Source organism: Novosphingobium sp. SG751A, from assembly GCF_013149295.1.
In the GTDB taxonomy this organism is placed as follows: domain Bacteria; phylum Pseudomonadota; class Alphaproteobacteria; order Sphingomonadales; family Sphingomonadaceae; genus Novosphingobium.
This window is the reverse complement of record NZ_JABGCB010000018.1, coordinates 57,352-104,089: the sequence shown is the minus strand read 5'-3', so window position 1 is coordinate 104,089 and position 46,738 is coordinate 57,352. Positions and strand designations below refer to the sequence as shown.

Below are 46,738 nucleotides of genomic sequence, written 5' to 3'. Positions count from 1 at the left end.
CTTCCATCTTATCGGGGGGCAACCACCTGGCGGCAATCTCGTTCGACGAACTGGCCTGTCTCGCCAGCGCTCCCGCGATTACCCTATGTTCGTACAAGTCCCACTTCTTTCCATTTACGACGGGCCTTGGACCTCGAGCGTCAGGCGGAAAAGGCCAGTGGACATCTTCAGTCGTGACGAGCGAGCGCGATGATGGTAGAAAGCGGCTATGGCCAGCCAATTGAACCGATCAGAGCCTTGTAAAGCAGATTTGCGCCCGTTGCTGCATGCCCTTACGCGTGAGGATGATGGAGCCGCCGCGAATGCGCATCTGACTGCTGGCCGGCCGATCTATTACGGCACTGCTGGTACGCCGCCGGGCCACGCAGTGAAGGAATACCCGGATGGTCGGCGTGAGTTGGTGCGTTTCGATCATCTGGGTGAGCATCGCGTCCGCGACGCAGCGTGATTCCGCAGCTTTGGGTGTTTGCCGGGCCGAATGGCGCTGGCAAGTCGACGTTGGTGGACCGCTACATGGCGGGACGGCTTCCTGTGATCAATCCGGACAACACTGCACGAGAACTCGATCCCCGATTGGGCGAAGAACAGCGGGTTTTGCGTGTGGACCGTTTGGCCGTTGCTGAGCGTGACCGATTGCTGAGGCGGGTTCAAGCTTTGCTATCGAGACGACGCTGACCGGGAAGAGTGAAATCGATCTCATGCGAGCCGCGCTTGCTGCAGGATACAAGGTCAATCTTGTCAACATCGGCTTGGGTGACTTGGCGCTCTCAATTGGTCGCGTGATCAGTCGGGTCGCAAGTGGCGGCCACGCGGTGCCCATGCCCGATTTGGTTCGGCGGTTCGCCAGAAGCCGGGCCAATCTGCCGGTGGCGATGGCATTGGCCGAGAGGGTGTTCGTCTTCGATAACAGCGGGACACGCCGCCAACTGCTTTTCCCGCGTGAGAAAGGCAGGGTAAAATTTCGAGCCGCGTTGATGCCTGACTGGCTGGTCAAAGTCCTCTGACAGGCGGATGATTTGAGGCTCCAAAATTTTTCAATAGTGGTAATTATTTAAAAATATCTGCCTTGGTCATAGGGATTGTGTTCAGGGCGGCGTAACATCGCCACATCTCAGGCTGCCTAAACGCCTTGGCGCATGCTAACCAGAGCCAATGGACCAAACCATGTTTCCCCAATTCTCCCGACACTGGGTGCCGCTGTGTCTTGCTGCCGATGTGCGGGCGGATCGGCCTTTGGCGCTTTCGCTGGCGAATGAACGCCTTGTGCTTTTCCGCAATGGCGAAGGGCATCCTTGCGCGCTGCGCGATGTTTGCCCGCATCGCGGTGTGGCCCTGTCGCTTGGGCGCGTTGAACGTGGCCAGATCACCTGCCCTTTTCATGGATGGCGGTTTGATGGCACGGGGCAATGCCGCCATGTGCCGTGGACCCCGGATGCAAAGCTCGACACGCTTTCCGCCACTGCCCTGCCCATACGCGAAAAAGGCGGACTGATCTGGATCTTTACGGCGCGTGAAGCAGAAGGCGAGCCCAGAGTGCCGGAGATACTTCTTCAGCCCGGATTGCGCCTGACGGCCCAGAGTTTTCATTGGCGCGCGCACTGGACGCGCGTGATGGAAAACATGCTGGATACGCCGCATCTGCCTTTCGTGCACGGCGCCACCATTGGCAAAGGGCTGCGCGGGCGGACAAACGAAAAGATGGAGATGATCTGGCAGGAAACAGAATATGGCGCGCAGATTTCAGCCATCCGCGCCGGTGAGGAACCCCGCCAGAACCTGCGCTATCATTTCCCCAATATCATGGAACTGGTCATCGATCCGGGCGGGCGAACCATGCGCATGCTGGCCGTTTGCAGCCCGGCCCAGCCCGGCGAGACGCGCCTGACGATCTACACATTACGCAATTTTGCCAAATCCCGCCTGTTCGATCCGCTCTTCGCGCGCGTCAATGCGCGGATCGCAAGAGAGGATCAGGCGATCATCGAAAGTTCGTTTCCGCAGGAAGTGCCGCTGGCCAGAGACGAGCGGTCAGTGGCCAGCGACGCGCCCACTCTGGCCTTTCGCAAAATTTGGTTCAGCAGGATCAAGCCGGATCGGTCGGTTGACGATAGCGCGATTGAGGCTCGGCAAGAAAATGGCACATGACGCGGCCCAGTCTCACGGATCCGCCACCGCCGGCGCGGGGCGGGTAATGGCGGGGATCCTTTCGGCGTGCCCTTATCGTCCCTTGAAAACAGGCTTGCGCTTTTCCCGAAAGGCAGCGAGCGCCTCTTTCGTATCCTCCGTTTCCGCAAGCAGGGCGGTTTGCGTCTGTTCATAGCGGTATCCGTCTCGCAAGGACATTTCCTCTGTCAGCCCGAAGGACCGCTTGGCCGCCGTGACCGCCAGCGGCACCTTGGTTGCGATGGTGCGCGCAATCTCCATCGCCTCGTCCATCAGGCGATCCAGAGGGACGCAGGCCGAAGCGGCATTCATGCGATAGAGATCCGGGCCATAGATCCGTCTGGCCGTATAGATCATCAACCGCGCATCCGATGGGCTGAACGAGCGCAAGATGTGGCGCACGCCGCCCGCCAGCCCGAAATCCACCTCGGTCATGGCCATGAAAGCCGTCTCGGCCACAACGACGATATCGCTGACCAGTGCAAGCACACAGCCCGCGCCGATCGCCGCGCCATTGACCGCCGCGATCACAGGCTTTGGGCATTCCAGCACACAATCGAAAGCCGAACGTACCAGACGATTGTGGCGATCATAGCCGCCCGGTTCCGCCAGAATGGTGCTTCGCTCGCTCAGGTCCGCCCCGGCCGAAAAGGTCTTGCCCGCACCCGTCAGGACAATGGCGCGCACATCCGGCTCTTGGCCCAGAACGGCAAACAGCCGGATCTGCTCTTCCCGAAACCGGCGGTCCTGCGCGTTGACCGGCAAGTTGGTCATGGTGACGATGGCAACATGGCCATCGATCTCCACCTTAAAGCGCTCCAGATCCTGAAGGCCCATTATCATCGCACATCTCCATCAAAACCATAAAGACGAGCCGGATTGTCCGAAAGGATCCGCCGACAGAGCGCCGGGTCATTCACCCAGCGCATGAAAAGACTCAAAAGCATTCCCGCATCCGGCGCCTCGGGCATGGCGACATAGGGCCAATCCGATCCCCAAAGACACCAATCCGCCGCGCGCTCTATCAACGCCTGATGAAACGGGCGGACGGCGTCATAATCGCTGGCGCCCGGCCCCACGCGGCAAATCGAAAGTTTGATCCACACATCGGGATGCTCCAGACAGCGGCACAGCGCCCTGAACGCATCCGCGCCCGGTCCGGCGGAAACATCCGGCATGCCCATATGGTCAATTACCAGCGGCACATTGTACGCCAGCAATTCGGGCATTCGCGCGACCAGAATATCGAGCGGGGCCCAAAGCTGGGCATGAAGCCCCAAGGCGCGCATGACCGGCGCCAGCGTACCTATGGCGTCAAAGCCCACGCTGCCGGCAAAGCGCGGGCGGCCCGACGCATATTCGGTAAAGCGCAATCCCACGATCCCGCGCGATTGCCAATCCTCCAGCTTTGCCCGGTCCGTCTGCACGCCAGCCACCGCAATTCCGCACAGCGCGCCGCCCGCCTCTTCAATCGCGGCCAGCATCGCGCCGGGGTCCGCGCCATAGGCGGCAGGCTGGGTCAGAACGCCGCGCTCAATGCCCATTGCTTTGCGCGCGGCCGCATGGGCAAGGCTGTCAGCCGTCGGCAAGGCATAATGGGGCGGATGGTGAAGCCTGAATTGCGAAAGGGGCGCAAAGACATGGCTGTGCGTATCGCAACTGAAGGCGGGGGGCATGATGGCCGGGCGCGACACTGCGGGCGCTTTGCAGGTTTCCATCGCCCTATCGCCCCTTGTACTGCGCTTCACGCTTATCCAGAAAGGCCTCCATTCCTTCTTTCTGGTCCTCCGTCGCGAAGAGATCGACAAAGGCCTGACGCTCATACGCCAGGGAGGGGGCAAGACCTGCGTTGAGGCCATAGTCAACGCAATCGCGAATGGCCCGCAGAGACAAAGGAGGCATCGCGACGATGCGCCGCGCCAGCGCAATGGCCTGCCTCAGAGCTTCGCCCTCGCCCACTACTTCGGACACGATGCCCAATGACAGCGCCTGGGGAGCCGGGATCATGTCGCCAGTCAGCACATAGCGCAAAGTGCGGTGCTTGCCCGCCGCGCGCAACAGCATCTGGGTGCCCCCCGCCCCCGGCATGATGCCGACGCGGATTTCTGGCAGGCCGAATTTTGCACTCTCGCCCGCGATGACCAGATCGCAGGCCAGCGCCAACTCGCACCCGCCACCCAGCGCATAGCCTTCGACTGCCGCCAGCAGGACTTTGCCGCAAGAGCGCAATTGCTCGAAAATGGCCCCGGTCTGGAGCTGTGCATGGCTGGCAGGTTGCATATCCTTCATCTCGGCAATGTCTGTGCCGGCCACAAACACGCCATTGGCCCCGGTCAGGATGATGGCCCGCACGTCCTGATCCGCCACAAGCCCCGCCATCGCCTCGGCCAACTGACGCTTGACCGCGATGCTCAGCGCGTTGCGCCGCGCCGGGCGGTCGATGGTCACTATGCCAATGCCGCCATCAAGAATTTCGGTACGAACAAAAAGCTGATTCACGGCCTATTCTCCTGCGCGCAAGGCGCCCTGTTCTATTTTGGCTGTGCCCCACAGCATGATCGTCGGGCCCAGCGCCATGAGCGCCGCGTAATAGAGGAAGCCGAATTTCAGCGAGCCAAGCATGGTGGTAAGCCATCCGACGATCGTGGGGCTGATAAACGAGCCCAGGCCGCCCGACATGGCGATGAGCGCCAGTCCGCCCGCCGCCGCAGAGCCCGTGAGATAGCGTGAGGGCATGGCCCAGAACGGCCCCGTCCCGCCCATGATGCCCGCCACCACTATGGTCAGCGCAACCACCGAAAGCACCCAGTTATGATCCACCAAAATCAGCGCCAGCCAGCCCAGCGTGGAGATCAGGCAAGGCAAGGCGGCATGCCAGCGCCGCTCGCCAAAGCGGTCGGAGCGCCGGGCAACCCATTGCTGAACCACCACCGCCAGCGCGAATGGCCCGGCCGAAATCAGCCCGATCATGCCAATGCTGGAAATGCCCGCGCCCCGCAGAATGGTGGGCAGCCAGAGTTGAACGCCTGCCGCCCCGGCAAACAGGCTGATCGCCATCGCGGCCATCGACCAGAAGCGCAGATCTTTGAGCGCCGCGCCAAAACTGGCGTGCTGCATGGCCGAACTGCGGGCATCCTTGCGCGCAAACTCGGCCTGCCAAACCGCCTTTTCATGCGCGCTGAGCCATTTGGCATCGGCGGGGCGGTCCGCCAGCATGAAATAGGTGACCACACCCATCAGGGCGGACGGCAACCCTTCGATGATGAACATCCATTGCCAGCCCTTGAGCCCGCCGATGCCATCCATATGGGTCAGGATCAAACCCGATATCGGCCCGCCTATCACACCGGACAGAGCCATGGCTGACATGAACATCGCGGTGAAACGCGCGCGTCGCGGGCCCGGAATCCAATAGGAGATGAACAACAGCACCCCCGGAAAGAAACCCGCCTCGGCAATGCCGAGCAAAATCCGCAAGATGTAGTAATGCGCAGCCGTCTGCATAAAGGCAAACAAGGTGGCGCAAAGCCCCCAGCCGATCATGATCCGCAGCAGCGTCAGCCGCGCGCCGATCCGCCGGAGCAGCATGTTGCTGGGGATCTCGCAAAGGCTGTAGCCGATGTAGAAAAGCCCCGCGCCAAGCCCGTAGGCCGCCTCGCTCATGCCCAAATCGCGGGTGAAGGCCAGCTTGGCAAAGCCGATGTTGGAACGGTCGATATAGTTCAACAGGTAACAGACCATCAGCAGCGGCGCGAGCCGCAAAGAGACCTTGCGAAAGATGCGATCTCCTTCGCCTGGATCGGCTGTCATGGTGAATTGGGCGGACATCGGTTGATCCTTGGACGGAGCAGGGTTTGGCGTGGCCACGAAAGTCATGCGCCCGCGAGACGACCGGCGGGCAGATGCGCCAGCGCATCGCCATCAGGCAGCGGCATATGGGCATCGGGCACCGGGATTTCGTGGGCATTTAAGGTCTGGGCGACCATCGTGTAATAGCCGATCACCGCCGTCAGCTCGACCACGCCGCGCGTGCCAAACCGACGCTCGATTTGGCGATAGACAACCTCGGAAGGCTTGCCATCCTGCTGTAATTGCCGGGTAAACTCATAGACTTCCAGCTCGGCGGCATCCTCGAACACCGGAGGTCTGAGATCGCGGATCGCCTCTATGGCCGACGGGCTCAGGCCAGCCTCAACCCCGACCCGCGCATGAACCCACCATTCCACAGCAGCCCGCCATCGCCGCCCCGTCACGATAATGGCCAGTTCGTTGAGCCGATGCGGCAGACAGGTGCGATAACGTAAAAAAGCGCCAAATTCGGACCATAGGGCCGCCATTTCCGGGCTGTGGATGGCCGCGCGCAAGGGGCCGATCATCCGCCCGCGCGGGCCTGCGACCACATCGTCATAAATCGAACGCTGATCGTCATTCATATCCTCGACGGACAGCAAGGGGATGCGGGCGGTATCGCTGCCGGGCGCCATTTTGGTCATATGATCCCCTTTTCGGCCAATTCGTGCCGGCTCTTCTCGCTGATGCCGAAGGACGAGAGTATTTCGGCAGTATCCGCGCCCAGCAAAGGCGGCGCCTTGTCAAAATCCAAGGGTGCCTCGGCAAAATTCATCGGGCTTACCACCTGCGGCACGGTGCCCGACAGGGGGTGGGGCACCTCTCGCAACATGGCGCGATGGACAAGCTGGGGATCGGCAAAGACCTGATCGATGGTGTTGATCGGTGCGGCAGGCACGCCGGCCTGCTCCAGCCGGGCAAGAAGATCGGCGCGCGACCAGGGGGCGAAAGCCTGGGACAACAACGCGGTCAGTTCGCTGTTGGCCTTGACCCGGCCCGCGTTGGTGGAAAATTCGGGGCGCTGCGACCATTCGGGCTGGCCCAAAACCGCGCATAATTTGGCAAACTGGCCATCATTGCCAACCGCCAGCACAAACCGTCCATCGGCCGCGCCAAAAACATCCTGCGGCTGAATATTGGGATGGCGGTTGCCGCCTCGCTGGGGAATCCGGCCCGACACCAGATAATTCATCGCCTGATTGGCCAGAAAGGCCGAGGCCACATCCAGCATCGCAAGATCGATCGTATCCCCGCGCCCGGTTTCATGCCGCCGGTTCAACGCCGCCAGAATGGCCACCCCGGCATACATGCCCGTCATCAGATCGATGATGGGAACGCCGACCTTTTGCGGCCCGCCGCCCGGCAGATCGTCGCGCTCGCCCGTTACGCTCATCAGGCCGCCCATCGCCTGAATGGCAAAGTCATAGGCGGCCTGATCGGCGCGGGGGCCGTCCTGGCCAAAACCGGTGACCGAACAATAGATCAGCCGGGGGTTGATCGCGCGCAGCGAGGCCGCGTCCAGCCCATATTTTGCCAGACCGCCCGCCTTGAAATTTTCGATCACGACATCGACCGTTCCGGCCATTTCGCGCAGGATCGCCTGACCTTCGGGCTTGGTTATGTCGAGCGTGACCGACCGCTTGCCCCGGTTGACCGAGAGAAAATAGCCGGACTCTTTCGTCGGATGGCCGTCGCTGTCGCGCAGAAAGGGCGGCCCCCATGCCCGTGTGTCATCGCCTGCGCCCGGCCGCTCAATCTTGATGACCTCTGCGCCAAGATCCGCCAGCATTTGCGTGGCCCAAGGCGCCGCCATGATCCGGCCCAGATCAAGCACCCTGATGTTTGCAAGCGGCCCGTGCCGTTCAGCCATCGATAACCTCCGTTGCCCTGGCCGAGGGCCGTTTTGAAAATTCATGAAACCAGCCCGTCAGCCCGGCGCGCCCATGCCGCCAGCCCAGATCCTCGAAACGAAAATCCAGATAGCCAAGGGCACAGCCCAAACCGATATGGCCAATGCCAAAGGGCGCCTGCTGCAAGGTGCTCACCTGCGCTTCAAGCCGATCAAGGGCGGCGGCAATCTTGCAGGAAAACGCATCGAGCCATGCGGCGGTGCGCTTGCCCTCAGGCTTCTCGCGCTCATTGCGCAGCAAGATGGCCAGATCGAGCAAGCCGTTGGCCAAAGCATGCAATGTCAAAGCCTCAATGCGTGCCTTGGCATCCTGCGGAAACAAACGGCCCTTGCCAAAGGTGAGGTCGAAATATTCGCATATTACGCCGGAATCGAAAATCGCCGTGCCGTCATCCAGAACCAGCGTCGGGATTTTGTTGAGGGGATTATCGGCCATAATCGCCGGATTAGCCCGATGCATCGCGGCCACCGAGCGCACAAGCTCAATATGCCCCTCGATGCCCAGTTCATGCGCCGCGATCATCACTTTGCGGACATAAGGAGATTTGGGAGACCAATGGAGTTTCATCCGAAGCTTCCTGATTTGGTGACGGCGCGCATCAATGCGCATATTCACAGGCAAAGCCCGCCTTGGTGGAATAGAGCGCAAGCTTGGGAAACGGACATAGGGGACGCGACGCGACGGGCTGACCATCGCTGTCAAAGCTTTGCAAAGTCTCGTTGCCTGGGGCGCGGCCCCGTTCGGTCCAATCCGCGATGAGCGACATGATATCGACACGGTTGGGCAACGGGCGCCCCTGAGTGTCTTTGCCCCGCCCCGAATGGCCCAATCCGGGAATGATATAATAGCGCAAAAAGCGGTCTGTGCCGGCCCGCCCCATGCGGCGCTTGACCGAGGCAACATAGGCGCGCGAAGCATAGGGCGATTTCAGATAGTCAGCGCCATAATCGATAATGATGAGCTTGCCTTTGCGCGCATAGGTCCGCAGATCCGGGTCAGTCGGATCAAACACGCGCGATAGTTCCAGCGTCCTTGCGGCATAACGCCGCATGTCAAAGACGCCGGTGAAATTGGGATCCTGTGTGAAGAAATAGCGGATCGAACCGGGGCCGGGCAAAGGACGCCCAAGATCGCCCGCAGATGGCTTCGTCTTCGTCATCAGGCTGCCCGCCAATCCGCCCTCCTGGGCTTCTCCGCCAAAGGGTGAACCGGGATAGCTGTGTACGCCGTTGGCAATGGGATAGGCAAAACGATAGGGCTGATAAATGCTCTGTATAAAGCCCAGTTCCGCCGATGTGAAACAGGCGTCGGCACCATCGCCTTTGTGACATGCCAGTTTTGCCGGGTCGTAAAGGCGTGCGCAGGCATCCTGCATAACGATGACCCCGTCGCGTATGCCATCCAGCCCATCACAACGCGCCAGCGCGCTGTCGGCCAGCAACCGAACCTTTTCCGGGGTCAGCCAACCGCCATCGCGCTGGGCCAGCCATTGATTGTAATGGGCAATATGCTGGCCGGTCCAATCCATGGCGGGAACAACCGCGACAATGCCGTCAAAGTCTTTTGGATAGCGCTGGGCAAGGATGAGCGCTTCGCGACCGCCTTCTGAATTGCCAAGAAAATAGCTGTGTTTGGGCGCCGCACGATAATATTTCGCGATTGCGGCAACAGCCACATCATGCACCTTGATATAAGCGGCATAGGCCTGATTGACGAGCGCCTCCCGGTTGGCGGCAAAGGCCTGCGGATCGGGCGAGAGCATGGGATGGCCCGCATCGGTGCCCACGGTAACAGAGCCTCGCTCCAGAGGTGTTTTGGCGGCGGGCGGCAGGATGCCCGGCCCGTTGATCGCGTTGACCAGCACACCATTGGTGCCCCCGCCGCCGTATTGCACCAGATTTCCGGCCCAGCGGTCGGGCAGGTTGATCTGAAAGCGGATCGGCCATCCTTGGGGATCCACCGGTTCGATATGCCCGATTACGGCGCAAAAAGAGGATCGCGCCTTTTCGGAAGCCTGCTCGCTGGCGCTTTCGATCATAATCCTGCCGGTTGGCAGACGCAGGCTTTGCGCGGCCATGCTCCATCCCGAAAGGCTGGCACAAGGCTGTGTGCCAACCATTTCGGCGCCGACCGTATCGCTCTTCGCCATCGCCGGTTCGGCCCAAAGGCCGATGAAACCGGCAAGAAGCGGCCAAAAAATGGCTTTGGACGGGGCCATCAGAGCGAAAACCGCGCGCCAAAGGTAAAGCGGCGACCGATAAGGTCATAGGGATTGCCGCCCGAATTGATGGTCGTGGCCGCGAAGACCGGCGGCGCCGTGTTCAGCAGGTTGTCAACGCCTGCAAACAGGTTGACCTTGCGCCCGGACGCCAATGCAACATCCTGGCTGACCTGAAGGTTGAAGTAGATTGCCGCGGGCATGCGGTTGATATTGATGCTGTTGGATGCCGCCGGGTTATAGCCTGCATCAAGCGGGCCATAGAGCGTGGCATCAATACGCGATCCCGATACATAGCGCGCATTCAGGTTTCCGGTGAAACCATTGTTCGTATAGGTCAAAGAGCCATTGATCGTGTCGGAGGGCATGCCATTGCCCTGCAATGTGCCTGCGCGATCCACGGTGCCCGCATTGTCGGTCGTGGCCAGTTTGAAAACATGGGTTCCCAGCACCCGCATCAGCAACTTGCCCGGAATGGGCAGGGGGACAGGATAGCTCAGTTCGACATCCAGGCCGCGGGTTTCAAGCACGGACAGATTTTGCGGCATGGTGGCCACATTATAGATGCCAAACGCGGTATTATCGAATGTGATTTGTGCGCAGGCCGCGGCGTTGCCTGCCGCGCAATTGTTGACCACCTGCTGGGCATTATAGGTGGTGATAACCCCTTTGACCTTGATCGAATAGGCATCCAGCGACAGGCGCAACCCCTGCGCAAACCCGCCATGGGGCTGCAGCACCACACCGGCAGTCAGGGTTTCGGCCACTTCGGGCACCAGTTCAAGATTGCCCACGCTGCTGCCGTTGATGGCGCCGGTTCGGCCGTTGATTGTGTTAATGCCATTGGCAAAAGAAACACCGCGCCCCGTGCGCGAGTAGAGTTCCGAAAGGTTGGGCGCGCGGATGTCATGCGACCGGGTGACCCGCAAGCGCAGATCCGAGTTCGGTTCCCAGACGAGGCCCAGCTTCCATGTGTTTACCGCGCCCGATGTACTGTAATAGGTATGGCGGAACGCCCCGTTGAAATCCAGCGAGCGCGCCAGCGGCAGGTCCTTGGCCAGCGGAACGCCGATTTCGGCATATTCCTCGGTAACCACCACGCTGCCATTGTAGCCCTGACTGTTGCCGGAACTGTAGAGTGATTGCGCGCTGTTGTCGTTGACATCGACATTGATGCTGTCGCGCCTTCTTTCGGCGCCGACCGCCACCTTTACCGGACCGGCCCATGTGGAAAAAGGCGAGCCGCGCAGATTGATTGATGCCAGATCGCGCTTAAACACGGTGTGGGTATAGGAATCTTCGGCAATGTAAGCCAACGCCGCGGCCGAAGGCGATCCCTGACCAAAGATGTTGATCGGCACACAGCCGCTCTGCACCAGGGGAATCTGCGCTGCGGTCAAATTGGGATTGGATGCGGTGGGGCCGCAGACAATATTCCCATTGGCATCGCGCACGGCGTTCACTGCGGCGCGGTAATTTGCCGTCAGGACATTTTGCAGGATCACGTTGGTCGAATGCGTCTCGCCATGCTGAAAGCTGGCGTCCCAATCCCAGCCCCACAGATGAGCCTTGACGCCAAAGACGCCGCGCATGGTTTCGCGCTGGTTTGATTGACGCAGCCCTCCGGTTTCAGCCAGCAACCGGCCAACGTTGATCGTAGTCAGCCCTCTGGCAACCATCGCCTGCTGTATGTCCGATGGCAGATAGGGATTGTTCACCGAAATCGTGAAATTCGATTGGTTGAAGCTGGTGAAGTTGCTCGAGTCCGTTTTGCCGTAATTGCCCTGAGCATAAAGCTCCAGCGAGGGCGAGACTTCAAACGAGATCTGCGTCAGGCCGGTTTTGCGCTCAACCGGAGTTGCCAGCGGCCAGTTGCCAAAAGGCTGCCCAAGCGGATTGTTGCCGCCGGTCATCAGCGAGCCATAGACGGTGCCATACTGAAATCCGCCCGGACTGAAGGACGTCCCCGCCAACGGGCCGGAGGTAATCAACCCGCCGATCGTCTGGGCAGAATAGGTGACACCCGTGGCCAAAGCCTGCGCGGGCACACCGGCGGCGCGGGTTCCATAAGAGATCAGCCCCGGCAATTGGCGGCCCCAATCGCGCGAATAGAGCGTACCCACACCGCCGCTGTCGACCCATTCGCCCGCCGCGACAAAATGGCCGCGCCCATCGGCAAAGGTGGTGCCGAAAACGAGATTGGCGCTGGGCTGCTTGTTGTCACCCTGTTGACTGATGCCCATCTGGACCCCGCCGCGAAGACCGGTCATCTTTGTATCGAGCACAAAGTTGACCACACCGGCCACCGCATCCGAGCCATAGGCCGCCGAGGCGCCACCCGTGATGATATCGACCCGCTTGACCAGGGCCGCCGGGATCATCCCGACATCAAAGACCCCGGTGCCGGCCGTCGGCGTAAAGCGCTCACCATCGACGAGCACCAGCGTGCGCACGACGCCCAAGCCGCGCAGATCAACCGAATTGACGCCCGAGCCAAAGGTGCGCTGGGACTGGGTGGGCGAACTGGTGTCGCGAAAGGTGGGCAATTCGTTGAGAACGTCGGCAATATTGGCAGGAGCACGCGCCGCGATAAATTCAGTCCCAAGTGCGGTAACGGGGGTCGGGGCCGAAAATCCGGTTGCCCCCAGGCGGCTGCCGGTCACAACGATGGCGGCATCCGATGCCGCATCGCCCGATTGGGCCAGCGCCGCCGACGCCCCCAGAACCAGTGACCCGGCCAAGGCCATCAATGAACAGCCGAACTCTTTCTTTTTGATGCGGCACACCATTTTCATTCCTCCCACCGGCATTTGATGCCGTTCAGGCTCTTATTGCTTGGATGGGTGCTGCCCTAAACCTCGACTCAGATATAGTCAATAGGCTAGCTTTATGACCTTTATTATTCCCATCGCCTGACCGACCCGCTATAGGCAAGGCGAGAAAGTGAATCGCGACCCGCAGAAGGCCGCATCAAACAAGCAAGGAGATTGCCATGCCGGGTTTAAGAGCGGTCAGAAATTGCATCTTGCTGATGTCACTGTGCGGGGCCACAGCCGCACCGGCTGCATCCTTAACCCAGGCACGCCCCGCCGCACGCCCGGTGGAATTTGCCTGCCCCTCTCCCGCCGTACCGGCCCTTCCAATGCAGAAGATCGCCGATCTGGGCGGACGCTCCCTCGCCTATTTCGACACAGGCGGCAGAGGCCCTGTCATCATCCTGCTTCATGCCCAAACCGGCAGCGCCCGCTCCTGGGCCTATCAGGCCGCGCCGCTTGCCAAGGCGGGCTATCGCGTCATCGGCTATTCGCGCCGCGGCCATGAAGGCTCCAGCCCCGATACAGGTGATTTCCCGGGCCGCAGCAATCAGGACCTGATTGCCATGGCGGATTACCTCGGCATAGGCCGGTTCCATCTTCTGGGCACGGCGGCCGGAGGATTTCTGGCGCTGGATTTCGCCATGGAACATCCCGAAAGGCTGCTGAGCCTGACACTGGCTTCAACGCAGGCGCGGATTGTCGAACCCGAATTTGCGGCGATTACCGCCAGTCTGACGCCGTCGGGTTTTTCCACTCTGCCTGCCGAATTTCGCGAGGTCGGCCCCTCTTTTCGCGCGGCATGCCCTGCATCCTTGGCGCAATGGATCGAGGCCGAGCATAGCGCCAAACAGCCCGGAACCAAATTGCCGCTCTATGCCGGAAAGGCTACGTGGTCGTCCTTGAAAACTCTTAGTATCCCGACACTTCTGATGACGGGCGATGCAGACCTCTACATGCCGCCCGCCCATATGGCGCGCATGGCCCGGCATTTCCGCCAGGCTCGATTTCATATCATACAAGGCGCCGGCCACGCCGCCTATTGGGAACAGCCGGCACAGTTCAATGCCGTGCTGCTCGCCTTTCTGGGCTCGTCGCGCCCGCGCCATCTTGACCGCAACCCAAAAGGAGCGGCAAAAGCCCAAGGTCGAAATCTGGGCGGAAGTTTGAATGTCTATGGCGCAAGTGCCAGCAAAAGCTGATTTTACCCGCAGCAGTGTTGCGCGTTACATCCAACTGGCAACACTGTTTCGCCGGAATATGGAGTCGGGCCTTTGGCAGGTTGGACGGCAAATCCCCACGGTTGACGATCTGGCCGAACAATATGGCGTCGCGCGCGCTACAATCCGTCAGGCCATCGGCCTGCTGGCCGATGAGGGGCTGCTCTCGCGCCATCGCGCCAAGGGCACATTTGTCAACGAACGCCCCACCAGCCCGATATGGTGCGAAGTCGAAACCGATTGGAACGGCCTGCTCAGCTCTCGTGATGAGGCTGAGATCGAAATTCTGGCTGATTTCGAGGGCGTAGCGCTGCCCAGTCTGGACCAGCGCTATGGAACCGCAGCCCCGCGTTACAGGTTGCTGAGGCGCCGCCACACCCAGCATGGCCAACGGTTCCTGTTGGCAGAGGTCTATATTGACCAGCAACTGGCCAATAAGATCCCGACGGAATCTTTTACGACCATGACTGCCTTGCGGCTGGTGGCCAGCATTCCCGGCATCAAAATCGTCGAGGCCCATCAGCGCCTGACCGTCGGCACTGCGGACATGGAAACCGCGCGGCTGCTTGACGTCCCGCTTAATGCGCCGGTGTGCTTTGTGGATCGTTTCGCCGTTGATAAGCGGGGGCAGCTGGTGATGGTGGCGAAGGGCATCTATCGCGGCGATGTCATTCGCCTCGACATGAAATTACGGTAAAAAATAGTCCATAAATATGGACTATTGATCTTTTTGCCATGCTGGCATAATTGTCCGGTATGGACATGATCGGCTTGCATATCGGCGTCATTGGCGCGGGCACCATGGGCTTGGGGATCGCGCAGATCGCGGCGCAGGCCGGGTGCCGCGTCACCGTTTTTGACCAATCCGCCCAGGCGCTTGCGCGCGGCGGGGCGGCCATGGATGCCGCACTTGAACGCATGGTGGCAAAAGGCAGGCTGGCCGCAGACCTGCGGAGCGAGATAACAGGCCGCGTCCGGTGGGACGATCAGTTGCACGCCCTGTCCAATGCCCATCTGGTCATCGAAGCGATTGTCGAACGTCTGGATATCAAGCGGGACGTCTTTTCCGCGCTGGAGCAGATTGTTGGCGCGGACTGTATTTTGGCCACCAATACCTCATCTCTATCTGTCGATGCCATTGCCTCGGCGCTGCGCTGGCCGGATCGGTTCTGCGGCCTGCATTTCTTCAATCCCGTGCCCGTGATGCGATTGGTGGAACTCATCGCATCATCGCGCACCGCACCATCCGTCATGACCCGTGCCGCAAAGGTGATGACGGCATGGGGCAAGCAGGTCATCGTCGCGCGCGATGTTCCCGGCTTTATCGTCAACAGCGTGGCCCGCCCCTATTATGCAGAAGGGTTTGCCGCATTGGGCGATGGCATCGCCCCGCAGGATATTGACGCCTTGATGGTGGAGGCGGGCGGTTTCCGCATCGGCCCTCTGGCCTTGAGCGACCTGATCGGTCAGGACATCAATTACGCCGCTGCCGCTTCGGTGCACAGCCGGATTGCCGGCATCGCGCGCTTTGAACTGCGGCGTGAGCAAGCTGCTCTGGTGGAACGCGGCGATCTGGGCCAAAAGACCGGGCGCGGCGTGTATGACCACGGCAAGCCGCTTCCTTTGCCGAACTGGTTGACGAGCGAGAAGCCCGCCCCTGCGCATATTCAGGTCCATGCGGCCGACTCACCCCTCCAAGGTCTGTTCACTCGTCTGGCCAACAGCGGGATTTGCGTGGAACGAAATGACGCCCTGCCCCCTGACTGCTTCAAGCTGGGAGAATGCGTGATCGCCTTGGGTGACGGTCTTCCGTTGGCGGCTCGGCCCGGCGTGGATATGCTGCTGGATCTGGCTCGTGATTTTGCAACAGCGACAGCGCTGGGTGTAACGGCGCTGCGGGGCACGGATCTAAACCCGTTGACTGCCATGTTCCATAGGGTGGGAATTAACCTGTTGTTGCTCCCTGATCGCCCCGGACAAGTTGTGCTGCGCAGCATGGTGCAATTGGCCAATGCCGCTTTGGATGCGGCAAACCATGGCGTTGCCAGCCCCGAAGACATCGACAAGGCCTTGATACTGGGCGCCAACCATCCGCAAGGCCCAATTGACTGGGGATGCGGCTATGGCATCGAGCGGCTTGCCGTCAATTTGCGGCATCTTGCATCGGTGCTGCAATCCGACGCCTATCTTCCCAGTGCGGCCAGCGCCAAATAAGCATCAGCGCCCCTTGAATTGCGGCTTGCGTTTCTCGCCAAAGGCGCGGATCGCCTCGGCAAAATCTTCCGTTTGCCCTGCGGCCGTCTGGTTTGCGCGTTCGATTTCAAGCGTTGCGTCAAACCCTTGTTCCAGGGCTGCGGCCACCTGTCGTCGGATCAAGCCCATCGCTCCGGTCGGCCCTGCTGCCAATCGGGCTGCCAGCGCCTGCGCCTCGATCAGGACAGCGTCATCGGCCACCACGCGCGTCACCAACCCCGCCGCCTTGGCCTCATCGGCGCCCATGCGTTCGCCGAGCAGCGCCATTTCCAGCGCCCGCGCACGGCCCGCGCTGCGCGCCACCAGCCATGTCGCGCCCGCATCGGGCACCAGACCGATATTGACGAAAGCCAGCAACAGATAGGCGCTCTGGCCCATCACCACGATGTCACCGGCCAGAGCAATGCTCATCCCGGCCCCGGCGCAGGGGCCATTCAGAGCCGTCACCACCGGGATTTCCAGCGCCGCCAATTGTCGCGCAAAGGGATTATAGGCCGCATCGAGCAGCGCGCCCAGATCCTCGGGCAAGCCCTCATAACCCGCGCCATCGGGGGCAATATCGGCGCCCGAGCAGAAGAACCGGCCCTCGCCGGTCAGCACCAGCGCCCGCGCGCCCTGCGCCACCGCCTCGGCCACCGCCGCGCCCAGTTCGCCAAACATCGCCGGGGTCAGCGCATTGAGCTTGTCCGGCCGGTTGAGCGCGATGGTCACCACATCACCCTCGCGCTGCGCCTTGATGAAACGATAGTCCGCCATCACACCGCCTCGATAACCATGGCGATCCCCTGACCGCCGCCGATGCACATGGTGATCAGGCCATATCGCCCGCCGATGCGCTGCAACTCATACGCCGCCTTTACCGTCAGGATCGCGCCGGTCGCACCCACCGGATGGCCCAGCGCGACGCCGCTGCCGTTGGGATTGAGCCTGGCCGGATCAAAGCCCAGTGCGCCCGCCACGGCCAGCGCCTGCGCGGCAAAAGCCTCATTCGCCTCGATCACATCGATATCGGCAAGGCTCAGCCCCGCGCGTTTCAACGCAATCGGCACCGCCTTGACCGGCCCAATGCCCATATAGGCGGGTTCGACCCCGGCATGGCCCCAGCTGACAATGCGCGCCATCGGCTTCAGCCCTTTGGCGGCGACGGCCTCGCCCGTGGCCAGCACCGCCGCCGCCGCACCATCATTGATGCCGCTGGCATTGGCGGCGGTAACCGTACCATCCTTTTTGAACACCGGCTTCATACCGGCCAAGGTTTCCATGTTGGTGTCGGCGCGCGGGTGTTCGTCCGTGTCGAACACGCTCACACCCTTGCGGGTCTTGACCTCGATGGGAAGGATCTGATCCTTGAAACGCCCCTCGGCAATCGCGCGGACCGCGCGGGCATGGCCTTCCACGACCAACGCATCCTGCTGCTCGCGGGTCACATTATGGCGCGCTGCAACATTTTCCGCAGTAATCCCCATGTGATAGCCATCAATCGGATCGGACAAAGTCTGCACCAGCGCATCCACCAGCGCCCCGTCGCCCATCTTGCGGCCCCAGCGTTGGCCATGATCGTGATAGGGCGCATTCGACATGCTCTCCGCGCCGCCCGCCACCGTGATCTCAGCCTCGCCCAGCATCATCATCTGGGCCGCAGAAATAATCGCCTGAAGCCCCGATCCGCACAGGCGGTTGACCGTCAGCGCCGGGGTTTCCACCGGGATGCCCGCGTTGAGCGCTGCAACCCGCGCCAGATAGGCATCCTTGGCACTTGACGGAATGACCTGGCCGAACACGACATGGCCGATATCGCCGGGCGCCACGCCTGCGCGCTTCACCGCCTCGGCCGCCACCATGCCCGCCAGTTCGGAAGGCATGAAACTTTTCAGCCCGCCTCCAAAATCGCCAATCGCCGTGCGCGTGCCGGACACGATATAGATATTCTGGGCTTCCGACATAATCGGCTCCTGCATTTGCAATTAAAGTGTCTTGATAATGGCGGAAAAATCCACGCCGCCATTGCCCGCTGCATCAAAGGCGGCGTAAAGTTCTTCGGCGCGATGCCCCATCGGCACAGGCGCCCCGGCAGCCTGCGCCGCCGCCATGGCCAGCTTCAGATCCTTGAGCATCAGCGTCGTGGCAAAACCGCCCTGATAGTCATTGTCAGCCGGGGTCGTCGGCCCCACGCCGGGCACCGGGCAATAGGAGGTCATCGACCAGCACTGGCCCGACGCCTTGGAGGAAATGTCATAGAAGGTCTGGAGATCCAGCCCCAGCCGCTCGGCCAGTTTGAACGTTTCGCAGGTCGCCACCATCGAGGCGCCCAGCAGCATGTTGTTGCAGATCTTGGCCGCCTGTCCCGCCCCGCTGTCGCCCGCGTGGATCACCGCCTTGCCCATTTGCGCAAGGATCGGTTCGGCCGCTGCAAAGCTATCCGCCGGGCCGCCAACCATAAAGGTCAGCGTGCCCGCATTGGCCGCCGCAATCCCACCGGACACCGGAGCATCCACCATGCGATAACCTGCCGCCTCGGCCATCACCGACACTTCGCGCGCCGTGGCAACATCGATGGTCGAGCAATCCAGCAGCAGCGCGCCGGCGGGCGCCTGACCCAGCACATCGGCGCTGTAGACCGATTTCACGATCGCGCCGTTGGGCAGCATCGAGACCACCGCATCCACGCCCGCCACCGCTTCGCGCGCCGTGGCAAAGGTGGTGCAATCATTGGCACGGGCGCGCTCCAGCGCCGCTTCGGCCAGATCGAAGGCACGAACATCATGGCCCGCCTTGGCCAGATTGGCCGCCATGCCGCCGCCCATATTGCCAAGACCGATAAAGGCAATTTTCATGCAAACCTCTCCTTTTATATGCTTCGGCCTGTTGGCCTTAAGCCTTCCGGCCTTTACCGCCCTTTCCAGACGGCCTGACGCTTTTCGACAAAGGCTGCCATGCCTTCGGCCTTGTCCTGAGTGGCCGTGAGGATCTGGAACAGGCGCCGCTCGGTAAGGAGGCCCTGTTCGAGGCCGGTTTCGAAGGCGATATTGACCATTTCCTTATTCACCATCGCGGCCATGCGCGGCATTCCGGCGATGGTCTGCGCCGTTTTCACCGCATCCTCCACCAGATCGGCCAGCGGCACGATGCGCGCCACAAGACCGCTGCGCTCGGCTTCCTCGGCGCCCATCATGCGGCCGGTCAGGCACATTTCCATCGCCTTGGCCTTGCCCACCGCACGGGTCAGGCGCTGCGATCCGCCCATGCCGGGCGCCACGCCCAGCTTGATCTCGGGCTGGCCGAATTTGGCGGTATCAGCCGCCAGAATGAAATCGGCCATCATCGCCAGTTCGCAACCGCCGCCCAGCGCAAAACCATTGACCGCCGCAATCCACGGCTTGCGGGTGCTTCGCACAATATGCGCCTGCCAATCGGCAAAGAAATCGCCCAGAAAGAAATCGGCAGCAGGCTTTTCGGCCATTTCCTTGATGTCGGCACCTGCCGCAAACGCCTTGTCGCCGCTGCCGGTCAACACGGCGCAGCCTTGCGTATCATCCGCCTCGAAGGCGGCGAAAGCCTTTACCAGTTCGGCGCAGACCTGCGAGTTCAGCGCATTGAGCGCCTTGGGCCGGTTCAACGTGATGAGCGTCACCGCGCCGCGCGTTTCGACGAGGATCGTTTCGTAACTCATAGTGGTTTCCATTCCTCAAGTGCCGGAAGAGGCGCAAAAATATCATCGATCATCGTGTCGGTCACCGCCTCTGCCGTTGCGGGCGACCACTGCGGCGCGTTGTCCTTGTCGATGATCACCGCCCGCACCCCTTCGGCAAAATCAGGCAGCATCAGCACCCGTCCGCCGATGTGGTATTCCATAGCCATATTCGCGGCAAAATCGGGCAATGTCCGGCTTGTGGCCAATTGCCGCAGCGAAACCTTGCAGGTCGTCGGGCTCTTGGTGCGGATCGTGGCCAGCGTGGTTTGGGCAAAATCGCTGTCATCGGCCTCCAGCGCGGCCAGGATGTCCTCCAGCCGGTCACTGGCAAACAGGCGGGCGATGGCATCGGCATGGGCCGCGATCTTCGCCTCAGGTGCGGGCGCGGCCATTTCATCAAGCATCACATCGGGGGCATCGCCCGCGATCATTCGCGCCTTGGCCTGCGGCAGGGCGGCGGCGGGCAGATAATGGCTCGCCAGCCCCGCCCAGATGCATTCCGCCCCATCAAGCCGCGCGCCGGTCAGCGCCAGATACTGGCCGAGCCTGCCCGCGAGGCGCGAGAGATACCAGCCCCCACCGACATCGGGAAACAGGCCGATCCCGCTTTCCGGCATGGCAAGGCGGGTGTTCTGCGTTGCGACGCGCAGCCGCGCGGGCTGGGAAATGCCTACGCCCCCGCCCATCGTGATGCCGTCCATGAACGCCACCACCGGCTTGGGATAGGTAAAGAGCAGGTGGTTGAGCTGATATTCCTCGAAAAAAAACCGCCTCCCGGCGACACCATCCTCCAGCGCCGATTGGCGCAAAAGGCTGATGTCGCCACCCGAACAGAACCCGCGTGAGAGTTTGGGATCACCACCCGCATCCACCGCATGGTCGATCAGCACCACCCTCACCGACTCATCCCTGCGCCAGTCGAGCAGCGCACCCGTCATCGCGCGCACCATATCCAGCGTCAACGCATGGATCGCGCGCGGGCGGTTGAGCGAGAGAAGACCCGCCCCGCCCTCGACACGAACAAGAACTTCCGGTGTCGCGGATGCGTCATCAAGGCTCACTTCAACAACTCCCGCGCAATGATAAGGCGCATCACTTCATTGGTGCCTTCAAGGATGCGGTGCACGCGCAGATCGCGCCAGAAGCGCTCGATCGGATAGTCGCGCAGATAGCCATAGCCGCCGAACATCTGCAGCGCGCGATCCACCACGCTGCTGCCGGTATCGGTGGCAAAGCGCTTGGCCATGGCGGCAAAGGCAGTCTTGTCGCTCGCGCCCGCCGTGATCTTGCCGGCGGCGATATAGAGCAGCGCGCGCGCCGCCTCCAGTTCGGTGGCCATGTCGGCCAGCACGAATTGCGTGTTCTGGAAATCGGCAATCGCCTTGCCGAACTGCTTGCGGTCCTTGGTATATTGCACCGCCTCGTCAAGACAGCGCTGCGCCCCGCCCAGCGAGCAGGCCCCGATATTGACCCGCCCGCCATCGATGCCCGCCATGGCGATTTTGAAACCGTCCCCCTCGGCTCCCAACAGATTGGCGACCGGGACGCGCACATCGTCCAGAATGACCTGCGCCGTGGGCGAAGCATTCCAGCCCAGCTTTTTCTCCGGCGCGCCGAAACTGACGCCCTTCATGCCCTTTTCTACGACCACGCAGGAAATGCCCCGCGCCCCGGCCTCACCGGTGCGCACCATGATCAGATAGACATCATTCACCCCGCCGCCCGAAATGAACTGCTTGGTACCGTTGAGCACATAATCGTCGCCATCCCGCCGCGCCGTGGTCGACAGCGCGGCGGCGTCCGAACCGCTGCCCGGCTCGGTCAGGCAATAGGACGCCAACTGCTCCATCCCCACCAGCGCGGGCAGATAGCGCGATTTCAAGTCCGCGCTGCCAAAGCGGTCGATCATCCAGGCGGCCATATTGTGGATCGAGATAAAGGCGCTGGTCGCCGCGCAGCCATAGGCCATCGCCTCGATCACCAGCGCCGCTTCCAGACGCCCCAGCCCGATCCCGCCGCTCTCCTCGCCGACATAGATCGCGCCAAAGCCCATTTCACCGGCCGCCTGCATCACCTCGCGCGGGAAGTGATGTTCCTCGTCCCAACGCGCCGCGTGGGGAGTGATGGCGTCGGCCGTAAATCGGCGCGCCGCTTCCTGAATGGCCAGCTGATCCGGCGTGAGTGTGAAGGCATCAGTCATCATGGGTCAGGCCATCGTTGGAATAACAAAGGCATTGCCGCCGTCGAGCGAACCGTCGGGCCATTTGGCGGTGATCGTCTTGATCTTGGTCCAGAACTTGATGCCTTCCATGCCATGCTGGTTGGTATCGCCAAAAGCGCTGCGTTTCCATCCGCCAAACGTGTGATAGGCCACCGGCACCGGAATCGGCACATTGATGCCCACCATGCCCACATTGACCCGCGCGGCAAATTCACGCGCGGCATGGCCGTTGCGAGTAAAGATCGCCACGCCATTGCCATATTGGTGCTTGCTGGGCAGCGCGAGAGCGGCTTCGAAATCGGGCGCGCGCACGATTTGCAGCACAGGCCCGAAGATCTCGTTCTTGTAGCTTTCCATGTCGGGCGTGACATGATCGATCAGCGTCGGCCCGACAAAGAAGCCCTTTTCGTGGCCCTGCAGCGTAAAGCCCCGGCCATCGACGAGGATCTTGCCCCCTTCCTCCTCGCATTTGGCGATCCAGCCCTCGACGCGGACCTTGTGATCGGCGGTGACGACCGGGCCGTAATGGGCGTCAGGATCGCTCGAAATGCCAAGGCGCAGGCTCTCGATCTCGGGCAGCAGCTTTTCGATCAGACGCTCTGCCGTCCCCTCGCCCACCGGCACCACCACGGGCAGCGCCATGCACCGCTCGCCCGCCGAACCGAAGGCCGCGCCCGACAGATCGCGCACCACCTGATCCATATCGGCGTCGGGCATCACGATGCCGTGGTTCTTGGCGCCGCCCATCGCCTGCACGCGCTTGCCGTTGCGGGCGCCGCGTTCATAGACATAGTTGGCGATGTCCGACGAGCCGACGAAGCTGATCGCGCCGATGGCCGGATGGTCGAGAACGGCGTCCACCATTTCCTTGTCGCCATGCACACATTGCAAAATGCCCTCGGGCGCGCCGGCCTCCAGCATCAGTTCACACAGGCGCACCGGCACCGAAGGATCGCGCTCGGAAGGCTTCAGGATGAAGGCATTGCCGCAGGCAATCGCCACGCCAAACATCCACATCGGGATCATCGCGGGAAAGTTGAAAGGCGTGATGCCCGCCCCGATGCCGACAGGCTGGCGCATCGAATAGACATCGATGCCGGGGCCTGCGCCCTGCGTATATTCGCCCTTCAGCAAATGGGGAACGCCGCAGGCAAACTCGATCACATCCAGACCGCGCTGGATATCGCCCTTGGCATCGGCGATCACCTTGCCATGCTCGCTGGCCAACAGTTCGGCCAGGCTCTGCATGTTGTCCTCGACCAGACGCTTGAATTCAAACATCACGCGGGCGCGGCGCTGGGGGTTGGTCGCGGCCCATCCCGGCTGGGCGGCCTGCGCGGCGGCCACAGCGCGCGCCAGAAGCGCGGCGTCCCCCAAGGCCACCTCGGCCTGCACTTCGCCCGCCGAAGGGTTCAACACCGGCGACCTGCGCCCGGTTGCTCCGGCGGTGCCGCCGACAATATGATGGTCAATCAGGCGCATCTGGCTCTCCTCAAAATCTTGTTGCCGATTGAGTAAACCGACAAATCTCTATGGCAACCATCGTATTTGCATCTTAGGATGCAAAAATGCAGGTCACGGACTGGAGCGATTTTCAAACCTTTTTGGCCGTGGCGCGCGCGGGCAAACTCGCCTTGGCGGGCGAGGCCTTGGGCATGGATGCAACCACGGTCAGCCGGCGCCTGCGTCGCCTCGAAAACCGGCTGGGGGTCACGCTCTTTGAGCAAACGCGCGAGGGCCAGATCCTGACGCAGGCCGGCGAACGGGTGCTGGTGGCGGTCGAAGGCATGGCGCAGGCGAGCCGGGAACTGGAAACAGGCAGCCCGGATTCGGGTCTGACCGGCCATGTGCGGATCAGCGTTTCCGAAGGCTTCGGCAGCTGGGTCGTGGCGCCCAATCTGGGCGATCTGGCCGCGCGCCATCCCGGACTGGTGATCGATCTGGTGGCCAGCAGCGGATTTCTCAGCCCTTCGCGGCGCGAGGCCGACATTGCCGTTCTCTTGTCCCGCCCCAAATCCGGTCCGCTGATCGCCGGGAAACTGTCCGATTACGCATTGCGACTTTACGCCACCCCGGACTATCTGGCAGGCCGCCCGGCGATCCGTCAGACGCGGGATCTGAAATCGGGGCATCAACTCGTCGGCTATGTCCCTGAACTGATCTATGCGCCGGAACTCAATTATCTTTCCGAGATCGACGCCGATCTGGTGGCCAATCTGCGTTCCACATCGATCCTTGCCCAACATCGCATCCTGGCGGCATCGGGCGGAATCGGCGTTTTGCCCTGCTTTATGGGCGACGGCGATCCCGCACTGGTCCGCGTCCTGCCCGATCAGGTCATTATCCGCAGCTTCTGGCTGGTCACGCACAAGGACACCCACAGCCTTCAACGCATTCGCGCCGTTCATACATGGCTGACCGAGACGACCAAGGCCAGGTACAAGCTGCTCATGCCTTGATGGCGCGGTCGGCCGCATAGGCAATGTGGATGTCGGGTGATCGGGCAAGGCTCATTGTGCCTGGCCCCGCGCCTTGACCGCAACGGCGGCATGGATGGTGGCCGGGTCGAAATAATAGGGTTTGATCTGGCAACATTTGCCATCGCGAAAGCGAAAGACTTCGCACAATTCCGCTGGTTTCAGCGCCGGGTCGGCAAAGCGCAGCGAAAGGATCGTCACCGCGTGATCGCGTCCGGCGGTGGTTTCCACCCGGTCCATCGCCACCACATCCATCATGCCCATCACCTTGACGAACAGATCATAAAGACCACTCTTGCCATGATAGGATCCCTCCATCGGCAGGCCATCGGCCTCGATCGCCACGAAATCATCGGTCAGGCGCTCGGCGGCGGCATCCCATTGGCCGGTGCCGGTCAGTTCATAGAGTTCATCGACAAAGGCGATCATCTCATCCGGGGTCATGGCGGCATCCTTTTTGTTCTTGTTCGATCTGGCCCCATCATCGCCTCTGAGGGGGCGATCACCACCTAGCGAAAAGGCTAGAGGCCATCGGGCCGTATGGGGCCCTATCTAGCAGCAACAAACAAACAGGATGCCCTGCCATGGCCTTGCCCTCCTCCTTGCCGGCGTTTGCCCGCCATATCATCCTGCGCCGCCGCCCGGTCGGAGTGCCGACCCCGGATTGCTTTGCCTTGTCGCAAACCCCGATGCCCCGGCCCGGCCAAGGGCAGATGCTGGTGCGGATGCTGGTCGGCTCGGTCGATCCGGCGATTCGCGGTTTTCTCGATGACCGGCCCTCCTATCTGCCCCCGGTTGCGCTCGGCGCCCCGATCAACGGCATGTCGCTGGGCCAGATTGTGGAATCGCACCATCCCGACTGGCCAGTGGGCGACTATGTGCGGGTCTTTGCAACCTGGTCGGATCATTTCGTCATCGGGCCTGATGCTCTGGGGCTGGAGCGCGTGACGCCCGCCGCCGATGTGCCGCTGCGCAGCTATATGGGCGCGCTGGGTCCGGTGGGGCTGACGGCGTGGGTGGGCCTGTTTGCCGTGGGCGAGGCCAAAGCGGGCGAGACCGTGCTGGTCAGCGCGGCGGCGGGCGCCACGGGCAGCACAGTAGTGCAACTGGCCAAGGCGGCGGGGTGCCGGGTGGTGGGCATGGCGGGCGGCGCGGACAAGGCGCAGGTCCTGCGCGAATTGGGCGCGGATGCGGTGGTGGATTATCGCGCCGTCGAGGATGATCTGGGCGCGGCGCTGGATGCTGCGGCGCCCGAAGGGTTCGATGTCTATTTCGACAATATCGGCGGGCCGACCCTTGACGCCATCTTGCCCCGCATGCGCGAGAAAGGGCGCATTCCGCTCTGCGGCATGATCGCGCAATATAATGACGCCGACCATCCCTATGGGGTCCAAAACCTGTGGCAGATGGTGGTCAAGCGTGTGACAATGCGCGGTTTCCTGACCTATGACCATGCCGAAAGGCTGGGTGAGGCCCAGGCAATGCTCGACCGGTTGCACAAGGCGGGTCAGCTTCGTCCGCTGGAAAATGTGCATCACGGCTTTGAACGCTTGCCGGAAGCCTTCATCGCCCTGATGCAGGGAAAGACCACCGGCAAGACTCTGGTGGCAATGGCATAATCGGGAAAGGAAATGCACGAGTGAGCGATGTGGTCTGGCACCCGCTGGGCGCCGAAACCGAGATCGGGGATGGACAGATGGCGGATGGACAGATGACCGTCCACGCCATCGGCGGATGGCAGGTGTTGCTGGCGCGCAGCGATGATGCATGGGTGGCGCTCAACGACCGCTGCACCCATGCCGCATCCCGGCTTTCCAGCGGGCGCATCCGGCGCGGGGCGATCATGTGCCCGCTGCATGGCGCACGTTTCGATCTGGCCGATGGGCGCTGTATTGGCGGAGCCTATCCGGCGGTGCGCCGGTTTGCGCTGCGCGTGGTCGATGGCATGGTCGAGGTCGCCGTGCCCGCTCGCCCGCCGGGCATGGATGAAACGCCGGTCGAGGTCTGAACGCGCGCGCCTGTGCAATGCGCTAGGCGCGCGGCGCGATGCAAAGCCCTATCATCGTTTTAAATAAGAAATGGGAGAGCATCGATGCCCTTTACCGGCCCTGCCGACGACCGCCTTGCCCTGCGCGAATTGCTGGAAACCTATGCCGACGCCGTCACGCGCTGTGATGCGCAGGCATGGGGGGCAACATGGGCCGATGATGCGCAATGGTCGCTGCCCGACTATCCCGAGATCGGCACCACCCATGGCCGCGAGGCCATCGTCGCCATGTGGGTGGAGGCGATGAAACATTACCCCGGCATCATGTTCGAGGCATGGCCGGGCAGCATCGAGGTGCATGGCGATACCGCCGTGATGCGCTCCTATACGGCCGAGGTCTATGACTGGCCCGATGGCGTCCACCGCGACCGGGGGCAATATGATGATGAATGCATCAGGATCGAGGGTTGCTGGTATTTCAGCCGCCGCACCTTTCGCAACATCCATCGTCAGATCGGCCCCAAAGGTCTGTGATCGCAGGCATGGCGCGCAATCGCTATTGGCGGCTCGATGCCTATCCCGACGGGCATGATTATGTCGCCGCCCTGAGCCTGCATGATGAAGCGCCCGCCCCGCTGGCCGAGGGGCAGGTGCGGGTTGCGGTTGACTATCTCTCGATGGATGCGGGCACCCGGATGTGGATGACGGGCCGCACCGACGGCTATCAACCGCCCTTGGCCTTGGGATCAAGGATGGTCGGGCTGGTTCTGGGCCGCGTGTGCGAAAGCCGCGATCCCGACTTTGCGGTGGGCGAGCTGGTGCGCGGGTTTGGCCAATGGGCCGAACTGGCCGTGATGGTTCCCTCGCTGGCCGGGCTGGAGCGGATAGCAGAGCCTCTGGCCGATCCGCGCGATCCCTTTGGCGTGCTGGGGCTCAATGCCTGGACCGCGCATATCGGCGTTTGCGATGTGGCGCAGGTCAAGGCCGGACAATGGCTGGCCGTATCGGCCGCGGCCGGGGCGACAGGCGTGATGGCCTGTCAGATCGGCCGCAATCTGGGCGCGCGCGTGGTGGGGATTGCGGGCGGACCGGCCAAGTGCCGCTATCTGCGCGAGGTGATCGGGGTTGACCGGACGATCGATTATCGAGGGGAGGATGTGGCAGCCGCACTCTCGGACATAGACGGCGGCATTCATGCCTATTTCGATAATGTCGGCGGGCCGCTGCTGGATGCTGTTCTGCCCAATATGGCGCATTATGGGCGCGTGGCGGTTTGCGGCATGGTGGCGGGCTATGACGGGGCGCCCTTGCCCGGCCCGGCGCGTTTCGATCAGGTGTTGATGCGGCGATTGCGGATAGAGGGGTTTTTCATTCCCGATGTGCTGGCCGCAGGCGGAGTCTTCCCCGCAATTCTGCGCGAATGGGCGCGTGACGGGCGTCTAATCATGCCCTTTGACCAGAGCAAGGGCATCGAGAATGTGCTGACGGCCTATGGACGCATGATGCGCGGGGCCAATATCGGCAAAACCATTGTGAAAGTGAGCCGCTGATGCCGATCATCCGCCACCATGCCCCATTGCGCGCGCTGGTCGCGGTGCGCGGGCATCCGTTTGACCGCACCGCCTTTGACGCGATGTTTCAGGCCATGGAAGGGATTTCGGCCACGATGGTCGATCAACCCGCCGCCGCGCTGTTGATGAACCCGGAAGGCATGCGCGATTTTGATGCGCTGGTGCTTTACGATATGCCGGGGCTGGATTTCGAAGCTGATGCGCCGCCCGCCTTCATCGACCCCACCCCCGCCTTGCAGGTCGGCTTTCGCGCCTTGCTGGAACAGGGCAAGGGTGTGCTGGCGCTCCATCATGCGCTGGCCGGATGGCCGACATGGGGCGATTATCACGAATGGCTGGGCGGACAATTCCTCTATCGCCCCGCCCATGTGCGGGGGCAGAGCAGGCTGGACAGCGGTTATCGCCATGATGTGGCCTATCAGGCCAGCGTGATGCCCCATCCGATCACGCTGGGCCTGCCCGCCAGCTTTGCGATGCAGGACGAACTCTATCTGGCCGAAGTGTTCACCGATACGGTTGAGCCGCTGATGACCAGCGATGCCGACTTTACCCGCGATCACTTCTGGTCGGCGGATCTGGCGGTGCGGGGACAGATGTTCTGTCGCGATGGCTGGGATCATCCGCCCGGGTCATCGCTGATCGGCTGGACCAAGATGGCGATCAACAGCCGACTGGCCTATCTGCAACCGGGCGACGGGGCGGCGGCCTATGAAAATCCGCATTACCGGCGGCTGGTGGAAAACGCGCTGCGCTGGGTGGCCTAGCGCCGGGAGGCGGGCGTCGCAGCGCCCGCCTTGAGCCTTTAGCGAGCGGTCATCCCGCCATCGACCACCATTTCCGCGCCGGTGATATAGCGCGCCTCGTCCGAGGCAAGAAACAGGTTCATATTGGCGATGTCATCGGGCGCGCCCATATAGCCCATCGGGATCAATGCCATGGTGGCATCATAATTGGCCGCATTGTCTTCAAGCGCCACGCCCTGAATATTGGTGGCGATCATGCCGGGATGCACCGAATTGCAACGGATGGCATCGCTCGCGCCTTCCAGCGCCACAACCTTCGTCAACAGACGCACCCCGCCCTTTGACGCGGCATAGGAGGCGCAGCCCGGCACGCCGATCAGCCCGGCCACCGAGGAAATATTGATGATCGAACCGCCGCGCGCTTTCCCGTCATCGCCAGCCCGGCGCATCATCGCCATAGCCCGTCTGGCGCCCTGAAACACGCTGGTCAGATTGACATCGATCTGGCGCTGCCAATCGGCGGTGCTGACCGTGTCCATCATGCCCAGAACCGCGATCCCGGCATTGTTGACCAGCACATCGAGCCGCCCTTCCGCCTCGTCAATCGCGGCCATCACCCGATCCCAGTCCGCCTCGCTGGTCACATCCTGATGCAGCGCCACCGCATGGCCGCCCGATGCACGGATGTCGGCGGCAACCTTTTCCGCCCCGGCCAGATCGCGGTCGGTCAGATAGACGCGCGCGCCTTCCTGCGCATAGCGGACGGCGGTGCTGCTGCCCAATCCGGGCACTGATGCTCCGCCTGTCACCAGCGCCACTTTGCCTTCTAGCCGTGCCATGTCGATTGTCTCCTGCTGGCAAAAAGGGGGCGCGGGATTCCCGCACCGCCCCTTATTCTTGTCATAATATCAGAACTTTACGCCCAGCGTCGCGCCATAGGTGCGCGGCTCAAGCGCCGAGGCAAAGGACCACAGGCCCGCCACGGTAAAGGCCGCCGTGGTCGTGCGCGTATCGGCCAGATTGCGGCCAAACACGCGGACATAGGCATCGGCCCCCTGCATCTTGAAATTGAAGGTCATGCTGGCATCGAGCAGGTCCTGTGTGGCGGTACGGACGCGGGCGTCATTGCCGTTGACAATCACCTTGGTCACCGTGGTGCCCGACATCACCGGGGTCAGCCCGCCCAACGAAATCTGCGAGTCGTAAGGATCGATGTGCCGCAGACCCACCGTTGTCACCACGCTGCCAAATCCGGTCTTGGCCGTATATTCGGCATTGATCGAACCGGAAAACTTGGGCGCATAGATCAGCCGGTTATTGGAATAATCGAAGGGAACGATCGCCCCGTTATAGATGTTGCCGACCACGAAATTGCGGAAATGCGAATCCATGATCGATGCGCTGGCCGTCAGCTTCAGCCCTTCCATGGGCCGCAAGGTGGCGTCCATTTCCACGCCCTTGATGGTCGCGCCGCCGACATTACTGGTGATCGTCTGGTTGCCGGTGGGGCCGCCGGGGATCGTGGTGTTCTGCTGCATGTTCTTGTAATCGGAAATAAACCCGGCCACGTTGAATTGCAGCATGCGATTGAGCGCGTCGAATTTCGCGCCGATTTCAAACGAATCGACCGTTTCCGGTTGGAAAGGCGTGCCGGCCGTGGCAGCGGTGGCGGCGCGGGGGCTGAACCCGCCCGAACGATAGCCGCGCGACCAGCTGCCATAGAACATCATGTCTGCATTGGGGCGATAGTCGACGCCGATCTTGGGCGTGAACTTGGAAAAGCCCCGCTTGCCCGATCCGACCAGGCCGGTGCTGGCAAAGCTGTTGGTCAATTGCTTGTCGTCATGGCTCCAGCGGCCGCCAAACGAAATGCGCCATTTGTCCGCCACCGCCCAGTTGAAGTCACCAAATGCGGCATAGCTTTCGGTTTTGCCATAGACGCTTTGGGCGTTGGTGTCGAACACGCAAGGCGGCGTGGTCGGGCTGAAACCGAACACACGCGAGCATTGCGTCAGATTATAATTCGACGTGAAATAGAAGAGGCCGACCACGTAATCGAAGCCGTCAAACAGCTTGCCCGCGCCGCGCAATTCCTGACTGACCTGTGTGTAGCGCTGGCGACGGTCAACGTAATAGAGGTCGGTCGAGGAGCCGTCAAAGTCCTGTGTCTGATACTCCTTTGTGTGGCGCCATCCGGTGATCGAGGTCAGTTTTACTCCGCCTACATCATAATTCATTTCCAGCGTGGCAGCGGGCGCCTTGTAATTGCTGGTCGCGCTCTGGCTGAAGGTCGTGTAAAGATCGGTGGTATTGTTGCGGTTACATTCCTGCGCCGGTTCAAAAGCGCAGAACAGCTCGCTGCTGTTGGCGATATTGGCGACGACCGGATCGAAATTCTGGACGGTGTTTTCCAGTGTCAGGATCGCGTCGAACGTTGAATTTTCCGGACGATAGCGCAAGGCCGCGCCGAAATTGTCGCTCTTGCTCCACCCGCTGGGCTTCTTGGTGGTGACGTTGTTATAGAACCCGTCGGTCTGATTGTGGAAATACCAGAATTTGGCGCCAAGCGAGGAACCGTTGCCGACATTGACCACGGCCTTGGTGTTCCATGTGTTCCACTGGCCATAGGAGCCTTCGATCTTGGCGCCGTTCTTCATCGTCGGCTTCGTGCGGCGAATGTTGATGACGCCGCCGATGGTGTTGGCGCCAAACAGCGTCCCCTGCGGCCCGCGCAGCACTTCGAGCTGTTCGATGTCGAAGGCGTCCTGCAACTGGCCGGTGTTGGTGCCGATGGTCACGCCATCGACCACCACGCCCACGGTCGGGGTCTGGCTCTTTTCGATGTCGGCATAGGTCAAGCCGCGGATCGACAGATTGGCCGCCTGTGCGCCCGAATTCTGCTGGGTGATAAGCAGGCCCGGCGCCGAACCGGTCAGATCGCCGATATTGGCCGAAGCCTTGTTGTCCAGCATCGCGGCATTGATCGCGGTGATGGCAACGGGCGTTGTCTGCAGCGTTTCGGAACGGCGCCGCGCGGTAACGATGATCGCATTGCTGTCAACCGGAGCCGCGCCGGCCTGGGCCGCCCTTGCCTGTTGCGCCAGCGCCGCCATGGGCATCCCCGCCAGACACGAACCAATCAATAGCGCGCCAATTGTGCGCCTTGCAAAGATGCTCTGCATGTCCTTCCTCTCCGTGGATTGTCGAAGGGGTATGCCCCTTTCCTTCTGGTGCAAACTAAGCTTGGGAAGGCAGACGAACCTACTGCAACAAATCATAGGTGCATGCAGACGCGTTTGGTTCACATTCCCGCCAGAGAGAGGATGACCCATGCCCGATACTGAAAACCGCCGATTTCTGCTGGTAAAGCGCCCCGTCGGCACGCCTGCCCGCGATGATTTTCAACTGGTGCGCGAAGCGGTGCCTCATGCGCCTGAAGGCGGCATGGTGGTGCGCAACCGCTTCATTTCGCTCGATCCGGCCCAGCGCGGATGGATGGATGATGCGCCCAGCTACATGCCGCCTATCGCGCTGGGTGATCCGGTGCGCGCAACAACCGTGGGCGTGGTGGAGGAATCGCGCAATCCCGATTTTGCGCCCGGCGACTGGGTGCTGGGGCTCAATGCGATTGAAGATTTCTCGATAGTGTTGCCCGGCGGCTTCACCAGCCGGATCGATGTGGGCATTGTCGACCGCCCCTCGCGCTATCTTTCGGCCGTGGGCGCGGTCGGGCTGACGGCCTATTTTGGCCTGCTTGATGCCGGACAGCCCAAGGCGGGCGAAACATTGCTGGTGACAGGGGCGGCAGGCGCGGTCGGTTCGATGGTGGGCCAGATCGGCAAGATCATGGGGATGCGGGTGATCGGCATTGCGGGCGGCGCGGAAAAATGCCGCCGTCTGGTGGACGATTACGGCTTTGATGCGGCCATTGATTACAAAGGCAAATCGCAGACCCAAATCGCGGCGGAAATCGCCGAGGCCGCGCCGCAAGGCATTGACATCCTGTTTGAAAATGTCGGCGGCGAGGTGATGGACGCCGCCATGCTCAACCTCGCGCTGCGTGCCCGCGTCGTGCTTTGCGGGCTTATCAGCGAGTATAACAGCGCCGAAAAGGTCGGCATGCGCAACCTGTGGCAGGTGATCGTCAAACAGGCCACTATCAAGGGCTTTTTGATCGCCGCCTATGTTCCCCGCTTTGCCGAGGGCGGCGCGCAAATCGCCCAATGGATTGCCGAGGGCAAATTGCGCGTGGACGAGGATATCCAGTTCGGGCTGGACAATGCCTATGATGCCTTCATGCGCCTGTTCACCGGGGCCAATACCGGCAAACTGGTGCTCGAGGTCGATTGATGGCGGGGCGGCTGAACGGGCGTTGCGGCATCGTTACCGGTGCGGGATCGGGCATTGGCGCGGCCACCGTCCGGCGATTGCGCGAGGATGGCGCACAGGTGCTGACAGCGGACCTGAAGGGCGATGTTGACCTGCTGATGGACGTTGCCGGCAAAGATGCAGGCAAAACCTTGACGGAGGCGGCCCTTGCCCGTTTTGGCCGCCTCGATTTCGTCGTGCCCTGCGCCGGGATCAGCGCCTTTTGCCCGTTGGAGGGCCATAGCGACGACTATTTCGAACAAGTGATGGCGGTCAATGTCACCGCCGTTTTCCGCCTGATCCGCGATGCCGCCCCCCATTTGCGCGCCAGCCCGGCCGGGCGGATCGTCACCATCGGTTCGGTCACATCGGCCTTTGGCGATGCCGGATTGGTGGCCTATGGCACGTCCAAACATGCCGTGCTGGGCATGACCCGCGCGCTGGCCGTTGAACTTGGCGCCGATGGCGTGACCGCCAATTGCGTGATGCCCGGCGCCATCGACACGCCGATGACCGCGCCCGCTTTTGCCGCCATGCCCGAATACCGCACCCATTGGGAGCAGAAATCCGCGCTCGGCCGTCTGGGGCAACCAGAGGATATTGCCGATGTCATCGCCTTTTTGCTCAGCGACGATGCGCGCTTTGTCACCGGACAGGGATGGATGGTGGATGGCGGGGCGATGACCCGGATGTGATCGCCCCGCCCCCCGTCAGAACTGAACCCGTTTGGTATAGCCGCCATCGACCACGATATTGGTGCCCGTGGTATAGGAGGATGCCGGGCTGGCCAGAAACACCACGGCGCGCGCCACTTCCTCTGGCCCGCCCCAACGGCCCAGCGCGAATTGCGCCAGAGTTGCGTCATGAAGTTCGGGCATCATGCCCTCGATCGCCTCCCAATTGCCGCCGGGGAATTTGATCGGGCCGGGCGAGACGGCATTCACGCGGATGCCTTTTGGCCCCAGCGCCTGGCTGAGTTGTCCGGCATAGACGATCAGCGCGCCTTTGAGCGCATTATAGCCCTGCGGCACGATAAAGGTTTCCAGCCCCGCCGTGCTGGCGGTGATGACAATGCTGCCCGCGCCCGATGCGGCCAGATGCTCTTCGAGCACCTCCACGCCGATGACCGCGCCCATGATGTCATAATCAAGGCCCTTCTGCCAATCGCCGGTGGCGCCCGCGCCACTGGTGGAAATCATCGGCACAAAAATGTCGCAGCCACCCAAGGCCTCGGCAGCACCCGCCAGCCATGCGCGATAGGCGTCATGGCCCGATTCCATGTCAAAGGCCGAACCGAACACCTTGCCGCCATGCTTTTCGAGGCTGGCGACGGTTTCGGCCACCTGATCGGCGTTGCGCGAACAGAAAGCGACATCGGCCCCTTCGGCGGCGAACAATTCGACACTGGCGCGGCCAATACCCCGGCTGCCCCCGGTCAGAATGACCTTTTTGCCCTTCAGTCCCAGATCCATGTTCGTAAGTCCTCTCTGCCGCGCCACAGCAGCGCCGGTGATAGGGCGACCTTGCGCATCCCTCCCCCGGCCTGCCACTCGCCTTTTGGAGAGGAATGGCGGACAGGCCAGTGTGATAGCAAGGGGCAACCAAGACAAAGCGAGGGGATAAAATGGGCCGATTGACAGGCAAGCGCGCCATCGTTCTGGGCGCCAGCAGCGAAGGCAACATGGGACAGCACATCGCCAGCCGCTTTCTGGACGAGGGCGCCAGTGTGATGGTCGCAGGGCGCAAGGAAAGCGTGCTGGCCGATTTTGCCGGGGCCAACGGGTGTCACTGGGAGCCTTGCGACATCACCAGCGCCCAGAGTCTGGCCGCTATGGCCGATGCCGCCGTAGCCGCCATGGGCGGGGTGGACATTGCGGTCAACGCCACCGGCTGGGGCCTGCTCAAACCCTTTCTCGACACCACGCGCGAGGAACTGGATAGGATGACCGATCTGCAATATATAGGACCCTATCAGTTCTTTCAGGCCATGATCCGCAAGATGGCGCGCAGCATGGGCGGCAACGGCGGCTCGATTATCCAGATCAGCAGCGCCACCGCCACGATCATGCTCAACGACCACGCCGCCTATATGGGCACCAAGGCGGGGACCGATCACGTCATCCGCTGTGTCGCGCATGAATTTGGCATCGAGGGCATCCGCGCCAACTCGATTTCGCCGGGCCTGACCGAAACGCCGATGACGGCGGATGCCAAAACGGTGCCGGGCCTGTTTGACTGCTTCCTGGCGGGCTATCCGCTGGGCCGGATCGGCACCAGCGATGATATCGCCGCCGCCGCCGTGTTTCTGGCCAGCGACGAATGTTTCATGACCGGCGAGAACCTTCAGGTGAATGGCGGCCTGACCCTGCGCCGCAACCCCACGCGCGAGGAAATGGGCGCAGCCATCGCCGCCGCCACAGGGGGATGAGGGATACGGCCGGGGGAAGTTTCAGCCCCCGGCCTCCTGCCGGATCCGCTGGGCAATATCCTCGCGCAGCCGATCCTTACGGATCTTGCCCGAAGCGGTGCGCGGCAGGCTTTCGACCATTTCGAACCGCTCGGGTATCTTCTGCTTCGCCATCCCGCTTTGCGCGACATGCTCGGCCAGTTCCGTGGCCAGACCTTGGGCCTGCGCCGGGCCCTGCAGGACGACATAGGCGCAGACTCCCTCGCCAAGGCGCGGATGCGGCATGGCCACCACCGCGCAATCGGCAACGGCGGGATGGGTCAGCAAGACCTGCTCGATCTCGGTGGCCGAGATATTTTCGCCGCCCCGGATGATCAGGTCCTTCTTGCGCCCGGTGATGGTCAACCCGCCGCGCGCATCGCGCAGGCCCAGATCGCCGGTGCGAAAATAGCCCTGCGCATCAATCGCCTCCTCGGTCTGCGCCGGATCGGCATAGCCCGCCATCATCGCCGGACCCCTCGCCAGAATCTCGCCCTCGCGCCCATCGGGCAGATCATGGCCCGCCTCGTCCACAATGCGCACCTGATAATCGACGATGCGCCCGTCGGTGGCGGCGGCAAGGTCTGGATCATCGGGCCAGCCAAAGGTGACCAGCGGCACTTCGGAGCTGCCGAAAACGCGGAACGGGGCGCAATGGGCAAAGGCTTTGCGTGCGCGTGCGATGACTTCGGGCGCCACCGCCGCACCGCCGCAGGCAAAGAAGCGCAACGCTGGCAGCGCATCGTCCGCTGCCAGCGCCGCATGGGCCAGTTCGACCAGAAAGGGCGTGGCCGCCACCGTGCCCACCACCTGATGGCGGTTGATCAGCGCCAGCGCCTCATCCGCATTCCAGCTTTCCATCAGCACGGTTTGCGTGCCCACGACAAAGGGCATGGCAAGGCCATTGGCATAACCCGAAACATGCGTCACCGGCGAGGGCATCAACATCGCATCGCCCCGGCCCAGCCCCCAATGGGCGGCGCTCTGTTCGATGATGCGGCCAAGCGTGGCATGGCTGTGCAGCACGCCTTTGGGCCGCCCCGTGGTGCCTGATGTGTAAAGCACCATGCTGATGCTCTGGGGATCAATGGCTTCGCGGGCAGAGGGCAAAGCTGCGCCCGCCTCGATCAGCGCGGCATAGTCATCGCCCCCCTCGCCGCGCACGGTAAAGATATGCGTCAGTTCGGGCAGACCGGCCTGAACCCGGCGCGCCATGGCAAGGTAATCCAGCTTGCGGAAAATATGGGGCACAAAGATCGCCCGCGCCCGGCAATCGCCCAGCATGATCCGCATTTCGGCATCGCGATAGATCGGCACGATCGGGTTCAGCACCAGCCCCGAAAGCGCCGCCGCCATGTTCAGCACCGCCGCCTCGCGCCAGTTGGGCAATTGGAACGCCACCACATCGCCGCGCACCAGCCCCCTTGCCCGCAGCGCCGAGGCCAGCGCCATCGCTTCGCGCCACACCTGACCCATCGTCATCGCGCCCATCGGGTCAATCAGGCATATGTCATCGGGCCAGCTCTGCGCCCAATCCTGCGCGCGGTCGGCAATCGTGCGGGTCGGCCATAGGCCACCATCGGCAAAGGCGCGCTGATGCGGCGCGGGCACATCGGGCCAAAGCCGGGGAATTGTATTGCTGTCGCCCATGAACCTCTCTCGCATTTTGGTCTCTTTTGGGGCCGCCTGCCCGGCCTGTCCACTTGGCAAAAGAGTGAGGAACCTGTCACCTGTCCCAGCTTGGCAGCCTCTTGCGCCTGCGGCAGTCTGAGCCCCGAAAACCCCGCACGAGGGAGGAGAGGATTGATGAGCACCCATAAGGTGGACCGCCGCCAGCGAATCGGCGATGTTGCGGAAATCATGCTGGATTATGTGGAACACAAGACCACCTATCAGGCCCAATCGACCGCAAGGGTGCGCACGGCCAGCTATACCGACCCGGACCAGTGGAAAGCGGAAATGGAGCTGATTTTCCGCCGCGTGCCGCTGATGCTGGGCTTTACCGCCGAAATGCCCCAGCCGGGCGATTACAAGGCGATGGAGGCGATGGGCCTGCCCGTGCTGATCAGCCGCGACAAGAATGGCAAGGTGCGCGCGTTTCTCAATGTCTGTTCGCATCGCGGGGCGCCGGTGGCCTCCGAAGGGCGGGGCAATTGCGCGCGCTTCACCTGCAAATATCATGGCTGGACCTATGCGCCGGATGGCAAGCTGATCGGCCTGTCGGAAGCTGCGACCTTTGGCGATGTGGACAAGGCGGGGCTGGCCCTGCGCGCATTGCCTTGCGAAGAGCGGGGCGGCATGATCTTCGTGTGCCTCACGCCCAATGCGCCGATGGATCTCGACCGCTATTTTCAAGGCTTCCTTGAGGATTTCGAGGCGGTCGATTTCGCCAACTGGTCCTATCTTGGCAGCCGCGTGATCGAAGGGGCCAATTGGAAGATCGCCTTTGACGGCTATCTCGAAGGCTATCACTTCGCCTCGCTCCACCCCAGCACCATCGAGCCGCGCACGCCCTCCAACCGTACCTTCTATGAAGGTTTTGGCCCCTCGATGCGCATCGGTTTCCCCCAGCATCGCATCGCCGAGGCGCTGAAAGACATCCCCCGCGATCAATGGGGTGATCAGGAAAACAACGGCTTCGATTTTGTGCGGATCCTGTTCCCCAATGTCTCGGCCTTTCTGGCCCCGGAAATCACGCAGGTCGCCCAGCTCTTTCCCGGGCCGACGCCGGACCGGAACCGCACCGTCCTGCATTATCTGCGCCGCGATCCGATCCGTGACGATGCCGACCGCGAAAGCGTTGAGGCCATGATGAATTTCTTCCGCGATGTGACCTATCAGGAAGATTACGTCATCGGCATGGAGATCCAGAAAGGTCTGGAAAGCGGCGCGCATGACAATCTGACCTTTGGCCGCAACGAGCGGGGCAACCAATATTTCCACGAATGGCTCAACTGGTATCTGCAGGATGATCCCACCCTGCCCGAACCGGTGATGTAAATCCGCCTTTTTCGATTGGAACGCCCTGTCCCCGGCCGGGCCAAGGATACGGAACACAGCAGCCCATGACGATTCAGCAAAACAAGTCGCGCTATTCGCCCGAATTCGATGTGGCCGTGCGCGGCGATACGATCACGGCGGATCGCTATATCTCGCCCGAGTGGATGAAGAAGGAACACGCCAACCTCTGGCCCAAGGTCTGGCACCTTGGCGGTTCACTGGCCGAACTGGAGGAAGAGGGCGACTTTATCCGCCATGATTTCGGCAAGGAATCGGTCATCATGGTCCGGCAGGGTGATGACACGATCCGCGCCTTTTACAATTCATGTCCGCATCGCGGCAACCGGCTGGTGCTGGGTGATGCGGGGCATATGCCGCGCATCACCTGCGGTTATCACGGGTGGCAATTCACCCCCGACGGCGTGCTGGCCAAGGTGCAGGATCCCGATGATTTCCCCGATGGCAACCCCTGCGGCAAGGTCCAGCTCTCATCGCTGCGCTGCGAGACATGGGGGCCTTTCGTGTTCTGGTGCATGGACGATGATGTCCCGCCCCTGCGTGAATGGATGGCGCCTTTGCAGGACCGTCTGGCCAATTACGGCCTCGACAACTGGGTGCGTGTGCTCAAACTCTCATGCGATGCCGATTTCAATTGGAAGATCATCCGCGACAATTTCAACGAGAGCTATCACCTGCCCACCATTCATCCCGAACTGGCGACCTTCATCAATGACGGCCTGCCCACCACCTTGTTCGAGATGTATGAGAGCGGGCACAATTCTATGTGGATGATCGGCCATCAGGCCACCACCCGCGCCGATTATCACAGCGCCGAAGTGCCCGCCCCGCTCGACGATATTGCGCGGGCATGGGGCATCGACCCTGCCGATTACAACGGCCACACCGGCGATATCCGCGCCGCCGTGATCGAGGCGAAGCGCCGCCTTGGCCCGGAACGCGGCTATACGATGTATGCCGACATGACCGACCAGCAACTGGTGGACTATTTCCACTGCACGCTGTTTCCCAATCTGACGCTCACCATGTCGCCCGAACAGCTTCAGGTCCTGCGCACCGAGCCGCATCCCACCGACCCTGAAAAGTGCATTTTCCAGCATTGGGTGCTGATGCCCCCCATCAAGGGCATGAAGGAAGTGGTCACGCCCATCGGCACCGTCCCCCTGCGCCATGACGCCGTGGTGCGCCACAGCACCTATGGCGACGGCGTCTCGCTGGGCTTTGTCGCCGATCAGGATCTCTCGATCGGCACGACCCAGCAGCAGGGCCTCAATTCGCGCGGCTTCAAGGGTTGTTTCCTGCCCGCGCAGGAAAAGCGCATCCAGCGCTTTCACGAATTGCTGGACGATTATGTCGAGGGCCGCCGATGACCTGCCCGCCTTCAGAGCGGATCGCCATCGCCGATCTGGCCGCCGCCTATGCGCTGGCGGTGGACCGGATCGGGGATGCCGATGGGGTGGCCGCTCTGTTTACCCCTGATGGCATCTATGACCTTGCCGCGCTGGGCATGGGCGAGATCAAGGGGCGCGCGGCGGTGCGCGAATTTTTCGTCACCGCCTTTGCGGGCATGGCGCAAAACGCCCATTTCATCAGCAATATCGCGGTCACCGCCTATGATCCCGCCGGCGCCGCGCAGGTTCAGGCTTATGGCCATGCCTTCAGCCTGGGCAAGGACGGCAACCTGCTGGAGGTCAAGGCGCGCTATGCTTTTGAACTGGTGCGGCGGGGCAATGGCTGGCTGATCGCGCGGCTTGACATGGCAATGCTGCTGCCCCCGGTGGTCACGCCGCAAGGGTAGGCAAAGGCCCGGAAGGATCGCTCCGTCGGGCCTTTGTTCATCAGCTCATGCAATAGCCGCCATCCATCATAAATTCGCTGCATGTCACGAAACTGGCCGCCTCCGAGCAGAGATAGACCACCCCGCCCGCCATTTCCTCGGGCCGCCCCAGCCGCCCGATGGGATGGGCCGCGATCACCCCCTGCATCGACACCTCCAGCGAAGGCACCGCGCCCAGATCGACATAGCGCTGCATGATCGATTGCAACATCGGTGTGTCGATCCCGCCGGGATGCACGCTGTTGGCGCGGATATTGTAGCCCAGCGCGGCAAATTCGGCGCCCATGCACTTGGACAGCATTTTGACCGCCGCCTTGCTGGTGCAATAGGCGCCGTTGAAGGGCGCGCCCTTGATCCCGCCGACGCTGGAGAAGTTGACAATCGAGGCGCCGCCCTTGCGCGCCTTACCGCCTTCTTTGAGCAACGGCAGCAGAGTTTGCACCCCTACGATCACGCTTTCCACATTGACCTGATGAATGCGCCGCCATTCCTCCAGCGGGGTTTCCTCGATGCTGGCCACGATGCTGATCGCGGCCACATTGACCAGCGCATCGAGGCGGCCATATTCGCGCGCCACCAGATCGGCCACCACCTGCCAGTCGCCCGCCGCCGTAACATCATGGGCCAGCGCATGATCGGCCCCGACATCGCCGGGGGCGACCATGTCGGTTGCCACCACAATAGCGCCCGCCTCCTTCATCGCGCGCACCACTTCGCGCCCGATGCCGCCGCGCGCGCCCGTCACCACGGCCACCACATTGTTCAGGGAAATGCTCATCGACCCTCCCCTATTGCGCGGTCCAGCCGCCATCGACCACCAGTTCGGCCCCGGTGACATAGCTGGCGTCTTCGCTCGCCAGGAACACCGCGGGTCCGGCCAGTTCCGATGGTTCGGCCAGACGGCCGATCGGCGTTGCCCCCTCCATCGCGGCCACCAGATCTTCCGGCTTCTGGGCAAAACCCTTGTCCACCCAGCGCTGAAACCCGGCGTTGAGCAAAGGCGTTTTGACAAAGCCGGGATGCAGCGAATTGGCGCGGATCGGCATGCGCTTGGTGGCAAATTCGATGGCGATGCCCTTGGTGAACAGGCGCACCGCGCCCTTGCTGGCATTATAGGCGGAAACTTCGGAATAGCCGACGATCCCCATGATCGAGCTGACATTGATGATGCTGGCCCCGCCCGCAATATCGGCCCCGCTCTGCGCCATCAGCGGCACCAGCGCCCGCGTGCCCAAAAACACCCCGTCGACATTGACCGCCATGATCCGCCGCCATGCCTCAAGGCTCAGGCTTTCAACCGCACCGGTCAGGTCTATCCCGGCATTGTTGACCAGAATATGCGCCGCGCCATACGCGCTGCGCATATGTTCGGCGATGGCATGCCACGATGCCTCATCCGTGACATTGGCGCTGATATAGGCGGCCTGATCCCCCAGCCCGGCCAGGGCCGCGCCCACCGCCTCGCTGCCATCCGCGTCCAGATCGGCCAGCAGAACCTGCGCCCCTTCGGCCACAAACCGCGTCGCAATGGCAAGGCCTATGCCCCGCAGACCGCCCGTGACCAGCGCCACGCGTCCATCCAGCTTACCCATCGTCAAACTCCCATCATGCCGGCGGTGGTGGCGCCATCGATCGTGATTTCCGCGCCCGAAACAAAGGCGGCCTCATCGCTGGCCAGATAGGCCACAAGGCCCGCCACTTCCTCGACCCGCGCCATGCGGTTGAGCGGCGCCATGCCCTCATAGATCGCGCGCACGGCGGCCGGATCGGGCATGCTTTCCATGATGTTGCGAATGAGGTCGGTTTCCACCACGCCGGGCAGGATGGCATTGACGCGGATGCGATATTTCTTCTGCCCGCAATAAACCGCCGCCGATTTGGCCAGCGCCACCACCGCCGCCTTGGTGGTGGAATAGGTGACGTAATTGCCAAGGGGCCGCGCGGCATTCATGCTGGAATTGATGATGATCGCCCCGGTCGCACCCTCATTTTTGGCCATCGCGCGGATCGCATGCTGCACGGTCAGCATCACACCGGTCTGGTTGATGCCGATCAGCCTGCTCCATCCCTCAATGGAAACGTCCTCGATGCTGGCATCGCCCTGTTCGGTGCCTGCATTGGCAAAAGCGATGTCGAGCCGCCCATAGGCCCCCATCACCGCCTCGATCAGCGCGGGCCATGCGGCGGCGTCCTCGACCCGGTGGCTGACGAAAAGCCCACCGACCTCGCCCGCCAGCGCCTCGCCAATATCCGCCTTCGATCCGGTGAACACGACTTTGGCACCCTCTGCGGCCAGACGCCTGACCGCCCCTGCGCCGATCCCGCTGGTGCCGCCCGTCACAAGCGCAACTTTTCCTTCCAGCCTGCTGGCCACTGATCGCTCTCCTAGGATTTATGCTCTTGGGCCCATCATGCCTGATTACCGTGCGAACGAAACCTATGCTTTCAGCAAGGTGACTTGTCCCCGCCGACCATAATAGACCATGATCGGCACAACAGCCGGGCGCCCTCGACCCGGCACGAGAGGACAGGACGGCAACTCGATCATGGCGGATAGCGACCCCACCACCACACGTATCAAACCGACCCCGGAAAGCTGCGGCCTGCCGGTGTCCGAGGGCATAAGCTGGCTGGAACTGATGGCGCAGGATTCGCGCCCCGCGCCCGATGTGCTGACCACGCCCTCCTATCAGAACCGGGGCAGCAAGCCTCTGGCCGCCGCGCGCTATACCAGCGAGCATTTCGCCCAATTGGAACGCGAGCGCATGTGGCCCCGCGTCTGGCAATTTGCCGCGCGCGAGGAGGACCTGCCCGAAGCGGGCGATTATGTGGTTTATGAAAACGCGGGCCGGTCCTTCCTCATCAGCCGTCAGGACGATGGCTCGGTGCGCGCGATGCACAATGTCTGTCTGCATCGCGGGCGCAAATTGCGGACCGAAGACGGCCATGCCGACCGCTTCGTCTGCCCCTTCCACGGCTTTGCCTGGAACAAGGACGGCAGTTTCAATCACATGCCCTGCAAATGGGACTTCGCGCATCTGGAGGAGGCCAACCTGTCGCTGCCTCCAGTCGAGGTCGGGCAATGGGGCGGCTATATCTTCCTGCGCGAGGAGCCGGGCGGGCAGAGCCTTGAGGAATTTCTGGCGCCCTTGCCCGAACATTTCAAACGCTGGCGGCATGAGGAATGCACCACCGTCATGTGGGTAGGCAAGGAAGTGCCCGCCAATTGGAAAGTGACCGCCGAAGCCTTTATGGAGGCATGGCACACCATCGTCACCCACCCCCAGCTCCTGCCCTTCACCGGCGATTGCAACAGCGCCTATTGGACATGGGGCGATCATGTGAACGTCAATCTGGTGCCTTTCGGCATCATGTCGCCCCATCTGGACCCCAGCGCCCACGACCAGCAGTGGATCGTGGATGAATTCGTCAAATATAACGGGCGCAGCGGCGACAATTATGACGCGGGCGGCGATCCCTATTATGTCTCGGTTCCCGAAGGTATGACCGCGCGCAAGTCGCTGGGGGCCAAGATGCGTGCCGCCTATACCGCCCAGACCGGCTATGACCATTCCGAGGCCACTGATGCCGAATTGCTCGACGCGCTGGTGTATAATGTGTTTCCCAATTTCGCGCCCTGGGGCGGGTTCATGCCCAATATCGTCTATCGCTGGCGCCCCGGAAAAACGCCCGACACCTGCATCATGGAGGTCCGTATCCTGATGCGCGTGAAAAAGGGCGAGAAACATCCGCGCGGCGTGCCGATGAAATTCCTGCGGCTGGACCAGAAATGGACCGAAGCGCCCGAACTGGGCATTCTGGGCGATGTGTTCGAACAGGACATGGACAACCTGCCCTATGTGCAGGAAGGGCTGCATGCCTCGAAGACCGGCATCGTCAATCTGGGCAATTATCAGGAAATCCGCCTGCGCCAGTTTCAGCAGACGCTCGACCAATATCTCGGCATTCCCGAGGGCAGCGACGGGGCGGGCGCATGAGCGAGGAGCATCCAAGGCGGATCAATTGTGTGCTGATCTGTGGCGGGGTGTGGCACGATATGGACTTTGCCCGGCTTGAACTGCTCAAGCTGCTGGGCGAGGACCCCGCCATCCGCACCCGCGTGTTCGAGGACTATGAAAACATCGCGGCCATCAACGCGGCCGACATCATCATCACCTACACCTGCGACGTTACGCCTTCCCTTGCCGCGCAGGAGGCGCTCAAAGGCTGGCTGGAGCGGGGCGGGCGGTGGTATGCGCTGCATGGCACCAATTCGGTGCTGCGGCTGCTTTCCGACGGGCCGAATGCGGGTCTGTGGGACGCCCCGCGCTGGGCCCCGCTGTTCATGGATCTGTTGGGCAGCCAGTTCATCAGCCACCCGCCCATCGCGCCCTACCGTGTCGAGGTGGCCGATCCCGGACATCGGCTGGTGGCCGGGGTGGAACCGTTCGAAACCACGGACGAGCTGTATCACCTGGAAACCCATGGCGATCTGCATGTCCTGCTCGACACCGCCTGCACCGAACCGGGCACCGGCTTTGTCGAAGCCGATGGCGCGCCGGGGCGCCATCCGGTGTTCTATATCAAGGATCATGGCCGGGGCGCGGTGCTTTACCTGACGCTGGGCCATTGTCGGGGGCATTACGATCTGCAGCCGATGCTCGACTGGTGGCCCAGCGTGGATCGCTGCGCATGGGATCTGCCGGTGTTTTATGACCTGCTTCGGCGGGGACTGGGCTGGCTGAAAGAGCCGCTGGCCTCATAATAAAAACCCCGGTGAGCGCTCCTCACCGGGGTTTTTGCTTCAGGCCGCCTCCTGCGCATAGCGGTCAAGTTGGGCCAGCGGATCTTCGGGCCAGCGCGAGAGCAGCACCAGCCTTTTATGCCCATGGCCGATCGAGAGCTCATCGGTCACACCCATGCCGCCGTGGAACTGGATCATGTCATGGCCAAGGTCCACAGACACCTGACTGATAAAGGCCCGCGCGCCGTGAACGGCCTGGGCAAACCCTTCCTGCCCTTCGGCCACCAGCGCGGAATTGATGAGCGCCTTGCTCTGCTCCAGCGCGGCATAATGCGCCACCATCCGGTGCTGGATCGCCTGAAACCGGCCCAGCGCGGTGTTGAACTGGCTGCGAGTGCGCAGATATTCCAGCGATTCATCAAAGATGCGCTGCATGACGCCCACCGCCTCGGCGGCGCGGGCAAGGTCGGCCAGAGGCATGATCGCATCCAGCAAGCCCAGCCCGCCGGAAAGCTGATGGCTGGCCTCCACATTGTCTAACCTCAGCAAGGCCGCCAGACTGCCGTCGATCATCCGCCAGGGTGTGACCGACAGACCCGGCGCATCGGCAGGCACCAGATAGAATGCCTCGCCCTGATCCCCTGCGGCGCTGACGATATAGGCATCGGCCCCAAGGCCGGCGGGCACGCAATGCTTTTCGCCGCTGATCCGCATGCCTTGGGCAATGGCCGCAACGCCGCGCGTGGCGCGCTCGCAATGGGCCAGCGCGACGCGGCGGCGGCCGCTGCAAAGATCATCGGCCCATTGCGCCGCCAGCGACTCGTCCGCGCCCGCCAGCAACAGGCGCGAGCCCACCAGCACGCTTTCGCACAAAGGCTCGACCACCAACCCCCGGCCCAGCGCCATGAACAGCGTGACCATCGCCCCGGCGGTCAATCCCAGCCCGCCATGTTCGGGCGCGACAGGCGCCGCCATCAGGCCGAATTCGCCCATCATGTCCCAGTTTTCCTGACTGAAACCATAGGTTTGCGCCTGATAGGTCCGTCGCCGCTCGATGTCATAGCGCTCCGCGGCAAAACGGTCGGCCAAAGCCTCAAGCATCGTTTCTTCTTCGCTGAGATCGAAATTCACAGTTTTGCTCCCTTGGCCGATAATCTAGCACTACCGTCAGGCCAAAAACGCTGCGAAAAAGGCTAGGATGCCTCAACG

45 protein-coding genes are annotated in these 46,738 nt (G+C 62.2%); 20 read left to right on the top strand and 25 right to left on the bottom strand.

Annotation, left to right across the window (positions count from 1 at the left end; translation table 11 throughout):
- Positions 1 to 208: 208 nt before the first annotated feature.
- The 3 genes from FHW96_RS20975 (at position 209) to FHW96_RS20965 (ending at position 2,145) form a co-directional block, all read left to right on the top strand.
- Positions 209 to 448: a hypothetical protein gene (locus tag FHW96_RS20975; RefSeq protein WP_216650994.1), complete on the top strand. Its 240-nt coding sequence runs from the start codon at positions 209 to 211 to the stop codon at positions 446 to 448.
- Between the two features lie 250 nt (positions 449 to 698).
- Positions 699 to 1,004 (top strand): hypothetical protein, encoded by a 306-nt coding sequence (locus FHW96_RS26010; protein WP_216650993.1) that lies wholly within the window; start codon positions 699 to 701, stop codon positions 1,002 to 1,004.
- Between the two features lie 160 nt (positions 1,005 to 1,164).
- Complete coding sequence (locus FHW96_RS20965; RefSeq protein WP_172342529.1) at positions 1,165 to 2,145, top strand: aromatic ring-hydroxylating dioxygenase subunit alpha; 981 nt, start codon at positions 1,165 to 1,167, stop codon at positions 2,143 to 2,145.
- A gap of 72 nt (positions 2,146 to 2,217) precedes the next feature.
- Here FHW96_RS20965 and FHW96_RS20960 read toward each other — a convergent pair whose 3' ends face one another.
- From FHW96_RS20960 to FHW96_RS20920, 9 genes are all read right to left on the bottom strand, one after another.
- Complete coding sequence (locus tag FHW96_RS20960) at positions 2,218 to 3,006, bottom strand: enoyl-CoA hydratase/isomerase family protein (RefSeq protein WP_172342528.1); 789 nt, start codon at positions 3,004 to 3,006, stop codon at positions 2,218 to 2,220.
- On the bottom strand, positions 3,003 to 3,881 hold the full coding sequence (locus FHW96_RS20955) for an amidohydrolase (RefSeq protein WP_172342527.1): 879 nt from the start codon (positions 3,879 to 3,881) through the stop codon (positions 3,003 to 3,005). Before FHW96_RS20955 ends, FHW96_RS20960 begins: the two co-directional genes overlap by 4 nt.
- Before the next feature lie 4 nt (positions 3,882 to 3,885).
- Positions 3,886 to 4,662 (bottom strand): enoyl-CoA hydratase-related protein, encoded by a 777-nt coding sequence (locus FHW96_RS20950; protein WP_172342526.1) that lies wholly within the window; start codon positions 4,660 to 4,662, stop codon positions 3,886 to 3,888.
- A gap of 3 nt (positions 4,663 to 4,665) precedes the next feature.
- Positions 4,666 to 5,991 (bottom strand): MFS transporter, encoded by a 1,326-nt coding sequence (locus FHW96_RS20945; protein ID WP_253951123.1) that lies wholly within the window; start codon positions 5,989 to 5,991, stop codon positions 4,666 to 4,668.
- A gap of 44 nt (positions 5,992 to 6,035) precedes the next feature.
- Positions 6,036 to 6,656: a carboxymuconolactone decarboxylase family protein gene (locus FHW96_RS20940; RefSeq protein ID WP_216650992.1), complete on the bottom strand. Its 621-nt coding sequence runs from the start codon at positions 6,654 to 6,656 to the stop codon at positions 6,036 to 6,038.
- Positions 6,653 to 7,882, bottom strand: coding sequence for a CaiB/BaiF CoA-transferase family protein (locus FHW96_RS20935; protein ID WP_172342524.1), 1,230 nt, complete (start codon positions 7,880 to 7,882; stop codon positions 6,653 to 6,655). Before FHW96_RS20935 ends, FHW96_RS20940 begins: the two co-directional genes overlap by 4 nt.
- Entirely contained in the window at positions 7,875 to 8,489 is a 615-nt protein-coding gene (locus tag FHW96_RS20930) for a glutathione S-transferase family protein (RefSeq protein ID WP_172342523.1), read from the bottom strand. The genes FHW96_RS20935 and FHW96_RS20930 overlap by 8 nt, the downstream gene beginning before the upstream one ends.
- Before the next feature lie 31 nt (positions 8,490 to 8,520).
- Positions 8,521 to 10,071: a tannase/feruloyl esterase family alpha/beta hydrolase gene (locus FHW96_RS20925; RefSeq protein WP_172342522.1), complete on the bottom strand. Its 1,551-nt coding sequence runs from the start codon at positions 10,069 to 10,071 to the stop codon at positions 8,521 to 8,523.
- Positions 10,072 to 10,139: 68 nt separating this feature from the next.
- Positions 10,140 to 12,881, bottom strand: a complete 2,742-nt coding sequence (locus FHW96_RS20920) for a TonB-dependent siderophore receptor (RefSeq protein ID WP_172342521.1) — start codon at positions 12,879 to 12,881, stop codon at positions 10,140 to 10,142.
- A 401-nt stretch (positions 12,882 to 13,282) separates the two neighbouring features.
- Between FHW96_RS20920 and FHW96_RS20915 the strand changes: the two genes are divergently transcribed.
- From FHW96_RS20915 to FHW96_RS20905, 3 genes are read left to right on the top strand one after another with little or no spacing between them, the layout of a single operon-like run.
- Entirely contained in the window at positions 13,283 to 14,155 is an 873-nt protein-coding gene (locus FHW96_RS20915; RefSeq protein ID WP_172342520.1) for an alpha/beta fold hydrolase, read from the top strand.
- Positions 14,124 to 14,870, top strand: a complete 747-nt coding sequence (locus tag FHW96_RS20910) for a GntR family transcriptional regulator (RefSeq protein WP_371815774.1) — start codon at positions 14,124 to 14,126, stop codon at positions 14,868 to 14,870. Before FHW96_RS20915 ends, FHW96_RS20910 begins: the two co-directional genes overlap by 32 nt.
- Before the next feature lie 59 nt (positions 14,871 to 14,929).
- The gene (locus tag FHW96_RS20905) at positions 14,930 to 16,387 is read left to right on the top strand and encodes a 3-hydroxyacyl-CoA dehydrogenase NAD-binding domain-containing protein (RefSeq protein WP_172342518.1); all 1,458 of its coding nucleotides are present in this window, start codon (positions 14,930 to 14,932) and stop codon (positions 16,385 to 16,387) included.
- A 3-nt stretch (positions 16,388 to 16,390) separates the two neighbouring features.
- Here the strand turns inward: FHW96_RS20905 and FHW96_RS20900 are convergent, their stop codons facing one another.
- The 7 genes from FHW96_RS20900 to FHW96_RS20870 are packed head-to-tail and all read right to left on the bottom strand — an operon-like array spanning position 16,391 to position 23,820.
- A complete protein-coding gene (locus tag FHW96_RS20900; protein WP_172342517.1) occupies positions 16,391 to 17,182 on the bottom strand; it encodes an enoyl-CoA hydratase-related protein in 792 nt (263 codons plus the stop codon).
- A complete protein-coding gene (gene bktB, locus FHW96_RS20895; protein ID WP_172342516.1) occupies positions 17,182 to 18,369 on the bottom strand; it encodes a beta-ketothiolase BktB in 1,188 nt (395 codons plus the stop codon). Before bktB ends, FHW96_RS20900 begins: the two co-directional genes overlap by 1 nt.
- Before the next feature lie 21 nt (positions 18,370 to 18,390).
- The gene (gene mmsB, locus FHW96_RS20890) at positions 18,391 to 19,278 is read right to left on the bottom strand and encodes a 3-hydroxyisobutyrate dehydrogenase (protein WP_371815776.1); all 888 of its coding nucleotides are present in this window, start codon (positions 19,276 to 19,278) and stop codon (positions 18,391 to 18,393) included.
- Between the two features lie 35 nt (positions 19,279 to 19,313).
- Positions 19,314 to 20,096: an enoyl-CoA hydratase-related protein gene (locus FHW96_RS20885; protein WP_172342514.1), complete on the bottom strand. Its 783-nt coding sequence runs from the start codon at positions 20,094 to 20,096 to the stop codon at positions 19,314 to 19,316.
- The gene (locus FHW96_RS20880; RefSeq protein ID WP_172342513.1) at positions 20,093 to 21,178 is read right to left on the bottom strand and encodes a 3-hydroxyisobutyryl-CoA hydrolase; all 1,086 of its coding nucleotides are present in this window, start codon (positions 21,176 to 21,178) and stop codon (positions 20,093 to 20,095) included. The genes FHW96_RS20885 and FHW96_RS20880 overlap by 4 nt, the downstream gene beginning before the upstream one ends.
- Positions 21,175 to 22,317, bottom strand: a complete 1,143-nt coding sequence (locus tag FHW96_RS20875) for an acyl-CoA dehydrogenase family protein (protein WP_172342538.1) — start codon at positions 22,315 to 22,317, stop codon at positions 21,175 to 21,177. Before FHW96_RS20875 ends, FHW96_RS20880 begins: the two co-directional genes overlap by 4 nt.
- Positions 22,318 to 22,323: 6 nt before the next feature.
- The gene (locus tag FHW96_RS20870) at positions 22,324 to 23,820 is read right to left on the bottom strand and encodes a CoA-acylating methylmalonate-semialdehyde dehydrogenase (RefSeq protein WP_172342512.1); all 1,497 of its coding nucleotides are present in this window, start codon (positions 23,818 to 23,820) and stop codon (positions 22,324 to 22,326) included.
- An 86-nt stretch (positions 23,821 to 23,906) separates the two neighbouring features.
- Between FHW96_RS20870 and FHW96_RS20865 the strand changes: the two genes are divergently transcribed.
- Positions 23,907 to 24,797, top strand: coding sequence for a LysR family transcriptional regulator (locus FHW96_RS20865; RefSeq protein WP_172342511.1), 891 nt, complete (start codon positions 23,907 to 23,909; stop codon positions 24,795 to 24,797).
- A 51-nt stretch (positions 24,798 to 24,848) separates the two neighbouring features.
- Here FHW96_RS20865 and FHW96_RS20860 read toward each other — a convergent pair whose 3' ends face one another.
- Complete coding sequence (locus FHW96_RS20860; RefSeq protein WP_172342510.1) at positions 24,849 to 25,259, bottom strand: nuclear transport factor 2 family protein; 411 nt, start codon at positions 25,257 to 25,259, stop codon at positions 24,849 to 24,851.
- Positions 25,260 to 25,399: 140 nt separating this feature from the next.
- Here FHW96_RS20860 and FHW96_RS20855 point away from each other — a divergent pair, with 140 nt between their 5' ends.
- From FHW96_RS20855 to FHW96_RS20835, 5 genes are all read left to right on the top strand, one after another.
- Positions 25,400 to 26,434 carry an NADP-dependent oxidoreductase gene (locus FHW96_RS20855; protein WP_172342509.1) on the top strand — a complete coding sequence of 345 codons (1,035 nt, stop codon included), beginning with the start codon at positions 25,400 to 25,402 and terminating at the stop codon, positions 26,432 to 26,434.
- A gap of 20 nt (positions 26,435 to 26,454) precedes the next feature.
- Positions 26,455 to 26,823 (top strand): Rieske (2Fe-2S) protein, encoded by a 369-nt coding sequence (locus FHW96_RS20850; protein WP_371815773.1) that lies wholly within the window; start codon positions 26,455 to 26,457, stop codon positions 26,821 to 26,823.
- An 84-nt stretch (positions 26,824 to 26,907) separates the two neighbouring features.
- The gene (locus FHW96_RS20845) at positions 26,908 to 27,336 is read left to right on the top strand and encodes a nuclear transport factor 2 family protein (protein WP_172342508.1); all 429 of its coding nucleotides are present in this window, start codon (positions 26,908 to 26,910) and stop codon (positions 27,334 to 27,336) included.
- Positions 27,333 to 28,352 (top strand): zinc-binding dehydrogenase, encoded by a 1,020-nt coding sequence (locus FHW96_RS20840; RefSeq protein ID WP_371815772.1) that lies wholly within the window; start codon positions 27,333 to 27,335, stop codon positions 28,350 to 28,352. Before FHW96_RS20845 ends, FHW96_RS20840 begins: the two co-directional genes overlap by 4 nt.
- The gene (locus tag FHW96_RS20835) at positions 28,352 to 29,137 is read left to right on the top strand and encodes a ThuA domain-containing protein (RefSeq protein ID WP_172342507.1); all 786 of its coding nucleotides are present in this window, start codon (positions 28,352 to 28,354) and stop codon (positions 29,135 to 29,137) included. Before FHW96_RS20840 ends, FHW96_RS20835 begins: the two co-directional genes overlap by 1 nt.
- A gap of 38 nt (positions 29,138 to 29,175) precedes the next feature.
- On the opposite strand, the gene FHW96_RS20830 is transcribed toward FHW96_RS20835, so the two are convergent.
- Positions 29,176 to 29,955, bottom strand: a complete 780-nt coding sequence (locus FHW96_RS20830) for an SDR family NAD(P)-dependent oxidoreductase (protein ID WP_172342506.1) — start codon at positions 29,953 to 29,955, stop codon at positions 29,176 to 29,178.
- Positions 29,956 to 30,024: 69 nt separating this feature from the next.
- Entirely contained in the window at positions 30,025 to 32,298 is a 2,274-nt protein-coding gene (locus FHW96_RS20825; RefSeq protein ID WP_172342505.1) for a TonB-dependent receptor, read from the bottom strand.
- A gap of 148 nt (positions 32,299 to 32,446) precedes the next feature.
- Between FHW96_RS20825 and FHW96_RS20820 the strand changes: the two genes are divergently transcribed.
- Both FHW96_RS20820 and FHW96_RS20815 read left to right on the top strand, forming a co-directional pair.
- Positions 32,447 to 33,466, top strand: a complete 1,020-nt coding sequence (locus tag FHW96_RS20820) for an NADP-dependent oxidoreductase (protein WP_172342504.1) — start codon at positions 32,447 to 32,449, stop codon at positions 33,464 to 33,466.
- On the top strand, positions 33,466 to 34,179 hold the full coding sequence (locus tag FHW96_RS20815; RefSeq protein ID WP_172342503.1) for an SDR family NAD(P)-dependent oxidoreductase: 714 nt from the start codon (positions 33,466 to 33,468) through the stop codon (positions 34,177 to 34,179). Before FHW96_RS20820 ends, FHW96_RS20815 begins: the two co-directional genes overlap by 1 nt.
- A gap of 15 nt (positions 34,180 to 34,194) precedes the next feature.
- Here FHW96_RS20815 and FHW96_RS20810 read toward each other — a convergent pair whose 3' ends face one another.
- Positions 34,195 to 34,956, bottom strand: coding sequence for an SDR family NAD(P)-dependent oxidoreductase (locus tag FHW96_RS20810; RefSeq protein WP_172342502.1), 762 nt, complete (start codon positions 34,954 to 34,956; stop codon positions 34,195 to 34,197).
- A 152-nt stretch (positions 34,957 to 35,108) separates the two neighbouring features.
- On the opposite strand from FHW96_RS20810, the gene FHW96_RS20805 reads away from it, so the two are divergent.
- A complete protein-coding gene (locus FHW96_RS20805) occupies positions 35,109 to 35,912 on the top strand; it encodes an SDR family oxidoreductase (protein ID WP_172342501.1) in 804 nt (267 codons plus the stop codon).
- Positions 35,913 to 35,933: 21 nt separating this feature from the next.
- On the opposite strand, the gene FHW96_RS20800 is transcribed toward FHW96_RS20805, so the two are convergent.
- A complete protein-coding gene (locus FHW96_RS20800; protein WP_253951121.1) occupies positions 35,934 to 37,595 on the bottom strand; it encodes an AMP-binding protein in 1,662 nt (553 codons plus the stop codon).
- Between the two features lie 141 nt (positions 37,596 to 37,736).
- Here FHW96_RS20800 and FHW96_RS20795 point away from each other — a divergent pair, with 141 nt between their 5' ends.
- The 3 genes from FHW96_RS20795 to FHW96_RS20785 all read left to right on the top strand — a co-directional run bounded on the left by FHW96_RS20795 (position 37,737) and on the right by FHW96_RS20785 (position 40,746).
- Complete coding sequence (locus FHW96_RS20795; protein WP_172342500.1) at positions 37,737 to 38,930, top strand: aromatic ring-hydroxylating dioxygenase subunit alpha; 1,194 nt, start codon at positions 37,737 to 37,739, stop codon at positions 38,928 to 38,930.
- A 65-nt stretch (positions 38,931 to 38,995) separates the two neighbouring features.
- Complete coding sequence (locus FHW96_RS20790) at positions 38,996 to 40,318, top strand: SRPBCC family protein (RefSeq protein WP_172342499.1); 1,323 nt, start codon at positions 38,996 to 38,998, stop codon at positions 40,316 to 40,318.
- Positions 40,315 to 40,746: a nuclear transport factor 2 family protein gene (locus FHW96_RS20785; protein WP_172342498.1), complete on the top strand. Its 432-nt coding sequence runs from the start codon at positions 40,315 to 40,317 to the stop codon at positions 40,744 to 40,746. The genes FHW96_RS20790 and FHW96_RS20785 overlap by 4 nt, the downstream gene beginning before the upstream one ends.
- Positions 40,747 to 40,786: 40 nt before the next feature.
- On the opposite strand, the gene FHW96_RS20780 is transcribed toward FHW96_RS20785, so the two are convergent.
- From FHW96_RS20780 to FHW96_RS20770, 3 genes are read right to left on the bottom strand one after another with little or no spacing between them, the layout of a single operon-like run.
- Positions 40,787 to 41,563 carry an SDR family oxidoreductase gene (locus FHW96_RS20780; protein ID WP_172342497.1) on the bottom strand — a complete coding sequence of 259 codons (777 nt, stop codon included), beginning with the start codon at positions 41,561 to 41,563 and terminating at the stop codon, positions 40,787 to 40,789.
- A gap of 10 nt (positions 41,564 to 41,573) precedes the next feature.
- Positions 41,574 to 42,377: an SDR family NAD(P)-dependent oxidoreductase gene (locus FHW96_RS20775; protein WP_172342496.1), complete on the bottom strand. Its 804-nt coding sequence runs from the start codon at positions 42,375 to 42,377 to the stop codon at positions 41,574 to 41,576.
- A gap of 2 nt (positions 42,378 to 42,379) precedes the next feature.
- Positions 42,380 to 43,159 carry an SDR family oxidoreductase gene (locus tag FHW96_RS20770; protein ID WP_172342495.1) on the bottom strand — a complete coding sequence of 260 codons (780 nt, stop codon included), beginning with the start codon at positions 43,157 to 43,159 and terminating at the stop codon, positions 42,380 to 42,382.
- Between the two features lie 172 nt (positions 43,160 to 43,331).
- Here FHW96_RS20770 and FHW96_RS20765 point away from each other — a divergent pair, with 172 nt between their 5' ends.
- Positions 43,332 to 44,783 (top strand): SRPBCC family protein, encoded by a 1,452-nt coding sequence (locus FHW96_RS20765; RefSeq protein ID WP_172342494.1) that lies wholly within the window; start codon positions 43,332 to 43,334, stop codon positions 44,781 to 44,783.
- Positions 44,780 to 45,550 (top strand): ThuA domain-containing protein, encoded by a 771-nt coding sequence (locus FHW96_RS20760; RefSeq protein WP_172342493.1) that lies wholly within the window; start codon positions 44,780 to 44,782, stop codon positions 45,548 to 45,550. Before FHW96_RS20765 ends, FHW96_RS20760 begins: the two co-directional genes overlap by 4 nt.
- A 39-nt stretch (positions 45,551 to 45,589) precedes the next feature.
- On the opposite strand, the gene FHW96_RS20755 is transcribed toward FHW96_RS20760, so the two are convergent.
- The gene (locus tag FHW96_RS20755; RefSeq protein ID WP_172342492.1) at positions 45,590 to 46,660 is read right to left on the bottom strand and encodes an acyl-CoA dehydrogenase family protein; all 1,071 of its coding nucleotides are present in this window, start codon (positions 46,658 to 46,660) and stop codon (positions 45,590 to 45,592) included.
- Positions 46,661 to 46,738 lie beyond the last annotated feature (78 nt).

Bases quoted from the DNA above. Each gene is read 5' to 3' on its own strand.
- FHW96_RS20975 (WP_216650994.1), top strand. From the start codon at position 209: ATGGCCAGCCAATTGAACCGATCAGAGCCTTGTAAAGCAGATTTGCGC.
- FHW96_RS26010 (WP_216650993.1), top strand. From the start codon at position 699: ATGCGAGCCGCGCTTGCTGCAGGATACAAGGTCAATCTTGTCAACATC.
- FHW96_RS20965 (WP_172342529.1), top strand. From the start codon at position 1,165: ATGTTTCCCCAATTCTCCCGACACTGGGTGCCGCTGTGTCTTGCTGCC.
- FHW96_RS20960 (WP_172342528.1), bottom strand. From the start codon at position 3,006: ATGATAATGGGCCTTCAGGATCTGGAGCGCTTTAAGGTGGAGATCGAT.
- FHW96_RS20955 (WP_172342527.1), bottom strand. From the start codon at position 3,881: ATGGAAACCTGCAAAGCGCCCGCAGTGTCGCGCCCGGCCATCATGCCC.
- FHW96_RS20945 (WP_253951123.1), bottom strand. From the start codon at position 5,991: ATGTCCGCCCAATTCACCATGACAGCCGATCCAGGCGAAGGAGATCGC.
- FHW96_RS20940 (WP_216650992.1), bottom strand. From the start codon at position 6,656: ATGACCAAAATGGCGCCCGGCAGCGATACCGCCCGCATCCCCTTGCTG.
- FHW96_RS20935 (WP_172342524.1), bottom strand. From the start codon at position 7,882: ATGGCTGAACGGCACGGGCCGCTTGCAAACATCAGGGTGCTTGATCTG.
- FHW96_RS20930 (WP_172342523.1), bottom strand. From the start codon at position 8,489: ATGAAACTCCATTGGTCTCCCAAATCTCCTTATGTCCGCAAAGTGATG.
- FHW96_RS20925 (WP_172342522.1), bottom strand. From the start codon at position 10,071: ATGGCGAAGAGCGATACGGTCGGCGCCGAAATGGTTGGCACACAGCCT.
- FHW96_RS20915 (WP_172342520.1), top strand. From the start codon at position 13,283: ATGCAGAAGATCGCCGATCTGGGCGGACGCTCCCTCGCCTATTTCGAC.
- FHW96_RS20910 (WP_371815774.1), top strand. From the start codon at position 14,124: ATGTCTATGGCGCAAGTGCCAGCAAAAGCTGATTTTACCCGCAGCAGT.
- FHW96_RS20905 (WP_172342518.1), top strand. From the start codon at position 14,930: ATGGACATGATCGGCTTGCATATCGGCGTCATTGGCGCGGGCACCATG.
- FHW96_RS20900 (WP_172342517.1), bottom strand. From the start codon at position 17,182: ATGGCGGACTATCGTTTCATCAAGGCGCAGCGCGAGGGTGATGTGGTG.
- bktB (WP_172342516.1), bottom strand. From the start codon at position 18,369: ATGTCGGAAGCCCAGAATATCTATATCGTGTCCGGCACGCGCACGGCG.
- FHW96_RS20885 (WP_172342514.1), bottom strand. From the start codon at position 20,096: ATGAGTTACGAAACGATCCTCGTCGAAACGCGCGGCGCGGTGACGCTC.
- FHW96_RS20875 (WP_172342538.1), bottom strand. From the start codon at position 22,317: ATGACTGATGCCTTCACACTCACGCCGGATCAGCTGGCCATTCAGGAA.
- FHW96_RS20870 (WP_172342512.1), bottom strand. From the start codon at position 23,820: ATGCGCCTGATTGACCATCATATTGTCGGCGGCACCGCCGGAGCAACC.
- FHW96_RS20865 (WP_172342511.1), top strand. From the start codon at position 23,907: ATGCAGGTCACGGACTGGAGCGATTTTCAAACCTTTTTGGCCGTGGCG.
- FHW96_RS20860 (WP_172342510.1), bottom strand. From the start codon at position 25,259: ATGACCCCGGATGAGATGATCGCCTTTGTCGATGAACTCTATGAACTG.
- FHW96_RS20855 (WP_172342509.1), top strand. From the start codon at position 25,400: ATGGCCTTGCCCTCCTCCTTGCCGGCGTTTGCCCGCCATATCATCCTG.
- FHW96_RS20845 (WP_172342508.1), top strand. From the start codon at position 26,908: ATGCCCTTTACCGGCCCTGCCGACGACCGCCTTGCCCTGCGCGAATTG.
- FHW96_RS20835 (WP_172342507.1), top strand. From the start codon at position 28,352: ATGCCGATCATCCGCCACCATGCCCCATTGCGCGCGCTGGTCGCGGTG.
- FHW96_RS20830 (WP_172342506.1), bottom strand. From the start codon at position 29,955: ATGGCACGGCTAGAAGGCAAAGTGGCGCTGGTGACAGGCGGAGCATCA.
- FHW96_RS20825 (WP_172342505.1), bottom strand. From the start codon at position 32,298: ATGCAGAGCATCTTTGCAAGGCGCACAATTGGCGCGCTATTGATTGGT.
- FHW96_RS20820 (WP_172342504.1), top strand. From the start codon at position 32,447: ATGCCCGATACTGAAAACCGCCGATTTCTGCTGGTAAAGCGCCCCGTC.
- FHW96_RS20815 (WP_172342503.1), top strand. From the start codon at position 33,466: ATGGCGGGGCGGCTGAACGGGCGTTGCGGCATCGTTACCGGTGCGGGA.
- FHW96_RS20810 (WP_172342502.1), bottom strand. From the start codon at position 34,956: ATGGATCTGGGACTGAAGGGCAAAAAGGTCATTCTGACCGGGGGCAGC.
- FHW96_RS20805 (WP_172342501.1), top strand. From the start codon at position 35,109: ATGGGCCGATTGACAGGCAAGCGCGCCATCGTTCTGGGCGCCAGCAGC.
- FHW96_RS20800 (WP_253951121.1), bottom strand. From the start codon at position 37,595: ATGCGAGAGAGGTTCATGGGCGACAGCAATACAATTCCCCGGCTTTGG.
- FHW96_RS20795 (WP_172342500.1), top strand. From the start codon at position 37,737: ATGAGCACCCATAAGGTGGACCGCCGCCAGCGAATCGGCGATGTTGCG.
- FHW96_RS20790 (WP_172342499.1), top strand. From the start codon at position 38,996: ATGACGATTCAGCAAAACAAGTCGCGCTATTCGCCCGAATTCGATGTG.
- FHW96_RS20785 (WP_172342498.1), top strand. From the start codon at position 40,315: ATGACCTGCCCGCCTTCAGAGCGGATCGCCATCGCCGATCTGGCCGCC.
- FHW96_RS20780 (WP_172342497.1), bottom strand. From the start codon at position 41,563: ATGAGCATTTCCCTGAACAATGTGGTGGCCGTGGTGACGGGCGCGCGC.
- FHW96_RS20775 (WP_172342496.1), bottom strand. From the start codon at position 42,377: ATGGGTAAGCTGGATGGACGCGTGGCGCTGGTCACGGGCGGTCTGCGG.
- FHW96_RS20765 (WP_172342494.1), top strand. From the start codon at position 43,332: ATGGCGGATAGCGACCCCACCACCACACGTATCAAACCGACCCCGGAA.
- FHW96_RS20760 (WP_172342493.1), top strand. From the start codon at position 44,780: ATGAGCGAGGAGCATCCAAGGCGGATCAATTGTGTGCTGATCTGTGGC.